The organism is Deinococcus aerius, from assembly GCF_002897375.1.
Lineage (GTDB): Bacteria > Deinococcota > Deinococci > Deinococcales > Deinococcaceae > Deinococcus > Deinococcus aerius.
On record NZ_BFAG01000001.1, the window covers coordinates 280,962 to 336,897 of the forward strand.

Here is a 55,936-nt window from a genome sequence, read left to right on the forward strand (position 1 = left end):
CCATCGTCTAGCGGTCAGGACAGCGCCCTCTCAAGGCGCAGACACGGGTTCAAGTCCCGTTGGGGTCACCACCGCGCGCCGCCCTCCTGTCCGGGGCGGCGTTTTTTCGTGCCCGCTCCGCTAGGCTCCCGCTATGACCCTGCCCCCGGTCCTGTCCGAACTCGTCGCGTACTTCGAGCCGCTCTCGACGATTCGGCGCGACTTCCGGGGGGCGGTCACCCTACACACCCCCGGCGTGAACGTGCTCGCCCTGAACTCGACTTTCGTGCCCGACGCCGACCTGGACCGCCTGCCGCTGGTGGCCGCCTGGCACCACGCGCAGGACATGCCCGCGGTGGTGGCTGCCACCGTGCCATTGCCCGGCGAGGAGGTCGGCGCCGTGCGGGTCGGTTCCTATCACCCGCAGCCGGACACGGGCGTGATCGTCGTCGAGCAGGTCTCGCGCCTCGCGCTGCCTGGCTGGGCCGCCGTCCTCGCCGAGGCGCACGGCACGCCGGAGTGGGCGGGAGCCCTCGCCCGGCACCTCGCGCCCCGGCTGGAGGGGGACCGGGGCGCGGCGCTGCTCACGGCCTATGCGGGGGGAGAGGCGGTCGGGGCCCTGCTGTGGCGGGCTTCACCCGACGGCGCGGGAGGGGCGCACCTGTGGGGCACCCTCGACCCCGCCGCCGACGCGCCCCTGCTGAACGCGGCCCACACGCTCGGGAGCGGGCTGAGGGCGAGCCTGCCCGATACCAGCCCCCTGGAGGTCGCGGACGAGGTGACGGTGACCTACCGGCGGCTGGACGGACCCGGGAGACCTGGCCCGGAAACGACGGGAATTTCATAGGGTCCCCGGGCCCCGTCCGCTCTACTGGGGTATGCGCTCCTGCAAGCTGCTCGCCCTGGTCGGGGGTCTGCTGGCCCTGACGGCCTGCGGTTCCGCGCCCGGCTCCTCCCTGGACCCCGGGCCGGACTCCACCCCCTCCTCACCCGGCGGCCCCTTCGCGCAGCGGGTGCTGGACCTCACCAATCAGGCCCGCGCCCAGGCCCGGTCCTGCGGAGGGACCCGGTTCGCCGCCACCACGCCCCTCACGTACAACGCGCAGTTGGAGCGGGCGGCCCAGGGCTACGCGGCGGACATGGCGGCGAAGAACTACTTCCATCACGACCACACGAGCGCGGACGGCCGCACCTTTGACCAACGCATCACGGCGGCGGGGTACACCTGGCAGACGGTCGGCGAGAATATCGCCGCCGGGCAGCCCTCGGCCGAGGAGGTCGTCGCCGGGTGGCTGGCGAGCGAGGGCCACTGCCGCAACGTCATGAACCCGAACTTCAGGGAACTGGGCGTGGGGTACGCCTACAAGGCGGGAAGCACCTACGGGCACTACTGGGTGCAGGACTTCGGGGCGCGCTGAGGGAAGAGCGTCAGGTGGGCGTGAGGACCCTGAGTTCGGGGAAAGAGGTCGTGTAATGGTGCGGATCCAGGGTCAGAAGTTGTGCCCCCCGCGCCGCGGCATGGGCACCGATGATGAAGTCCGCGAGGACTCGCCGGGGTCGTCCACCTCCCGAGACCCTGCGGCGGGCCGTGTAGCCCGCGAAGGCCGTTCCGGCAGAGCGCCAGACATGCTCTTCCAGAGTCCAGTCGATCCCGATGCCCGTCGTGGAGAGAAAGCGGTCAAGCAACTCGGCCGTAACGCCAGGTCCGGCGCGCAACTCCGCGTGAACCGCGCCGCAGATCAGCAGGGGGCCGTCCCGCCGCGCGGCGTTGAGGAGTCGGCGAATCTCCGCCTGTGGTGACTCTGCACGCAGCAGGGCACTGATGACGTTGGAATCGAGCGCCGTGCTCATTCATCCCCGGTTCGCAGCTCACGGATGAATTCTGCCGAGGACATTCCTTCTGGAAGAGGTTCCAGTACGCCCACCCAGGCGGCAAACGGATCATCCGGCTCCACAACGGGCGTCATGACCACCTGGCCCTGCTCGTTGGTCGTGACCTCGAACTGTGTCCCCTGCTTCAGCCGCAACCTTTTGCGAATCTCGGCGGGCAGCGTCAGTTGACCCTTGCTGGTCAGGGTTGTCCGCATGGAAGGGCCTCCTTACCCCCGATTGTAAAAGGTAAGGAGGCGTGAGAGTGAGGTTCTTGGGCAGGGATAGACGCTTACAGCGGCATATTTCCGTGCTTCTTGTATGGCCGCGTCTCCACCTTGTCCCGCAGCATGGCGAAGGTCTGGATCAAGCGGCGGCGGGTGTCCTCGATGGGGATCACGTCGTCAATGTAGCCCTTGGCGGCGGCCACGTAGGGGTTGTCGAAGGTCTCCTTGTACTGCGCGATCTTCTCGGCGCGGGTGGCCTCCGGGTTCTCCGAGTTCTGGATCTCGCGGCGGTAGACGATGTTGGCCGCCCCCTCGGCGCCCATCACGGCGACGGCGGCGGTGGGCCAGGCGTACACCACGTCGGCGCCCATGTCGCGGCTGTTCATGGCGAGGTAGGCGCCGCCGTAGCTCTTGCGCGTGATCAGCGTGACCTTGGGGACCGTCGCCTCGGCGTAGGCGTAGAGCATCTTCGCCCCGTGGCGGATGATCCCGGCGTGCTCCTGCGCCACCCCCGGCAGGAAGCCCGTCACGTCCACCAGCGTCAGGATCGGGATGTTGTAGCAGTCGCAGGTGCGGATAAAGCGGGCGGCCTTGTCCGAGGCGTCGATGTTCAGCGTCCCCGCCATCACCTTGGGGTTGTTGGCGACGATGCCCACCGGGAAGCCGTTCAGCCGCGCGAAGCCGCAGAGGATGTTCCTCGCCCAGCCGGGCTGGATTTCCAGAAAGGTGCCGTCGTCCACGAGTTCGTGGATCACGTCGTGCATCGCGTAGGGCTTGCGCTGGTCGGGCGTGATGATGTCGAGGAGCCGCGTGTTGGGGCGGTCCACCGGGTCGAAGCACTCCCGCACGGGAGGCTGCTCGTGGGCGTTCTGCGGCAGGTAACTCAGCAACTCGCGGATGCCGTCCAGCACGGCCTCGTCGCCGTCGTACTCCAGGTGGGCGACGCCGGACTTGCGGGTATGCACGTCCGCCCCGCCGAGCTGATCGAAGGTCACGTCCTCGCGCGTCACGGACTTGATGACCTCCGGTCCGGTGATGAACATGTACGAGGTGCCCCGACTCATCAGGATGAAGTCGGTCAGGGCCGGGGAATACACCGCGCCGCCCGCGCACGGCCCCAGGATCGCGCTGATCTGCGGCACGGCGCCCGAGTAGATCGCGTTGCGGTAGAAGATCTCGCCGTAACCGGAGAGGGAATCCACCCCCTCCTGAATGCGCGCTCCCGCCGAGTCGTTCAGCCCGATCACCGGGCAGCCCGTCTTCGCGGCGAGGTCCATCACCTTGGTGACCTTGGCCGCGTTCATCTTGCCCAGCGAGCCGCCCAGCACCGTGAAGTCCTGGCTGAAGACGAAGACCTGCCGCCCGGCAATCGTGCCCCGCCCGGTCACCACGCCCTCGCCGGGGGCCTCCACGCCCGCCATCAGGCGGTTCGCGCCGTGCTCCACAAAGGTGGAGAGTTCCATGAAGCTGCCGGGGTCGAGCAGCCGCTCAATGCGCTCGCGGGCCGTGAGCTTGCCGCCCTCGCGCTGCTTTTGCTGGCGCTCCGGCCCGCCGCCCGCCTCGACCTTCGCGCGGCGCTGCTCCATCGCGGCGATGAGTTCCTGAAGTTCTACCCCGGGTTGCGTCATGCGGCCCATGCTATCCAAACAACTGTTCGGACGGCCCGCGTCCCCGGTGGGGGAACACCCGGAAAAAGCTCCTTAGCGCGGCGGCATTCCCGCCAGCAGCGTCCGCGCCTGCTCGGCCACGTCGGCGTCGGCCAGGATCACGTACCGCTCGGCACGCATCCCGCCGATGGAGGTAAAATCCCGCCGCCCGCCCGTCATCGCGTAGCCGACCAGGCCCCAGACCAGCCCGGTGATCGCGCCCATCACCATGCCGTAGGCGACGGCGTACAGCAGATTGCCGCCGCCCAGGCCCAGCAGCCCGAACAGCAGGCCGATGAAGAGGCCGATGAAGAGCCCCTGCCCGAAGCCCATGCTGGCGGCGCGGCCCCAGTCCAGGCGGCCCGTGACCTGCTCGATGGTCCTCAGCCCCTCCCCGACGATCGCCATCCGCTCGACCGGGAAGTGCTGGTCACTCAGGTAGTCGACGGCACGCTGCGCCTCGGGGTACGTCGCGTAGGTCGCCACATTGACGCGCGCACTCTGGTCCGGGATCAGGGCGGAGCGGGGATCAGGTTGAGTCACGTCATCACATCCTTCCGTGTCCCAGCCTAGGCAGCCTCCCTGCCGGGCATCTGAGGATGAGGTTGAGGTTCCCTCATACGAATTCCGGTCGAACCGTTTTTGGAACGGTTCAACCCGAGCGGAGCGAGCAGGAACAAAACGGGTGCCGGGAAAGCAGTGATCGAAGCGGTGCTTTCCCGATTCGAGAACGGATGGGACGGAAACCGTATCCCTCACCGGCCTGGTTCCACGACCACGCCCTCCTCACCCATGCGGACGATGTTCGCCAGGGTGAGGATGGGCACGCCCAGGTCGGCCAGCTTCGCGCGGCCCTCCTCGAAGCCCTTCTCGATCACGCAGCCCAGCCCGAGCAGCTCCGCCCCGCTCTGCCGGATGATGGCCGTCAGGGCCCGCAGCGTGCCGCCCGAGGCCAGGAAGTCGTCAATCACGATCACGCGGTCCTGGGTGCCCAGGTACTCGCTGCTCACGAAGAGGTCCACCACCCCGCCCTTGGTGCGGCTGACCGACTGCGCGGTGTAGGCCACCTCGTGCATCGTGATCGGCTTTTTCTTGCGGGCGTACACCAGCGGCACGTTCAGCACCAGGGCGGTCGCCAGCGCGGGCGCGATGCCGCTCACCTCGATGGTGACGACCTTGTTGGGCCTCAGGGGGGCGAACCCCGCCGCGAAACGTTCCCCCATCTCCCGGGTCAGCCCGGGCAGAAGCTGATGGTTGACCAGCCCGTCCACCTTCAGGATGCCGCCGGGCAGAATGCTGCCCTGTTCCCGGATCGCCTCCACGAGCGCCTGCATGGGGGCGAGTGTACCCGCCATCCGGCCCATGCCGGGAAGGGTGGCGCGGGGGAGACTGGGGCGTGTCCGACCTGCCCGACCTGACGCCCGCCGAACTTGAGGCGCTGGCCCACAAGCATGGGCTGCGCGGCCCCCTCACCCGACTGCCGAGTACGGGCATCGTCAACCGGGCGTATGCGAACGCCGACGTGGTCCTGCGCGTCGCCGTGCCGGGCGACGAAATGGGCGTGGACGACGCCCGCACCGAGGCCGTGGCCGTCCCCGCCGTTCTCCAAGCCGGACTCCCCACCCCCGCCCTCCTCGCCTTCGACGACGACCGGGACGTGGTGGATGCCCCCGTAACGGTGTACACCCGCGTTCCGGCCCCCAACCTGCACGGGATGGGGTGGGACGTGGCCGACCCCCGTTTTGTCCGTGCCGCCCGCGAGACGGGACGTGCCCTCGCGCGGCTTCACCTCGGCGTCACGGACGTGCCCGACCCGCACGGCTGGCTGGAAGTCTGGGACCTGCCCGACGCGCGGGAGGGGGTGGAGGCTGCCGCCAGCGCCGGGAGGGTGAACCGCATGAGCGCCGACTGGGCCATCCGCCTCCTGACCCGCACCGCCGCCCTGCCGCGGCCCCCATCACGTTTCCTCCACGGTGACGTGCAGCCGGGCAACCTGCTCGTGAACCCGGACGGCGCCCTCGCGGCCCTCATCGACTGGGGGGACGCGGGGTGGGCGGACCCGGCCTTCGACTTCCCCGCCCTGCCCCCGCAAGCTGCCGTCCACGCCCTCGCCGCCTACCGCGAGGTCGCGCCCGAACTGCTCGGTGAGGGAGCCGAGGGCCGCATCCTGGAGGTCTACCTGAACATGGCCTTTCGGCGGTTGGGCCGTTCTCCCACCCCACGCGAATTGTGGAACGCCCGCCCGGGAAGCGTCCTCGCCCACCTGCTGCGCTTCGCGGTGGATGCCCCGCCCGAGTGGCGCGAATGGCTCCGGGGGTAAGTGGCAATAAAAAACCCGCCCTCGCGGACGGTGATGAAAGAAAGATAGCGCTGAATGCAGCGGAAGTCAACCTATGCAGCTCAATTTGCGGGAAGGTGTTCTCGTCGCTCCTTTTTCCGTCACCCCAGCTCGTTGATCTCCGGCTTGAAGCCCACCTCGCGGATGTAATGCAGGTATTCCCCCTCGCTCAGCGCCGCGCGTTTGCCGCTGAGGGCGACGAAAAACGCCTCCAGCACGTTGGTGGCGAAGTTGCGGCTGCCCATGCGGGGGGTGGTGGTGATCAAGCGGGCGACGCCGCGCTCCTTCATCCAGACGCGGTCGGCTTCCGTGATCGTCTGGGTGAGGATCGTCTTGCCGGTCAGGTCGCGCGGCGCGTACCGCTTGGCGTAGTGGGTGTCGCCCGCGATGACGTCGGCCCAGGCGTAGTAGCGGGTGCCCTTGCCCGCCACGCTCGTCTCCTGCTTGGCGCCCGTGGGGTAGAACCAGTCCTGCGGCAGCTTGGTGATCGCGGGCAGGGCGAGCTGCGCGACCCGGCGCAGGGCGCCCAGGCTCCGCAGCGGCACGTCCATGTTCAGCCCGAACACGATGTCCCCGTACACCACGTCCGCCCCGTGCTGCGCCAGGGCCTCCGCCATGCCGAAGCGGTCCACGGCGCTCACCATCAGCACCTTCTGGCTGCGCCAGTTCAGCAGCGGGTCGAGCTGACGGACCGCGTCGCGCTCCAGGGTGTTCTTCAGGCCGCTGCCGTCCAGCACGGGCGTGAGCTTGGCGTGCGAGACGAGCTTGCGGACGTTGGTGAAGGTGTAGCGCCTCCCCGCCGCGATCACGTACAGGTCCGCGCCGCCCAGCCCGAAGGCGTCCACCCGCCCGTCGAGCGCCTGGAAGAGGGCCGCCGCCTTCCTCGCGTCCCCGTCGGTGCCGATGCGTTCGAGGACGAACGGCTGGCCCAGCACGCTGATCTCCTCGCGGGCATTGCGCTTGCTGCCACCCAGCGACACGCTCACCACGTGCTTGAATCCCGCCGGGGCAGGCTGCCAGCCGCTCAATAGGTCAGACATGGGGGGCATTGTAAGCGAGTTGACAAGCCCGGCGGCTCCCCGCCGCAAGGGTGAAGCGCCGTTAAGCCGGACAGAGGGCGCCGTTCCCAGCGCCATGCAACCCTGAGGCATGACGGACGACAACACCCCGAACGTCCCCACCCAGCCCTACACCGAGACGAAGAGCGAGGGCGTGAGCCACGACGACCCGGTGTACCAGCCCCCCCAGAATGCCGAGGAGAGCGACCTGCTCGACGCCGCCGTGGACGGCACCAGCGCCTCGCACTACGGGGCCAATGACCCGGCGCTGTATGAGGACACCTCGGGCGAGAACTCCGGCTCCGGCGGCAACAGCTAGACCGGGAAGTCCTCGCCGTGACCAAACGGATTGACGAGCTGGTCACGGGCATCTGCGGCGCGGCGGACCATCCCCTCGCGCCGCTTCTGCGGGAGTGGTGCCAGGACTCGCGCCCCTTTCTCGCCTTCGCCGAGGCCCACGCGGCCAAGGTTCGCAAGAAGGTGCGGCTGGCCGCCTCGGGGGAGGAGCGGGGCGACCTGCTGGCGGAACTCGCCTTCGCCGCCCTCTTGGTGAGGGACCCGCGTTTCAACGTGGTGTACGAGCCGTACCGGGCCACGGGCCAGCGGGGTCCCGACCTGGGGGTGACCTTCAAAACGCACACGCCGTTTCATGTCGAGGTCACCCGGCTCCGGCTCCTCGATCCGGGGGACGCGGGGGGAAACGCCCTCAAGCTGGCGCGGGTGGTGTGTGAGAAGATCGGGCAGCTTCCGCCCGGCGCGGGAAATCTCCTCGCCGTCTTCGTGCCGCCGGGGGTGGAGAGCGGCGCTCTCGCGGCGACGGCAGTTCGCCTGCTGGACCGCGCTCCGGCGGGCGGTGTGGGCAGCCCGGCCCCCGAGTTGCGGCCCGGGGCCTTGCAGGGGTACCTGCGCGGGCGACAGAGGCTCAGCGCCATCGCGCTCTGCTCGCTCGCGGCGGACGGGCGACTCCAGAACGTGTCGCTCTGGCTGAACGCCCAGGCCAAGCATCCGCTTCCCCCCGAGGTCTCCAGATACCTCCAGACCGCATAGGGCGTGCTGCATCAGGGTTGTCATGCTGAGCGCCAGGAAGCCCCCCAAGGCTTCGGGACCCTTCGTGCCGCTCAGGGTGACCAGGTTGCTGATCCCTGCCCTGTGTGCCTTGAAGGGAGGGCGCTTGTCATGCTGAGCAAAGCATCCCCGGGGTGCCGAGGGCGAGGCCCCTCATTTCGTTCAGGGGACAAATCTTTTGCCCACAAAGACGGGAGCGCTCCGAAGAGGCTCCCGTTTCCATGCTGGTTTTGGTCGGAGGTTACGGGTACAGGCCGCGCAGCGCCCGGGCCTCCAGCACGCGGGTGCAGGCCACGATGTACGCGGCGGTTCGCAGGGTCACCCCGTGCCGTTCCTTCACGTCCCACAGGCTCAGGAAGGCCTCGCTCATGATGCGGTCGAGGCGGGCGTTGATCTCGTCTTCCGTCCAGAAGAACGACGAGAAGTCCTGCACCCACTCGAAGTACGAGACGGTCACGCCGCCCGCGTTCGCCAGCACGTCGGGCACGACGGTCACGCCGCGCTCGGCGAGCAGGTCGTCGGCGGCGGGGGTGGTGGGGCCGTTGGCGCCCTCCACGATCAGCCGCGCCCGGATCTGCCCGGCGTTGTCTGAGGTGATCTGCTTTTCCAGGGCGGCGGGGATCAGCACGTCGCAGTCCACGCCCCAGAACTCCGCGCGCCCCAGCTCCTCGCTGCCCGCGAAGCCGGTGATCTTGCCGGTCCGGCCGAGATGTTCCAGCGCGGCGTAGGGGTCGATGCCCGCCGCGCTGTGGATGGTGCCCGTCACGTCCTGAATGGCGACGATCTTGGCACCATGATCATGGAAGATGCGCGCGGCGGCGTTGCCCACATTGCCGAAGCCCTGCACGGCGATGCGCGCACCCTCCAGCCCCATCCCCAGCTTCTTCATCGCCTCGGCGCCGGTCACGAAGACGCCGCGCCCCGTCGCGTCACCGCGGCCCAGCGAGCCGCCCAGGCTCACGGGCTTGCCCGTCACCACGCCCGTCGCCGTGCGGCCCACGTTCATGGAGTAGGTGTCCATCATCCACGCCATGGTCTGCGGGTTGGTGTTCACGTCCGGGGCGGGGATGTCCTTTTCCGGCCCGATGATCAGGCCGATCTCGGTGGTGTAACGGCGGGTCAGGCGTTCGAGTTCGCCGGTGGAGTACTTGCGGGGGTCAATGCGGATGCCGCCCTTGCCGCCGCCGTAGGGCAGGTTCACGGCGGCGTTCTTGATCGTCATCCAGGCCGAGAGCGCCATGACCTCCGATAAGGTCACGTCCTGGTGGTAGCGCACGCCGCCCTTGGCCGGGCCGCGCGAGGTGTTGTGCTGCACGCGGTAGCCCTCGAAGTGGGCCACCGTGCCGTCGTCGAGGTGGATGGGCACGTCCACGACGAGGATGCGCTTGGGCCGCTTCAGGGTCTCGACCCAGTACGCGAGCTTGCCGAGGTACGGGGTGACGCGCTCGACCTGCTCCAGGAAGATCTCGTAGGGGCCGATGTTGTTGGGGTCGAGGTAGCTGGGGATGGCGTGCTGCCCGAGCCGGGCCTGGGTCTGGTTCTGGGGGTCCTGGGTCGTGGTCATGGGGAAAGCCTCCGGGAGGGAAGGAGAGGAGCCGTCAGCGGTCAGCCGTCAGAAAGGCTCTCTCTGAACGCTGATCGCTGACGGCTGAAAGCTTCACGGATACACGCCCCGCATCACCGCCGCCTCGTGCAGGCGGTTGAGCGCGATGGCGTAGGCGGCGGTGCGCATGTCGGTCTGGCGGGTCCGCATGAAGGCGGTCACGGTGTCCACGGCGGCGTTCACCCGCACGTCGATGGCCCGCTCGATCTCCTCGGGCGTCCAGAAAAAGTTCGAGGCGTCCTGCACCCACTCCAGGTAGTTCACGATCAGGCCGCCGATGCTGGCGACGAGGTCGGGCAGCACGCACACCCCCCCGGCGCGCAGGAACCGCTCGGCCTCGGGCAGAACGGCGCGGTTGGTCGCCTCCACCACGTAGCGGGCGCGCACGGCGTGGGCGTTCCCCGCGTTCACGGCCCCGTAGTCGTAGGCGAGCATCAGCACGTCCACGTCGAGTTCCACGACCTCCTCGGCGGAGATGTCGGTGGCGAAGCCCGCCACGCTGCCCTGCTCCTCGCGGTGGCGGGAGAGGGCCTCCAGGTCCAGGCCCCCGCTGGCAAAGGTCGCGCCGCTCTGGTCGGAGACGGCGATCACGAGCGCGCCCTGGGCGGCGAGGGTCTGCGCGGCCCGGCGGCCCACGTCCCCGAAGCCGTACACGGCCACGCGGGCGCGCTGCAGGCTCTCGCCCCGCTCCTCCAGCACGCGGGCGGTGACGAGCGCGGCGCTGCGGCCCCGGGCGTCCTTGGAACCGTAGCTGCCGCCGAGTTGCAGGGGCTTGCCGACCACCATCCCGCTCAGGGTCGAGCCGGTGTTCTCGCCGTAGGCGTCGAGCATCCAGGCCATGATCTGCTGGTCCGAGCCCACGTCCGGCGCGAGGATGTCGGTGGTCGGCCCGACGAGTTCGATGAGTTCGCTGGTAAAGCGCCGGGTCAGGCCCTCCAGCTCGTGTGGGCTCAGCAGCGACGGGTCCACGTCCACGCCGCCCTTGGCCCCGCCCAGCGGCAGGTCGGCGACGGCGGCCTTGAGGGTCATGATGGCGGCCAGCACCTCGCACTCGTGGGCGTTCAGGCCCGGCTTGAGGCGCACGCCGCCCATGCTGGGGCCGCGTGCGGTGGAATGGACGGTGCGGTAGCCCTTGAAGACGCGGACCGTGCCGTCGTCCATCCGCACGGGCAGGTTCACGCTCAGGGTCCGCTTGGGATACTTGAAATAGGCGAGGGACTGATCGGTCACCTCGCAGTAGGGCAACGCCTCCTGGAGCTGCTCCATGAGGCCCTGCCAGTTGAGTCCTGATGCCCGCATCATGCGTCTCCTTTGGTGGTGGGTGGCCCTCCGAGCATACACGCATAGACAAGCTGACGCCCGGCAAGGGAAGGCGGGGAGCCCCAAAGCCGCCCCCCGTTGTATCCAGGATGCAGGGGGGCGTCAACCCCCGGAAAACGCGCTGTACACGTCGAAAAGTTGAACCGCTTCCAGCAGGGGAAGAGCCTCTCCCGGCCCGCGCTTACCTTTCAGGTGGAAGGTGGAGCAGGAGGCCGGGGTGGGCTAGTCCGAACGTCCTGTGATCCTGAGCGGGACGCCCCGCTCAACGAGTCCGGTCGATCTCGTGCCGGGCCAGGTCGGCGAGGGCTTCCCGCGCCCCGGAGGGGGGCAGGGCCTCCAGCGCCTGCACGGCGAGCTCGGCGCGGCGGCGAATCTCCTCGCGGGTGCGCTCGGCGGCGCCCTGCGACCAGGCGAGTTCGCGGATGCGGCCCACGTCGCCGGGGTGGGCCGCGCGGCGTTCGAGCACCTCGCGCACCTCGGCCCCGTGGGGACCGCCCAGCAGGTGCAGCACGGGCAGGGTGGCCTTGCCCTCGCGCAGGTCGCCGCCCACCGGCTTGCCGAGCGTGGCCTCGTCGCCGGTCAGGTCGAGCAGGTCGTCCCGCATCTGGAAGGCCATCCCGTACTCGCGCCCAAAGGTCGCCAGGGCCCCGCGCTGCGCCCCCGGTGCCCCCAGCAGCAGGGCGGGCGCGGAGGCGGCAAGCTCCACCAGCGCCGCCGTCTTGCCGTGGATCACGTCCAGGTAGTGCTCCAGGCGGTAGTCGGCGTAGGCCGCAACCTGGAATTGCAGCACCTCGCCCTCGCAGATCTGGGAGGCCGCCTCGCCGAAGGCGCGGGTGAGGGCTGGCCCCTGCGGCATCGCGGCGAGCAGCGTGAGCAGGCGCGAGAGCATGAAGTCCCCGCTCATCACGCTGACCACGTTCCCGAAGCGCCGGAAGGCGGCGGGCTGGCCCCGGCGGGTGTCGGCGTCGTCGATCAGGTCGTCGTGCAGCAGCGAGGCCGAGTGCAGCAGCTCGACGCACACCCCGAGGTCGGTCACCGCGTCCCAGCGCGGGTCCTGCGGGCCGGCGCCCAGCGCCTGGGCCGCCAGAAAGGTCACGGCGGGCCGCGCCCGTTTGCCGCCCGCCGCCACCAGGTCCTCCCCGATCAGCTCGATGAACTCCACGCGCGAGCGCAGCACCTCACGCAGCCGCGTCTCGAACACGGCACCGGGGAGGGTCAGGGCGGCCACGCCAGTCATGGCGGCAGTATAGAAAACCGGCGTGGGCGAAACGCCCCTGTACCCCCAGGGAGTGGGTTTCGGCCCCAGGTGGGGCAAAAGGGGGATGGAGGCCCCGGTAGGCGCGTCTTGTCCGCTCTGCCGCGGGCGAGCCGCTCCAATCCCGCCGGATCACTCCCCGTGCCCGGCTACCGGGTGAGAAAAGGCTGTCCAAAAAACCAATGGGTGCGGGGGGAGTGGCGGGCGGCGCCGCGCTTTGTCCCTCGCCTCCCCGGGGGCGGGCGTGGTAAAACCGGGGCGATGGAAAGCGTCGTTGCCCTTTTTCGTGAGCCGCAGCAGGCCCAGAGTGCCCTGCGTGCCCTCCAGGAGCGCGGCTTTGACCGTGACCACCTGGGATTTGCCCTGGCCGACGTGGTGGCCGAGGATGACATCGCGCAGGCGACCGGCGTGAGCCCCGAGGCGGGTGCGCCGGGCGGGTCCTCCAGCGTGATTCGCGGCGTCCTGCTGGGCGCCCTGGCGGGGCTCGCCCTCACCGTCCCCATCTGGATCCTGCTGCTGATCATCCCCGACACGCGCATCTACGCCGAGGGGGGGTTCCTGACCGTCATCTACGGCATCATCGGCGGCGCAGGCCTGGGCGGGCTGTTCGGCGCCCTGACCGGCGGCGACCACGGCGACTACGTGAAGCTGCTGCGGCGCATGGGCGTGCCCCCGGCCCAGGCCGAGCGCTTTTACAACGGCATCAAGGCCGGCAATGTCCTCGTGATCGCCCGCGACCCGGACGGGGCCAGGACCGACGAGGCCCTGGGCCTGATGCGGCGCTACGGCGCCCTGCGCCTCGACGACGCCGTGGGGGGAGGCCGTCTCCAGAGCGAGCGCGCCGGCCAGGACGGGCATTAGGGCGGATTCAGGGTGGGCGGCGGGGGAGACCTCGCCGCCCCTCCCCTTTCAGGTGGCAGGCTCCCCCGGCCAGACCAGGGCGGGATGGCTCACCTCCGGCCAGAGGGTGGGGAGGGCGACCCCCCATCCCTCTCCCCCGATCTCGCGCACCGGCACGATGCCCACGCCGCTGCCGCAGAGCCAGGCGCGGGTGACGCGCGGCAACTCGGACACCGGGACAGGCCGTTCCTCGACCTCCCGGCCCTCCAGAAAGGCGGCGCGGGTGATACTCGGCAGGCCGCCTGCCGGGACGACCAGGCGCCCCCCCAGTTCCAGCAGCGGTGAGGTCCGCCCACCGTCCACCACGTTCCCCGCCGCGTCCGTGAGCCAGCCCTCAAAGGCGACCGCCCGCGCCGCCTCCCGCCCGGCCAGGAGGTACGGCAGGTAGTTTCCGGTCTTGTGCGCGGCGAGCTGAGGGTGAACCTGCTGCCGCGTAATTCTGACGCTCACCCCTCCTCCGGGACGTGGGCCGGGGCTCAGGGGACGGTGGGACCAGAACAGAGCGTTTGCCGTGGCCGTGAGGCGCAGCAGGCCCCAGGGGAGGGGGTCGAGCGGGGGAAGTTCTCCCTCTGGAACAGGCAGGCCCAGAAAGGCACAGGTGCCCGCCAGCCGCGCGAGGTGTGACTTCCACAGCAGCGGCCTGCCCCACTGGGTGCGGACGGTGGTGAAGGCCGCCTCACCGTGGAGCCAGGCGCCCGCGTCCATGCCCGGGGGCAGCGGCCTCAAACGTTCGCCCCCCGGCAAAGCCTCAGCCAGTTGCCCAGCAGCACGCGCCCTGCGGGACTCAGCACGCTCTCCGGGTGAAATTGCACGCCCCAGGCGGGCCGCCCCGGCACGTGCAGCGCCATCACCTCGCCCTCCGCGCTGCGGGCCGTGACGAATTCTTCCGGCAGACCACGGACCACGAGGGAGTGATACCGACCGAAGGATGTGCCGTCGGCGATCCCGGCGAACAGGCCCTCCCCGCGGTGGCGCACCGCCTCTGGCCGTCCGTGAACCGGCTCGGCCCGCTCCACCCGGCCCCCCAGCACCTCGCCGAGGGCCTGGTGGCCCAGGCACACGCCCAGCAGCGGAATGCCCCGCTCCAGGCACAGCCGCGTGAGGGCCAGGGTGGGGCCGCTCGTGCCCGGGGTGCCCGGCCCCGGCCCGACGAGCACGGCCTCCGGGCGCGCGGCGAGCAGGGCTTCCGCCGCCTCGTCCTGCGTTCGCAGGTCCACCGCCGCCCCCAGGGCGAGCAGGTCGTGGGCGAGGTTGAGCGTGAACGAGTCCCGGTTGTCCAGCAGCAGCACCCGCACTCCCGTCCGGGTGAGGGCGGGCGGCGGCGCCCAGGGGCGGCCCGGCACCGGCGGGGCGGGGGGCCGCGCGGGCCGTCCAGGTTGCCCCGACAGCACGGCGAGGAGCGCCCGCGCCTTGTGGACCGTCTCCTGCGCCTCGCGCGCGGGGTCGGCGTCGATGACGGTGCCGCCCCCGGCCCGGACGTGCACCGTCCAGCGGGAGATGTCTTGGTCGTCCTCCGCCGATGGGTCCCGCTGGCGGCTGAACCCCGCCGTCCGAATCAGGATGTTCACGTCTACCCGAGCGCCGCTCACGATGCCCACGCCGCCCGTGTACCAGCCGCGCGGCCCCGGCTCCAGGTCGCGGATCGCCTCCATCACCCGCTCCTTGGGGGCGCCCGTGATCGTGCCGCCGGGGAAGGTGGCCCCGAGCAACTCACGCACGGTCAGGCCGGGCCGCGCCCCCGCCGTCACCTCCGAGACGAGGTGCATGACGTGACTGTACCGCTCGACAAGGCCGAGGTCGGGCACCGTCACCGTGCCGGGGGCCGCCACCCGTCCCAGGTCATGCCGCACGAGGTCCACCAGCATGGTGTGTTCGCTGACCTCCTTGGGACTCGCGCGCAGTTCACGCTCCAGCGCGGCGTCCTCCCCCGGGGTGTCCCCGCGCCGCCGGGTGCCCGCGATGGGCCGGGCGCTCAGCCGGTCCCCCGTGTGCAGCGCCAGCCGCTCCGGGCTGCACGACACCACGGCCTCGTCCCCCAGGTCGAGAAAGGCCATGAAGGGGCTGGGGTTGACCTCCCGCAGCCGCAGGTAGGCCGCGAGGGGATCGCCCGCCGCCTCCGCCCGCACCCCGCGCGAGAGGTTGACCTGATACACCTCGCCCGCCCGGATCAGCTCCTGCACGGCCCGCACGCCCGCCGGGTAGTCCACGTCGTCCGCGCCGAACTCGCCCACCTGAAGGGCCGGGGTGGGGGCCGGGTCGCCCGACAGCACCACCTCCCAGTCCACGTGCCCGGCCTCGCCCACGATCTCCAGCGTGCCCGAGAGGCGGTCCCAGACGAGGCCGCTGGGGTAGAGGCCCCACCAGCCCGCTCTCCCCTCCGGCCCGTGCGTCCTCAGCCCGAACCCGCGCGCCGCCTCGTACTTCAGGCCGCCGAGCCAGGCGGGGAAGAGGGCGTCCCCCTCCGGCCTCTCCGGCAACTCCTCCTGCACCGCCACCGGCCAGGCGCTCAGGAAGCTGTAGCGCCCGTATTCCACGACCGGCCCCAGCGATTCGAGCAGGACCACGCCCGGGGCGCCCGCCGCCCGCAGCCGCAGCAGCACGTCGGCGGGGGAGGGGTCGGGGAGCAGGGTGGGGGTCACGGGGCGGATTGTAGGGGAGGGATCAGGGCTCGCCAAGCCTGTGCGGCCACTCCTCCGGGCATGGGTTCTGGGCGCTGCTCTTGGCGATTCACCCCTCAAGGAGGCGGCCAGTCTCCGCCAGCCGGGCGTGTTTGGGGACAGGGATATCAGTGGATATCAGTACAGTGGACGCATGGACTCGCCGACAGTCCCGCACAACCCGGCGCTCGCGCCCCTCGCGGTCTTTGGGGGGGAATGGACGTGGGAGGCTTCCCTGGAGGGGCGGCCCTTCGGCCGTGGCCGGGCGGTGTTCGAGTGGCTGGAGGGCGGCGCCTTTCTGCTCCAGCGCGACGAGGCGGAGCAGCCGGAGTTCCCCGCAAGCACGGTGATCGTCGGGGCAGATGACACGACCGGGGCCTACTGCTGGCTTCACTTCGACTCCCGGGCCGTGTCCCGCATCTACCGGATGAGCCTTGAGGACGGGGTCTGGAGGGTGTGGAGAGAAGCGCCCGGGTTCTCGCAACGATTTGCGGGGACGTTCAGCCGGGGCGGCACCCTGATTCGGGGCAGGTGGGAAAAATCAGGTGACGGCCGGGCGTGGGACACCGATTTCGACCTGACGTACACCCGGCGCACGTGAGGATCAGCCGTCTCTGGGAACGGGAGCCTCCGGGCGCCATCTTTACCAAATCCCCCTAAATCCCTACTCCCCGCCCGGAATTGCGGGGTAGACTGTTTCCATGTGGGTCTCGACCAAAGCACAGTACGGCCTGCGCGCCCTGATCGAGATCGGGCGGCGCGGGGGGGACGCGGTGCCGCTCAAGGACGTGTCCGAGCGCCAGGGCATCAGCCAGCACTACCTGGAGCAGATCGCCAGCAACCTGCGCCGCGCGGGCTTTATCAAGAGCGTGCGGGGCGCCCACGGCGGCTACCGCCTGGCCCGGCCCGCCGCCGCCATCAACGCCTACGAGGTCGTCACGGCGATGGAGGGCAGCATCGCGCCGGTGTCGTGCGTGGAGGAGGACCACGTGTGCGACAAGGGCAACGTCTGCGGCACCCTGGACCTGTGGCACCGGGTGGACGCGGCGCTGCGGGGCGTGCTGGGGGGCACCACCCTTGCGGACCTGATCGCCGACAGTGAGCGGCAGGAACACGCGCGGCTGGTGCAACTGGAGCCGGGCTTCCCGGCACCGCACGCCTAAGCGGACCATCGCCGCCCCCGCCGCCCCGTATCCTGCGGGGCGATGTACCGCCTGCTGAAACCCGCCCTCTTCCGCCTCGACCCGGAGGACGCGCACCATCTCACCCTGCGGGCCCTGGGCGCGGCGTCCCGTGTGCCCGCCTGGCCCGTGGCCGCCCGCCGCCTGAGCGCCCCCGCCGACCCCCGCCTGGCCCAGACGCTGTGGGGCCGCCCCTTCACCTCCCCGGTCGGCCTCGCGGCGGGACTCGACAAGAACGGGGAGGCCGTGCCCGCTTTCTCGGCGCTGGGCTTCGGTTTTCTGGAGGTCGGCACCGTCACGCCCCGCCCCCAGCCGGGCAACGACCGCCCCCGCCTCTTTCGCCTGCCCCAGGATGGGGCGCTTATCAACCGGATGGGCTTCAACAATGCTGGGGCAGAGGCTCTGCGCGCCCGCCTCGCCGCGCTCCCCGTTCGCCCCGCCCCCGTCTGGGTCAACATCGGCAAGAACAAGACCACTCCGAACGAGGTGGCGGTCGAGGACTACCGCGCCTGCGTCCGCGTGCTCTTTGAAGTGGCGGACGGCTTCGTGGTGAACGTCAGCTCGCCGAACACGCCGGGGCTGCGGGCCCTCCAGGCGGCGGATGACCTCGGGAGCCTCGTGCGGGCCGTGCTGGAGGAGGTGGAGGCCGCCCGGGTCCGCACCGCCCGCCGTTCTCCCCCCGTCCTCGTCAAGCTCGCCCCCGACCTGCACCCCGAAGGCTTCGAGGCGAGCGTGGGGGCGGTGCTGGGGGCGGGGGCGAGCGGCCTCATCGTGAGCAACACGACCCTGGGCCGCGAGGGGCTCACCCATGCCCACCGCGCACAGGCGGGCGGGCTGAGCGGGCGGCCCCTGACGGCACGGAGTACGGCTCTGGTGCGCGAGGCCTACCGCCTGACGCGCGGGCGGGTGCCCCTCGTGGGGGTGGGCGGCGTCTTCACCGCCGAGGAGGCCTACGCCAAGATTCGCGCCGGGGCCAGCCTGGTCGAGGTGTACACGGCGCTGATCTACGAGGGGCCGGGGCTGCCCGCGCGGCTCAACCGGGGGCTGGCCGCGCTGCTGGAGCGCGACGGGTTGCGGAACGTGGCGGAGGCGGTCGGGGTGGACGCCTGAGCGGAACCGTCACCCTTCCCGCTCCCGTCAGCCCGTCCGCGCCAGGCGTTGCCGCAGCAGGGCCGGGCCATGCTCGGCGGCGAGACGGACCAGGACGCCCAGCTTGTGGGGATTGGCCTCCAGGTCGATGTGGACCCCGAGTTCAGCCGCCGTCTCGCTGCACGCGGGGCCGATGCTGACCACGACCATCCGGCGCAGCCCGGCGCGCACCTCCTCGCCCAGGCCCAGGCGCTCGGCGTACTTCAGGAAATGCAGGAGCTGGGTGCCGCTGGAGAGCAGCAGCAGGTCCTGCCCGCCCAGCACCACGTCGCACACCGCGCGGGAGAGCGGCGCGGTGTCGTGCGGAAAGGCGCAGCGGTAGACAGGCACGCTCGTCACCCGCACCCCGGCCGCCCCGAGCATCCGCAGCATCGGCGGCGGGGTGGCGTCCCCGTATTCGAGGATGACGGCGTGCTGCCCCGGCCCCAGGGTGTCCAGCAGGTGGGCCCCCACCTCGTGCCAGGTGTGCGGGCGGGGCACGCTCGTCCCGGCCAGGCCGAAGGTTTTCAGCGCCTGGGCGGGCTTGTTCCCCCGCACGACCAGGGGCACGCCCTTCAAGGTGTCGAGGTGCCGGGGGTCACGCGCCGCGAGGTCGCGCAGGAAGAGGCGGGTGCCCACGCCCGTCATGCAGGCGACGGCGTGAATATCCCCCGCCGCCAGTGAGGCCTCGAATCTCGCCAGGTGCGCGCCCAGGTCGAGTTTCTGCTCGCGCAGGCTGGGCGCGACGGTCGCCTCGCCGCCGTACTTGCGGATCAGCGCGGCCATCTCGTCCGCGCGGCGGGATTCGAGGCTCAGGACCTTCAGCCCGCCGAACCAATCCATACGTCGCCTCCTTCCACCCGGACCGGGTAGGTGGGCACGCTCACCCTGGGGTCGTCCAGGCTGACCCCCGTTTCCAGGTCGAAGGCGTGCTTGAGGAGGGGCGAGGTGACCTTCAGCGTGCCGCCCGCGTTCCCGGTCAGGCCGCGGGACAGCACGTTCGCGCCCGTGTAGGGATCACGGTTTCCCAGGGCGAAGACGCGCCCCGCCACGTGGAAGACCGCCACCTGCTGGCCCCGCACCAGGGCACACACGCCGGTCCCCGGCAGGATGTCGCCCAGGGCACACACGCGCGTCCAGGTCTGTTCGGCGGAGGGGGGAGTCAGGGTCAGGGTCATGGGAGGGCTCCTTTGGGGGAGGTTGTGGGGAGGGGTTTCCTCCACCCCCGTCTTCTCAGTCGTCCCCGCCCGCCATCGGCAGGGGGATCAGCTCGTGCGGGGAGGCGGGGCGAACCTGGCCGCGCTCGTTCACCCACTGAACGCCCTCGTCGCGGGCATCGGAGTTGACGAAGGTGCGGAAGCGGGCGAGGCCCGCGGGATCGGCCAGCGTGGCGGCCCACTCGTCGAAGTAGGAATCGACGTGCCCCGCCATCGCGGCGTCGAGGTCGGCGCAGAGGCCCAGCGTGTCGTCCAGGATCACGCCGCGCAGATACTCCACGCCGCCCTCCAGGTTCTCCAGCCAGGCGCTCGTGCGCTGGAGGCGGTCGGCGGTGCGGATATAGAACATCAGGAAGCGGTCAATGGTGCGGATCAGCGTCTCCTCGTCGAGGTCGGCGGCGAGGAGGACCGCGTGCCTGGGCGTCACGCCGCCGTTGCCGCCGACGTACAGGTTCCAGCCCTTCTCGGTGGCGATCACGCCGAAGTCCTTGCCGCGTGCCTCGGCACACTCGCGGGTGCAGCCGGAGACACCCGACTTGAGCTTGTGCGGGCTGCGCAGACCCCGGTACCGCAGTTCGAGCCTGACCGCCAGGCCCGTCGAGTCCTGCACCCCGTAGCGGCACCACGTCTGGCCCACGCAGCTCTTCACCGTCCGCAGGCTCTTGCCGTAGGCGTGACCGCTCTCGAAGCCCGCGGCGATCAGGTCGCCCCAGATCGCGGGGAGGTCGTCGCGCTGGGCGCCCAGCAGGTCGATGCGCTGCCCACCCGTGATCTTGCAGTACAAACCGTACTTCTTGGCGACCGCGCCAATAGCGATGAGGCCGTCCGGGGTGATCTCGCCGCCCGGCACGCGGGGCACGACCGAGTAGGTGCCGTTCTTCTGGATGTTCGCCAGAAAGGCGTCGTTCGTGTCCTGAAGGGGGGCGTGTTCGGCCTTGAGGACATACTCGCCGTGCAGGCTCGCCAGGATGCTCGCCACGGCGGGCTTGCACGTCTCGCAGCCCAGGCCGGTGCCGTGGGCGCCGAGCACTTCGTCCCAGGTGCGGTAGCCCCTCACCCGGATGAGGTCGAGGAGTTCCCGGCGCGAGTGCGGGAAATGTTCGCAGAGGTGGTTGGAGACGATCTCGCCCAGGCGCCGCAGCTCGGTCTGGAGGAGGCCGTGCAGGTTCGGCACGCAGCCGCCGCAGCCCGTCCCCGCCCCGGTGCATTTCTTCAGGCCCGCCACGTCGCGGCAGCCGCCCGAAATAGCCTCCACCAACGTGTTCGTGCGGACGTTCTCGCAGGAGCAGACGAGGGCGTTGGCACTGGTGGGCGGAGCCTCGACACCGGGCGGCGGCACGAGCAACGTCTCGGGCGGGACCGTGAGCGGCGTGCCCGAGAGCGCGAGGTCGAGCAGGTCGCCGTAGCGGGCGGTGTCGCCCACGAGCAGGCCGCCCAGGACGCGGGTGCCGTCCGGGCTGAGGACCAGTTTCGAGTACGTGCCCCGCACGTTGTCGCTCAGGCTGACCGAGCGCGCCTCCGGCGTCTGCCCCTTCGCGTCACCGAAGGAGCCGACCTCGACCCCCAGGAGCTTGAGCTTGGTGCTGAGGTCCGCGCCGGTGAACCGCGCGTCCGTGGGTCCGCTCAGCCCCAGGTCCGCGAGGAGGTTCGCCGCCGCCACCCTCGCCATCGCGTAGCCGGGGGCGACGAGGCCGTACACCCGCCCGCCGTGCAGCGCGCACTCGCCGACCGCGTACACGGCGGGGTCGCTCGTCACGCAGCGGTCGTCGATCTGGACGCCGCCGCGCTCCCCGACTGTGAGGCCGCCCGCGCGGGCGAGATCGTCGCGGGGCCGGATGCCCGCTGAAAAGACGACCAGATCGGTCTCCAGCCGCGAGCCGTCCGCGAAGGCGAGGCCAGTGACGCGCCCGGCGCCGTCCGTGCAGACCTCGCTCGTCGCCCTGGAGACGTGGACGCCGATGCCCATGTCCTCGATGATCCGTTTCAGCAGGGCGCCGCCCTCCGCGTCGAGCTGGGCGGGCATGAGGTGGGGGGCAAACTCGACCACGTGGGTTTCCAGCCCCAGCTTGCCCAGCGCCCCGGCGGCCTCCAGCCCGAGCAGCCCGCCGCCGATCACGGCCCCGACACGTGCAGTCCGGGCGGCTTCCCGGATCGCGTCGAGGTCATCCAAGCTGCGGTACACGAAGCAGCCCGCCGCGTCCCTGCCCGGAATGGGCGGCACGAAGGGGAAGGAGCCGGTGGCGAGGACCAGCGCGTCGTAGGCGAGCGTTTGCTCCCCGGCCCGGCCCGTCACGTTGACGGTGCGGCCTTCCCGGTCCACGGCGGTCGCGCGGCTCCAGGCGATGTTCACCCCCTGCTCCTCATAGCCCTCCGCGGTGGCGAGGGAGAGGTTGGGGCGGTCGTCGTCGAAGTGGGCGCTGAGGCGAACGCGGTCGTAGGCGAGCCGGGTCTCCTCGCTGATCACGGTGACCTTCAGGGCGTCCGGCCCGGCCTGGGCTCGCAGAAGGTCCACCAGCCGGTGGCCGACCATGCCGTTCCCCACGATGACGACGTGGGGACGTTGGTTCTGGGGGGTGCGTTGGGGCATCGGTTCCTCCAGTCGGGCGAATCAGGACAGGTTGCCCGCCGCCACGCCCCCATTGAGCAGGACAAAGTGCAGATTGTCAACAAAATCGGGAAAACTTGACCAGACTTCTCCGCGTATTACCCAGCTACTACCTTCATTCTTGTAATTTGTCTAAAAAATCTTGAACAAAATGCGAATTTGGCCTTGACTCCCCTGACCTTGCCTGCCAAGGTGCGCCCATGCCGAGCGCGCTCCTCCCCAACCGCGACCCGTCCACGCGCGTCGTGCGGACGACCTGTCCGTACTGCGCGGTGCAGTGCAACTTCGACCTGCATGTGGAGAACAACCTGCCCGTCCGGGTCACGCCGACGAAGGAGTGCCCGGTCGCCCGCGGCACCGTCTGCAAGAAGGGCCTCTCCGCGCTGAACGACCTGCGCCACCCCGACCGCCTGACCCAGCCCCTGCTGCGGAAGAACGGCGAACTCGTGCCCGTGGGCTGGCCCGAGGCGCTGGCCTACGTGAGTGACGCCCTGCGCCCGCTCCTCGCCACCCGCCCCGACGCGGTGGGCGTCTTCGGCAGCGGCAGCCTGACGAACGAGAAGGCGTACCTCCTGGGCAAGTTCGCCCGCCTGGCGCTGGGGACCGCGAACATCGACTACAACGGGCGCTACTGCATGGCCTCGGCGGCGACGGCGCTGAGCCGCACGGTGGGCTACGACCGGGGCCTGGGTTTTCCGCTGGGGGACATGGCGACGAGCGACCTGATCCTGCTGGTCGGCGCGAACATCGCCGAGACGCTGCCGCCCATCATGCAGTACCTCAAGTCGGCGCGGGACCGGGGGGCGGCGGTGTACTCCATCGATCCCCGCGCGACCCCGACCGCGAAGGTGGCCGGGCGCCACCTCGCCCTCCGCCCCGGCACCGACGGCGTCCTCGCCCTGGGCCTGCTCCACCTCATGAAGGCGTGGGGCCGCATCCGCCCGACCGCCCCTGCCCACGGCATGCCCGAGGTGCTATCCCAGGCGGACGACTACCCGCCCGCCCGCGTGGCGCACGAGTGCGGCATCGGCGAGGACGAGCTGCTCACTCTGGGCAGGCTCTACGCGGGCGCGCACAAGCCGCTGATCCTGACCGGGCGCGGCCCCGAGCAGCACGCGCACGGCACCGACACCGTGCAGGCGTACCTCAACCTCGCCTTCCTGACCGGGCACTTCGGCAAGCCGGGCGGCGGGTACGGCACCCTGACCGGGCAGGGCAACGGCCAGGGCGGGCGCGAACACGGGCAGAAGGCGGACCAGCTTCCCGGGGCGCGCAGCCTGCGGAACCCCGGGCACCGCGCGGAGATCGCCGCCCTGTGGGGATGCTCACCCGACGCCCTGCCCCAACCCGGCGTGAGCGCCCAAGAACTCCTCAACGCCTGTGGTGAGGAAGGCGGCATCGAGGCCCTGATCGTCCTGGGCTCCAACCCGGTCGTCAGCGCGCCGGGCGCGGGGCAGGTGCGGGAACGGCTCGAAGCCCTGAGGCACCTCATCGTCATCGACTTCCTGCCCAGCGAGACCGCGGGGCTCGCCACCCTCGTCCTCCCCGGCTCCATGTGGTGCGAGGAGGAGGGGACGACCACCAACCTCGAAGGCCGTGTCCAGCGCCGCCGCAAGGCGATCACGGCGCCCGGCGCGGCCCGCGAGGACTGGCGCATCCTGTGCGACCTGGCGGCGGCGGTCGGGCGGCCCTGGGGCTTCACCTACGCCACCTTCCGCGAGCTTCAGGACGAGTTCTTCCGGGCGACGCGGGGCGGCCTCGCCGACTACAGCGGCCTGAGCGCCGAACGCCTCGACCGGGCGAGCGCCCAGTGGCCCGTCCGCAGCGCCGACGGCCCCGACACTCCCTATGCCTACGCGCCGACGTATCCGACGCCGGACGGCCTCGCCAAACTCCACACGCCCAGCTTCCCGCCGCCTCCCGACCACCAGGGGCTCACCCTCACGACGGGTCGGCTGGGCAACCAGTACCAGAGCGGCACCCAGACCCGGCGCAACCCGGCCCTGCGGGCGAGCCTCGAACTTCAGGTCCATCCCGACACGGCCCGCGAGCGTGGCCTGAACCCCGGCGACCTCGCCCGCGTCACCACCCGGCACGGCACCCTCGACCTGCCCGTGGCGCTGAACCCCGGCCTGCGCCCCGACACCTTGTTCATGCCCTTCCACTGGGAGGCGAGCGCGAATCTGCTGACCAGCCCCGACCGGCTCGACCCCCACTCGCGGATGCCCGCCTTCAAGGCGACGCCCGCCACGCTCGCGCCCGTTCCCGTCGCTGTACCCGAAGCTCGGGCCGTCCGACCCGCCCTGCTGGAGGGGGGCGTGCCCGTCTGACCCAGCCCTCTGCCTGCCTGTGTTGGTCCTCACTCCACACCCCATCCCCGAGGTTCCCGCATGACCCAGCACGCCTACCTTCCTCTTCCCGCCCCCGCCCTCTCTGCCGATGCCCGGCGTGTGGTGACCTGGAGTACCCTCGGCTTCACCCTGATGTTCGCCGTGTGGGTGATGTTCTCCATCGTGGGGCTGCCCATCCGCAAGCAGCTCGGGCTGACGGACGCGCAGTTCACGCTGCTCACCGCCATTCCGGTGCTGACGGGCTCGCTGCTGCGCCTCCCCGCCGGGCTGCTGGCCGACCGCTTCGGGGGCAAGGCGACCTTTCTGGCCGTGACGCTGGTGACCGCCGCGTTCTCGCTGGCGCTCTCGTTCGCGTCGGGGTACGGCACGCTGCTCGCGCTCGCCCTGGGGGTGGGCCTGGCGGGCGTGAGCTTCGCGGTGGGGAACGCCTGGATCGCCCAGTGGGCGCCCGCCGCGCGGCAGGGCCTCGCGCTGGGAACCTTCGGGGCGGGGAACGCGGGGGCGAGCATCACCAAGCTGGCCGCGCCCCTGCTCATCACGCTGGTGCCCGCCGGGCTGCTGATTCCGGGTGGGTGGCATTTCGTCCCCTTCGCGTTCGCCCTGCTGCTCGTGCTGTGCGCGCTCCTGACCGCCCGGCTGACCCCCGCCGACGCCGCCACGCGCCCGCAGCGCACCCTCGCCGACTGGCTGCGGCCCCTGGGGAACGTGCAGGTCTGGCGCTTCGGGCTGTACTACGTGGTCTTCTTCGGCGCCTATGTGGCCCTGAGCCTCTTCCTGCCGAAGTATTACGTGGACCACTACGGGCTCCCGCTGGCGGAGGCGGGCCTGCTCACCGCCCTGTTCATCTTTCCGGCGAGCCTGCTGCGGCCCCTCGGCGGCTACCTGAGCGACCGGTTCGGGCCGCGCGGGGTGACGGTCGCCTCCCTCGCGGTCATGCTCCTGGGCCTGCTGCCCCTGACCCATGACCTCCCGCTCGTCACCTTCCTGGGGCTGACCACCGTGGTCGGGGTCGGCATGGGCGTGGGCAAGGCGAGTACGTACACGCTGGTCGCGCGGTGGTATCCCGGCCAGATGGGCGTGGTGGGCGGCTTGGTCGGCCTGCTCGGCGGTCTGGGCGGCTTCATCCTCCCGCTGACCTTCGCGGCGCTGAAGCCCACGCTGGGCGCGCAGGCGGCCTTCATCACCCTGCTCGCGGTGACGTTCGCCAGCGGCGTGGTCTTCGTGGCGAGCATGTTGCGCCTCCGCGCCCTCGGGCGGCGGCCCAGCTTCGCCTGACAGGGACCGGATGCGGGGCGGGGCCGGGTGTTCTTCCCTCCCCGCCCGTTAACCCACTCCTAACGGCCTGGGTGCACAGTGGGGCATGAGAAAGCTCGCCATGACGGTCCTCGCGCTGGGCGCCCTGTGGCCCGCCGCTCTCGCGCAGACGGCCCCCACCGCCCGGACCTGCACCCTCACCCCCGCCGAGACGGAAGGCCCCTACTACACGCCCGGCGCCCCGGCCAGGAGCGACCTCGCCGCCGACGTGAGGACGGGCACGCCGCTCACCGTGAGCGGGCAGGTCCTCGACCAGAACTGCCAGCCCCTGAGGGGCGCGACCGTGGATGTGTGGCAGGCCGACGCCGAGGGCCAGTACGACAACAGCGGGTACACCCTGCGGGGTAAGGTCACGACCGACGCGCGGGGCCGCTACACCTTCCAGACCGTCGTGCCGGGCGAGTATCCGGGCCGCACGCCGCACATCCACGTCAAGGTGACGGCGCCGGGCGGGCGCACGCTGACCACCCAGCTCTATATCCCCGGTCTTGCCAGCAACGCGCGGGACCGCATCTACCAGGCACAGATGCAGCTTCAGAACTACCGCCTCCAGGGCGGCAGGGCCACGGCCACCTACACCTTCGTCGTGCAGAGGTAAAGACGAGGCCAAGGCGGCCTTTAAGGGGCCGGGTCTTGCGCTCCCGCCCGCCGTGCCAGGATGCGGGGGCCGGGTTCCCGGCATCCCACCCCAGCACAGGAGGCGCCCCATGACTGACCCCGGAGACCTTGCCAACACCGACGCCGACGCCCGCGACGACTTCGACCGCACCAAGCGGGTCAATCCCGGCAAGGGGGAGGACCGCCTGGAGGAAGCCCTCCAGCGCAATGACCAGGACGAGGGCCGGATGGCGTCCGAGGACCCCGACCCCCTCGACCAGTAGGACCAGGCTGGACGACCGGCTTCCCGCGGGGGAGGCCGGTTTCCCGTGATGGAAGAACACCGTCCTGCTGGGCGGCGGGAAGTTTCCCTCTCAGGCGACCTCCCGCCGCAAGGGGCCTACTCCACGCCCTCTCCCTCGCGCCGGAAGGCCACCTTCCCGCCCACCACCGTCAGCAGCGGCCAGCCGCGCAGCCACTCGCCCGCCCAGGGGGAGAACTTGGCTTTGCTCCTGAACTCGGCCGGGTTGACCTCCCGCTCCGTTTCGAGGTCCAGCACCACGAGGTCGGCGGGGGCGCCCTCCTCCAGCGTCGGCTCGGGCCAGCCCATCACGCGGGCGGGGGCGGCGGTCATCAGGTCGAGCAGCTTTTCCAGCCCCAGCCGCTCCCCGAGCCGTGTCCACATCAGCGGGAAGGCGAGTTCGATGGACGCGATGCCGAAGGGGGCCTCCAGCAGGTCGCGTTCCTTCTCCGCCCGGGTGTGCGGCGCGTGGTCGGTGGCGAGGCAGTCCACCGTGCCGTCGAGCAGGCCTTCCAGGAGGTGGTCGGCGTCGGTCTGGGTCCGCAGCGGCGGCGCCACCTTGTAGAGCGCGTCGAAGGACCGCAGCGTCTCGTCCGTCAGCGTCAGGTGGTGGGGGCAGACCTCGCAGGTGACGGGCAGGCCGCGCCGTTTGGCCTCCCGCATGAGGTCGAGGGCTCGGGCCGTCGAGAGGTGCTGGACATGCAGCCGCGCCCCCGTCTGCGCCACGATCTCCAGGTCACGGGCGACCCGGGCCGCCTCCGCCGCCGCCGGGTTGCCGGGCAGGCCGAGTTCCTCGGACACCGGCCCCTCGTTCATCACGCCGTCGGCGCGCAGGGAGGCGTCCTCGGCGTGGACGCTCACGACCATGCCGAGCGAGCGGGCGTATTCCAGCCCCAGCCGCAGCACCCGCGCGTTCTCGTTCGTGCGCCCATCGTCGGTGAACATGGCCGCCCCCGCCTCCTTCAGGAAGGCGAGTTCGGCCAGATGCTCGCCCTTCTGCCCCTTGGTGAGGGCGGCGGCGGGCCTGAGGCGAGCGAAGCCCAGCCCCTCTGCCTTCTCAATCAGCGCGCGCACGATGGCCGGATCGTCCACGACCGGCGACGTGTTCGGCATGGAGACGACCGTGCCGTACCCGCCCGCCGCCGCCGCCGCCAGCCCCGAGGCGAGGTCTTCCTTCTCTGTCTGCCCCGGCTCGCGCAGGTGGGCGTGGAGTTCGATCAGGGCGGGTGCGACCGTGCCACCCCGCCCGTCGATCACGTCCCCGAGGTCACCGAGGTTCCAGCCCCGGATGACGCCGTTCTCGACGGTGACGGATTCGAGTTGGTCCGAACCGGGGCGTTTGATGTTGGTGATGGTGAGTTGTGTCATTTCAGTCCCTTGAATGTTGCAGAGGCTCTAGCCTTTTGCTCCTCCCCCTTGAGGGGGGAGGCCGGGAGGGGGTGAGCGGGCACGTCCTGCGGCGCGGTTCGTAAAAGAGGCAGTCCGTCTTGTAGGTACTTAGGCTGCTCGTGCGCCCCCTCACCCCGGCCCTCTCCCACCCGGGGAGAGGGAGAAAACTACTCCCGCCCCACGAGCAGGTGATACAGCACGCTCATCCTGACCGCCTGCCCGTTTTCCACCTGCTGAACGATGCGGCTGCGGGGACCATCGGCCACGTCCGAACTGATCTCCAGGTCGCGGTTCATGGGGCCGGGGTGCAAGGCGATGGCGCCGCTCTCGGCCTCCCGCATCAGGCGCTCGTTGACCTGATAGTGGTCGGCGTACTCCTGAAGGCTGGCGAGGTATCCGGCGTTCATGCGCTCCTGCTGGAGCCGCAGGGCCATAACAGCGTGCGCGCCTCGGACAGCCTCACGGGGGTCGGTAGTCAGCGTCACGCCGGGCAGGGCGGCGAGGTCGGCGGGAAGCAGGGTCGCCGGGCCGCACAGCACGACCCTCGCGCCCAGCTTGGGCAGCAGCTCGGCATTGCTGCGAGCCACCCGCGAGTGCCGCACGTCGCCGATGATGGCGACGGTCTTGCCCTCCAGCGTGCCGAACTCCTGCCGAATGGTGTAGGCGTCCAGTAGCGCCTGGGTGGGGTGCGCCCGCCGCCCGTCGCCCGCGTTGATGACGGGCTTGCCGGAGTAGCGCGCGACGAGGTGCGCCGCGCCCGCCGCGTGGTGCCGCACGACGTAGGCATCCACCTTGTAGGCGGTCAGCACCTCCACCGTGTCGCGCAGGCTCTCGCCTTTGCTCAGGCTGCTCGCGCCCGCCGCAAAAGAAACCACGTCCGCGCTCATGCGCCGGGCGGCGAGTTCGAAGGAGACGCGGGTGCGGGTGGAGTTCTCGAAAAAGGCGGTGCAGACGGTCAGCCCTTGCAGCGCCGGAACCTTCTTCACCGGGCGGTCGAGGACCTGCGCCATCGTGTCGGCGTTGTCGAGCAGGGCGGTCAGGCGCTCGGGCGTCCAGCCGTGGAAATCCAGGAGATGCCGGGGACGGGAGGAGCCTGTCATGGCCGCGACTCCAGGTCGTGCAGTTCCACCACGTCCACGCCGTCCGTCTCGCTGAGCTTGACCTTCACGACCTCCGTGCGGGCGGTCGGGAGGTTCTTCCCCACGTAGTCGGCGCGGATGGGCAGTTCACGGTGCCCCCGGTCCACCAGCACGGCGAGCTGGATGCTCTCGGGACGGCCCAGGTCAATCAGGGCGTCGAGCGCCGCGCGCACCGTGCGCCCGGTGTACAGCACGTCGTCCACGAGCACGACCCGGCGCCGGGCGAGGTCGAAGGGCACCTGCGTCTCGCGGATGATGGGCTGGTGCGCGACTTCCGAGAGGTCGTCGCGGTAGAGGGTGATGTCGAGCCGCCCGGTGGGCACCTGCACGCCCTCCAGCTCGCTCAGCTTCGCCGCCAGCCGCTCGGCGAGCGGAATGCCGCGGGTGTGAATGCCGATCAGGGCGAGGTTCTGCGCGCCCTTGTTGCGCTCCACGATCTCGTGCGCGATGCGGGTCATGGCCCGGCGCACCTCGTCGGCGGTCAGGATGGTGGCCTTGGGGGTCACGCGGCCCCCCCGGCAAAAAAAACGCCGCCCAGCGCGTGCTGTCGGCTCGTCCAATCACGTTGCATCGTCTGCTCCTTCTCCTGCCTCACGGGGCGGGTGCGGCCTCACGGGACCGCTGAGAAAAGGCGGGGCAAGGGGCCCCAGGCCTGGGGGAGTGTACCGCCCGCAGCGTCCCAGGTGAAGGGTCCGCCCATCGCGGCCTCTGTCACCCTTGCTGACACGCACTATCCTTGACAACGAGGCACTCAGGTTTTAAGCTATGAGCAGTTAAGCGGGAGGCCGCGCGAGCCGCCGAACGCTTCCAGTCACAGGAGGTAACGACCGTGATGCGTTTTGATCCTTTCCGCGAGATTGAGGAGCTGACCCAGCGTATGGACCGCGCGTTCGGCAACGGGATGACCACCCAGGGCGCCCGCCTCGCCCCGCCCGTCGACGTCCACGAGGACGAGCAGGGGCTGGAACTGACCCTCGACCTGCCCGGCGTGCAGCCGGACGACATTCAGATCGAGGCCGAGAACCAGACGCTGACCGTTCAGGCCAAGCGCGACTACACCCGGGGCGAGGGCCGCACCGCCCACCGCGTCGAGCGAGCCTACGGCACCTTTATCCGCACCTTCAGCGTGCCCGCGAAGTACGACCTCACCAAGGTCGAGGCCACCTTCGACCATGGCACCCTGACCCTGCGGGTGCCCCGCAGCGAGGCCGCCCAGAAGCGCACCGTCCAGGTCCGCACGGGCGGGCAACTGAACGCCCCGAAGACGGTCGAGGCCGGGCAGAACAGCACGGCCGAGACGCAGGGCGCCGAGAGCACCCAGGGCGCGTAAGCCTCTTTTCAAAGCCAGCTCCCGCCGAGTGATTCCGGCGGGAGCTTTTTTGGCTGAAACCCGGCGGCTCAGGCCAGCACATCGGGGGACAGCTTAGCGGGGTCCAGCGCCCCCGTCATCACCGACACCGTGTCGGCCATGCTCAGCTTCCTGGGATTCACGACCGCCGCCCGGCGCCCCAGCCGCTGGATATGGATGCGGTCGGCGATCTCGAAGACGTGGGGCATGTTGTGGCTGATGATGATGACGGGCAGGCCCTTGTCGCGCACCCGGCGGATCAGGTCGAGCACCATGTTGCCCTCCTTGACCCCCAGCGCGGCGGTGGGCTCGTCCATGATGACCACGTGCCGGGCGAAGGCCGCGCTGCGCGCCACCGCCACGCCCTGCCGCTGCCCGCCCGAGAGCGTCTCGACCGGCTGCGTCATGGAGCGGATGGAGAACTGGAGGGTCTTCATGTGCTCGGTCGCCTCGTGCAGCATCCGCTTCTTGTCGATCAGGCGCAGCATCCGCCCCAGGGTCCCGCCCCGGTAGATCTCGCGGCCCAGGAAGAGGTTTTCCGCGATGGTCATGGCTGGTGCCACGGCGAGGTCCTGATACACGGTCTCGATACCCTGCCGCCGCGCGTCGATGGGGCTGCGGAAGTTCACGGGCTTGCCGTCGAGGAAGATCTGGCCGCTGTCGGGCACCACCGCGCCGGAAAGCGCCTTGATCAGGCTCGACTTGCCCGCCCCGTTGTCCCCGATCACCGCCAGGATTTCCCCATTCCGCAGCTCGAAGTCGGTCCCGTCGAGGGCCGTCACGTGGCCGTAGCGTTTGACGAGCTGCCGCGCCTCGAAGACGGTGGGGCTGGGCGGCATGGGTACAGCGGGGGCCGGGTAGGTGTGCATGTCCTCCATACCGTTACGCCTTCTTCCGCGAGAGCTGGTCCACCGCGACTGCCAGGATGGTCAGCACGCCGGTGATGATGTACTGGTACACCGAGGGCACGCCCATCAGGGTCAGGCCGTTGGTGAACACGCCGACGATCAGGGCGCCCAGCAGCGTCCCCACGATGGCCCCCCGCCCGCCGAAGAGGCTGGTGCCGCCCAGCACGACGGCGGTGATGGACGCCAGCGCCTCGGTCTGCCCGGCGTTGGGGTCGCCCACGCCCGTGCGTGCGGTGAGCAGCAGCGCGGCGATGCCGTAGGTCAGCCCGGCGAGCGTATAGACCAGCAGGATCACCCGGTTCGTCGGAATGCCCGTCAGGCGCGCGGCCTCGGGGTTGTTGCCGACCGCGTAGAGGTGGCGCCCCGGCCCCGTCTGGGTCAGGATGAGGTGGGTCAGCAGGTACAGCAGCAGCATCAGCACCGTGCCGTAGGTCCAGGTCGTCGCCCCGACGCGGAAGGTGGAGCCGAAGAAGTTGAGGGGATCCGGCAGGTTCGACACCGTCTCCGAGCGCGAGTAGACCTGGGTGGCCCCGAACACGATGCCGTACATGCCCAGCGTCACGATGAAGGGGGGCAGCCGCAGCCGGGTGATCAGCAGGCCGTTGAGCCAGCCGACAAAGGTGGTGGCGAACAGGCCCAGCCCGATCGAGAGGTACGGGTTGAGGCCCGAGTTTACCGCCAGCCGGGTCATCACCACGCCGCCCAGCGCCATGATCACGCCCGCCGCGAGGTCGATGCCCGCCGTCAGGATGATCAGCGTCTGCCCGATGGCGAGCACCGCCACATAGGAGACCTGCTGGAAGATCAGCGAGAAGTTCTGGGCGCTCAGGAAGCGGTCGGACTGGGTGGAGAAGAAGATGATGGCGAGCGCCAGCGCGATCAGCGGCCCCAGGATGGCGACGCTGGGCATCCGTTCGCGCAGGGTGAGGCGGTCGGGGGCCTTGGTGAGGGAGGGGGGAGTGGTGGTCATCCGGCGGGGTCCTTTCGGGGGCAGAGTCCTCTGGGGCGGTGCGTTCAACCGGGGAAGGCCCGCGCGAGCAGACCTTCCCCGGGCGCGTCAGCCGCTCCTCGCGCGGCTTAGCGGCTCACTTGCCCCAGCAGTTGGCGAGGCCGTACTGCACGTTCCTGCTGGGCACGCCGGGGGCGGCCTTGGCCGCGATCAGGGTGACGCCGGTGTCGGTGTAGCCGCTCTTGACCTTCTTGCCGGTCTTGGCGTACTGCACGCCCGCCTCGACGCCCATCGCCGCCATCTTCAGCGGGTACTGCTGGCTCGTCGCCGCGAAGACGCCGCTCTGCACCCCGCGCACGCCGTTGCAGCCGCCGTCCACCGAGACGATCATCACGTCCTTCTCCTTGCCCGCGTTCTTCAGGGCCTGGTAGGCGCCGTAGCCCGAGGGCTCGTTGATCGTGTACACGAGGTTGATGTCGGGGTTTTTCTGGAGGCAGTTCTCCATCGCGGTCTGCCCCTTGGCCTGGTCGCCGAAGCCGTCTTGCGAGCACACCACGACCCCGCCCGACACCTGGGTCGTCAGCTTGTCGGTGATGGCCTGACCGTTATTCTTCACGCCCAGCCCCGCCAGGAAGCCGTTGTGGCGCAGCACGCCCACCGCCGCCCCCGGGAAGAGGTCGATGGTGGCGACCTTGAGGGGCTTACTCCCCATCATCGCCTTCGCGTAGCGCCCGATCAGCACGCCCGCCTGGAAGTTGTTGGTGGCGAAGAGCGCGTCCACCGCGCTGGGAGGGTCGGTCGGCGAGTCGAGGGCGATCACCTGCACGCCCTGCGCCCGCGCCTTCTGAATCGCGGGCACGATGGCCCGGGCGTCGCTGGGGGTGATCAGGATGGTCTTGGCGCCCGCGCCCACCATGTTCTCGATGGCGGCGACCTGCCCGGCGTTGTCGCCGTCCGACTTGCCCGCCGCCGTGAGCAGCCTCGCCCCGAGCTTGCTGGCCTGCTGCTGGGCGCCCTCCTTCATCTTCACGAAGAAGGGGTTGGTGTCCGTCTTCGTGATGAGCCCCACGACAGGCTGATTGCCCTGCGCGAGCGCGAGCCCGAGGACAGTGGCGGCGGCGAGCGAGGCGGTCACGATCTTGGAAGGGGTACGCATGGTCTTCTCCTGGGGGAATGGGGGCGGAGGGCCGGGGGCGGACAGGAAGGGAAGGCGCGGGGGTCAGGGGCCGGGCATGGGGCGGGCCTCCAGCCGGTGAGGGACAGGTTGGACGACTTCGGGGCTCTGCCGGGGGCTCATGCGGAACCCGCCGTCTGGGAGAGGGGCCGCCCCGCGGGGGGAGGCGCCACCGAGTCCCGCTCGATAAGGGTGGTCTGGAGCCGCACGGAGGTCGGCACGGGTTCGCCCGCCAGCCGCGCGAGCAGGGTCTGGCAGGCCAGCGCCCCCAGCTCGTAGGCGGGCTGCGCGACCACCGTGAGGGCGGGGAGGATCGTCTGCGCCCAGCGCGAGTCGTCGAAGCCCACGAGGGAGAGGTCCCCGGGCAGGCGCAGGCCCAGGTCGCGGGTGGCGAGGACGGCGCCCACCGTCATCTCGTTGTTGCCGACAAACAGCGCGGTGGGGCGCTCGGCGGGGGGCAGGGTGAGCAGGGTGTGGGCGGCGGCGCGCCCGCCCGCCTCGCGGTGATCGCCGGGCAGCACGAGTTCGGGGCGGTAGGGGAGCCCCGCCTCCAGCAGCGCCCGGCGGTAGCCCTCGTGCCGCTCGACGGCGGTGGAGATGTCCAGCCGCCCCACGATCATCCCGATGCGGCGGTGCCCCAGCGCGGCGAGGTGCGTGACCGCCCGGTACGCGCCGACCTCGTTGTCCACCATCACCGTGTAGGCGCCCGCCCGCCCGCTCGCCCGGTCGAGTTCGACCACGGGCAGCCCCGGCAGCAGGTCCAGGTTGCGGTGGGTGGCGGGCGTGGGCACCACGATCAGGCCCTGCGGCAGGTGCCCGCGCAGCGTCTCGAAGGCCCGGCGCTCCTTGGCGGGCTCCTCGTCGGTGTTGAACATCAGCAGCGTGTAGCCCTGCGCGTCCGCCACGTCCTGCACCGCCTTGGCGAGCGTGGCGTGAAAGGCGTTGAGGATGTCGGTGATCACCAGCCCCAGGGCGCGGCTCCCGCGCTGGCGCAGGCTGCGGGCGAGCACGTTGGGCTGATACCCCAGCGTCCGCGCCGCCTCCCGCACCCGCTCCCGGGTCGCCTCGGCCACGAGTTCCGGCCGCGAGAGCGCCCGCGACGCGGTGGCGGGGGAAACCCCGGCGAGTTTGGCAACATCCTCCAGTCCAGTCATGCAATCGTTTCCATTTCTGAGAGAGGGACGAGGTGGGCCACGGGAGTCCCGCGCTTGCGCGGCCCATCGGGGACAGGAAGGGGGTGCAGTGGCCTGGCTTCGGCCGAACTGCAATCGATTTCAGTCCTTGATGGGAGCAGTGTCAGTCATTCTGTGAAGAATGTCAAGGCCCCGCTTTGAACCCGGCGGGAAGGCCGGATTGGGGGGAGGAGCAGGCGGGAGTCGGCGGCCCTGCGCTAGCCTGCCCCCGATGGGCACCCTCCTCTCCGCCAAAGCCGTGACCGTGACGTTCGGGGAGCGGGCCGTGCTGGCGGATGTGTCGCTCTCGGTCGGGACGGGGGAGCGGCTGGCGCTGCTGGGCCGCAACGGGGCGGGCAAGACCACCCTGCTGCGCGTCCTGACCGGCGACCTCGTGCCCGAGGAGGGGACGGTCTGGCGGGCACCCGGACTGCGGATGGCCGTGCTGGAGCAGCACCACGCGCATCCGCCCGGCCTCACGGTGCGGGAGCTGGTGGACGCGGCGCACCCCTACCGCGACCTGGAGGCGGAACTCCTCGCGCTGGAGGCGAACCTGGGGAATCCCGAGACGCTGGCGGCCTGGGCGGCGCTCCACGCCCGGCTGGAGGACGCCCAGGCCTACACCTGGCCCGCCCGCACCGCCCGGGTGCTGGGGATGCTCGACCTCACGCGCTTTCTGAACCGCGAGGCGGCGACCCTCTCCGGCGGGGAGCGCACCCGGCTGGCCCTCGCGCTGGCGCTGGCCCGCGAACCGGACCTGCTGCTCCTCGACGAGCCCACCAACCACCTCGACATCCGCATGCGCGAGTGGCTGGAGGGCTGGCTGCGCGACTTCCGGGGCGGGGTGGTGCTGACCAGCCACGACCGCGACTTCCTGGACGTGGTGGCGGGGCGCAGCCTGTGGCTGGAGAATGGGGAGGGAACCGAATATGTCGGCGGCTACTCCCGCGCCCGCGCCCAACGCGACCTCGAACGCCGCACCCAGGAACGCGCCTCTCGCCTGGGTCAGCGGGAGGCCCAGCGCCTCGTGGGGAGCGCCGAGCGGCTCGACGAGTGGGGCCGCCGCTCCCGCGCGGTGAGGACCCGGGCCGAGCGCGTTCACCTTCCCGAGGCCCCCCTCCCCGAGCGGCAGATTCGGATGCGGCTGCTGGCGGGCACGGCGCGGGCGAGGCTCGTGTCCTGGGGCGAACACCTCTCCAAGACGTACGGCAATCGAGTGGTCCTGCGGGGCGTGGCCTTCAAGCTGCGGCAGGGGGACCGGGTGGCGCTGATGGGGGCGAACGGCACGGGCAAGACCACGCTGATGCGCCTCCTCGCCGGGGACCTCCACCCCGATCCCGGCCCGCCCGAGCCCGTGCTGCGCGTGGCGAATGGGGTCACCGTCGCCAGCCTCGACCAGACCTGGCACGGCCTGACGCCCGGCGAGGGGCTGCGGGCACAGTTCGAGCGGCGGTTCGGGGAGCGGGCGAACGCGCTGCTGGGACGCGCGGGGTTTAGGGCTGATGATTGGGCCAAGACGCCCGAGGTGCTGAGCGGCGGCGAGCGGGCGCGGGCGGGCCTCGCGTTCGTGAGCGCCCTGCGCGCCGATCTGCTGCTCCTCGACGAGCCGACGAACCACCTCGACGTGGAGGCGCTGCTCGCGCTGGAGGCGGCCGTCCACGCCTACGGCGGCGCGGTCGTGATCGTCACCCACGACCGCCGCTTCGCCCGCGAGGTCGCCAACCGCCTGTGGGTGATCGAGGACGGCACCCTGCGTGAGCCCCACGGCTGGGGGTCCCGCGAGTACAGCGACCCGGCCCGCATCCTCACGGGCGATCCCCCCCCGCCCCCGCCGCCCCCCACCCCCCGTCAGCGCCTCGTGTCCATCGAGGCGCAACTCGCGGATGTGCGCCGCCAGCTCGACGCCCCACCCGGCACTCTCAGCGGGCGAGAGGAGGCCCGGCTGCGGGCTCAGTCGCATCAGCTTCAGACGCACCTGTACGGCCTGTACGGGGAAGCCTACGCCACGCCCCAGTTCGACGCCCAGGTTCGAGAGCCGCCGCTCACGGTCCGCGCGCAGAGGCTCGGCGAGCGCGGCGGCATGTTCTGGGCCGCCCGCGACGAGACGTGCCCCCACCTCGCCTGGGACGGGGAGACGCTGCGCTTTTCCGAGGCGCCGCCGGGCTGGTACGGCGCGGCGCTCCTCGGCGGGGCCCTCCGCATCCTGTTCGAGCGTTGGAACGTGGGCCGGGCGCGGCTGGGCGAGGGCGGCCCGGTGCTGATGCGGCGGGCGTACTTCGAGCGGACCGGGGTGGTGGGGCACCGTCAGGGGTAGGTGGGAGGTGGGTCAGGGCGAGCGCCCCAGTTCCTTTTCCGGCATGCAGGAGAACGGGCCCTGGCTGTTCCCACTGCCCACCCCCCACTCCCCGCCTCCCCGCTATACTCCCCGGCATGGAAGATCTGATCAGGGGCCGAGTCGGCGGCGCGGACGGGTACGCCGTGCGCTGCGCCATCGACGGCGACCGCATCTCGGGCCGCGCGGGTGGCAGGCTGTACGGCAAGGACATCGAGCTGGAGATCACCGAGCGCGGCGTGCAGGGCACCGTCGGCGACGAGCCTGTGCGCATCGAGCTGGAGGAGGGCGAGCTGCGCGGCCAGGTGGGCAACCAGAAGCTCGTGCTGCGCGGGGTGGACCGGGTGACCGGCTTTCTCGGCGAACCCATCGTGGGCTGGAACGTCGTGGCCCAGCAGCAGGGCGAGAAGCTCCAGGGCCAGCTCGGCAGCACGGTCCTCGGGCGCCCCTTCGAACTCTCCTTGGGCACCGCGCCGGGCTGGGTGGGCACCCTCGTCGCCGTGGTCGCCTTCTACGCGCTGGAGCCCCGGGCGAGCGCGACGGTGGGGCGGTAGGAAGCGGTCAGCGATCAGCAAAAGAAGAAAGAGACGCCCTGGCTCATGCTGGGGCGCCTCTCTTTCTGATGGCTGACCACTGAAAGCTGACCGCTACCTCGCAAACAGCCGGTACGTCACCCCGAACCGCAGCTTCGTGCTGTCCTCGTCGTTCTGCACGCCCAGGCTCACGCTCGCCCGGCGGTTGAAGTTGTACGCGGCGCTGAAGCTGGGGCGCACGGATTCCAGGTTGAGGCCGTTCAGGGGGGTGCTGACTTTAAAGGTCACCCGGCCGTCCGGGGTGCTGTAGGTGGCGTCGAGCAGGCCCCGCCCGTTCAGGTCCACCTGGTATTGCAGGTACAGGTCACGGGTGAGGTACGACCCCAGCGTCAGCGTCGCGCCAAGCGAGCCGTCAGAGGTCAGCAGGTTGGGCGTGAAGCGGAACACGTCGAGGCCCAGGGCGCGGGCCACGTTGCGCTCGATCTCGCCCAGCACGAAGACGTTCAGCGCGGTTTGCAGGGCGCTGGTGCCCAGCGAGGCGAGGTTCGCGGGCAGCGCCTGGAGGTCGGGCACGCCCGTCGCCACGAGCGCGTAGAGCTGCGCCTCGGTGTAGGGATTGCCGGTCGCCGGGTCGGTGCAGGCGCCCCCCGCCGCCGTGCAGCTCAGGGTGGTGCGCAGGTCCAGCGCGTTCTCGCCGCTGGGCAGCAGGCGGAAGCCGCCCTGAACGTCGAGTGTGACGGGCACCCGCCGCCCGCTGATGCTGTCGGGCACCGTGCCGCTGGCGAGGGCGGAGAAGGTGGGCAGGATGCCGTCGCCCCCGAACGTCACCTGGCCGCTGCGGAGGGTGAACTCGTTCTCGCGCAGGAACAGCGTGCCGCGCTGGGCCACCACGTCCCCGCGCAGCAGGGGCCGAGCGCCCGTGCCCGACAGCACCAGGTTCCCGCTGAACTCGGCGCGGGCGAGCGCCTCGTCCACCCGAATCCCGTTCGGCGCCCGGATGGGGATGTCCTCGAAGACCACGCGCTCCAGGAAGGGCGGGGCCGGGCGGTCCTCCGGGGTGTCCGGGGCGGGCTTGGGGAAGGTCGTGTACTCGGGGGGCAGCGGGCTGGGGAAGTCGTCGGTCGTGCGCCCGTTCGTGCCGCCGCCCGTGCCCCCCGCCTGTCCCGGCGCGGGCAGGGTGGTCGGCGCGTTCGGGCGCCCCAGCGTGAGCCGGGTGAAGTTCGCCGCCCCGCTCACCCGGACGAAGGTGCCGTCGTCCACCGCGCGCAGGTCGGCGCTCAGCAGGCTCTCGCGGGCGTAGACCGCGGCGAGCGGCAGGTTGTACCCCCGCGCGGTCAGGGTGAGGTCGGGCCGCGGGGCGAGCGTGCCGGTCAGCCGCAGGGTGCCCGCCGGAGTGGTCGCCGTGGCGGGGGTGCGGCTCCCCGCGTCCACCGTCCAGCGCGTCTCGCTCGCCTGGGTGACCGTCACCGTCGTGTTCGGCAGCGCCCCGAGCGCCTGCGGGGCGAGCAGCCCGGTGAACGTCGCCCGCGTGCCCGACAGCCGCCCCAGCGTGAACTGCCCGCGCAGGTCCACGGTGCCGTCGCTGCCCACCGTGCCGCCCGTCAGGATGCGCCCGGACGCGCTGAAGGCCCCGGAGTCCGGCAGGTCTCCCGCCAGGGAGGGAATCTGGAGGCTCAGGCCCGCCACGCTGCCGACCAGGTTCTGCGCCCGCAGCCCCCCGCGCGGGCGGTCGTAGGTGCCCGCCGCCGTGAGGGTCACGCTCCCCTTGAGCGAGGGCGTGAGGCCCGCCAGGCCCGGCACCAGCCGCAGCACCGGGGTGAAGGTCGTGTTCGTGAACCGGGCGCTGAGGTCCACCCGCTGGCGGGTGTAGCCGCCGCGCACGTCCCAGGTCCCCGCCCCGGAGAGCTGGATGTCCACGTTCCGCAGCTCCCGCGCCGCGTAGTCCAGCGTGCCCGTGCCCGTCAGCGTCTCGGTCACGGCGTCCGCGCCCGTACCGCTCGTGGCGGTCACGCGGATGCGCTCGGCGACCACGGTGGCGCTGCCCGCGGCGGGGTCGGCGAGCGGCAGGCTGAAGCGGGCCACGCCCGTCACCACGCCCTCGCCCACGGGGGTGCCGGTGATCGCCCCGACGACTGCGCCCAGCGGCAGCGCCTGGAGGGTGGCCCGCCCGCTCAGGGTGCCCCCCGTCAGGCTGGCGAAGAAGTCCGTCTCGCCCAGGAAGCCGCGCAGGCGCCAGTCGCCGCCGACCAGGGTGCCCTCCACCCGCGCGCCGAGCTGCTTTTGCCCGATGCTCAGGGCCGGGCTGCTCACGACGACCGTGCCGCCGCCGTCCTGGATGTTCGCCTCGCCGCTCACCCGGCCCCCCAGCCCCGGCGCGAGCCCCAGCCGCCCCAGGTCCACGTCGTCGAGCCGCGCCCGAAGCTGGTAGCCCTCCCCGGTGGGGCGCAGGTCGCCCAGGGCGCCCAGGGCGGGGAGCAGGTCGGCCAGGCCGCCGTCCCCGGTCAGCCGCGCCTCGCCCACCGCGTTCCCCGCCGTGAGGTCCGCCCGGAAGGTCTGCCCCCCCAGGGTGACGCCCCCCTCCAGCCGCACGTCCTGCCCCAGGGCGCTCAGCGGGTAGCGCGCCGCCGTCACCGAGCCTGTCAGCCCCGCCGGGCCGGAGAGGACGCTCGCCGTCAGGGTCCCGTCCTCCCGCCTCAGCGTGCCGCTCAGGGTGCCGGTCCAGCCCCCCTCACGCTGAGCGGCGCTCACGCTCACCACCCCGGCGGGCAGGGTCGCGCTCGCCCGCACCTGGGGCCGCCCACCCGCCAGGGTCACGTCCGCCGCCAGGTCGCCCGCCAGCGTGACGCCCAGGTAGGGAATGGTGAGGTCCGAGGTCGCGTCCGCCACCCGCACATTCACCCGTCCGTTCCCCGTGGCGGGCTCCAGCGTCCCGCTCGCCGTGAGCCGCCCGCCGACCCGTGGCACGCCCAGGCGCCCGAGGTCCAGGCCGGGGAGGTTCGCCCGCACGGTGCCCGCGTTCCAGGTCACGCTCCCCGGGGCGAGGCCATCGGTCACGGTGAGGTCCGCCGAGCGCAGGCCCGCCGTGCCCGCCGCCCGCCACTCGCCCCGCCGCACGCTGAGGGTGAGGGTGGGGTCGGCGAGGGCACCTCTCGGCGTGACGCTCAGGCTGAGTTCCGGGCGGGTGAGGGCCGCCGTGCCCAGCCAGCGCCAGTTCCCCTGCTCATCCGGGCGGACCTCGACCACGCCGCTCGCCGTCGCGCCGGGGCCGTCCACCAGCCGGAGCTGCACGCCGTCCGCGTTCGCCACCAGCCGCGCACCCGCCCCCAGCAGACCCGCCTCGCCCGTCACGAGCGGGTGCGCGAGGGGACCGGAGACCGCCAGGTTCGCCGCGTCGGTGAGAACGCCATTCGGCCCGCCCGTCACCCGCGCGGTCCCGTGCCATCCCGTGAAGGGGTCGGCGTTCAGGTCCAGCGCCGTCCGCAGCCCTTGCGTGGTCACGCTGCCCCTGACCTCCAGGGCGCGGGCCTGGTACGCGGCCCGCACGTTGCCGTCCACCACGCCGCTCGCCGTGAGCGTGAGGTCGGCGGTGCCGTTCAGCCCGGCGGCCCCCGTTGCGCGCAGGGTGCTCCCCGCCGCGCTCGCCGTCAGGCCGCTGAGGGTGAGGGTCCGCCCCTCCAATGTGGCGACGGTCGCCCCGGCCTGGGTCAGCGTGCCGCGCAGATCGCTGGGGGTACCCGTGATCGTTCCAGCCGTGTCCGCAAGAGTCACGCCCGTCACCGCCGCATTCCGGGTGGTCAGCGTCGCGGCCAGGCGGGGCGCGGCCAGGGTGCCCGAGAGGGTCACGTCCGCCGTCGCCGTCCCCGTGCCGTTGACCAGCGCGAGTGGGGTCAGGCGGAGCCCCCCGGCGAGCGCGGGGAGGAACCCCTGGCCGGGGGTGAGGGTGACCTGGCCGGAGCCGAGCGTTCCGGCGTTCAGGGTGTAGCCTCCCCGTCCATCGCCGCTGAGGGTGACGGGGGAGGGGAGGCCGGAGACGGTGGCGGTCGCCGTGCCCGCCAGCCGGGGCCACGCCCCGTTCAGGTCGAGCCGCACCTCGTTCCCGCCCTGCCGCGCCGTGCCGTACACGTGCGCCCGGACGGTCCCCGCCCCGAGGTTGAGGTCGCTCGCCTCGGCGTAGAGCGTTCCGGCCCGGCCCTGGCCCTTCAGGGTCACCCGCGCATTCGCCCGAGCGTCCCGCAGCGGACCCGAGAGCGCCACCCGGGCGTCGAAGGTGTCCGCCAGGGTGGAGGCACTTCCCGCGACGAGCAGGTCCTCCAGCGGCCCGCTGAGGGTGAGGTCGGCGTTCACCGTTCCCGCGCCGAAGGCCCTGGCGTTCACGTCCCGCGCCGTCACGCGCACGCCCGCCGGGAGGGTTCCGCTGGCCTTCAGCACCCCGCCGAGCAGGCTGCCGTCGAGCGCGGCCTCCAGCACATCGGGCTGCCCGGCCCGGCGGATCAGGGTGGCCTGGCCGAACAGGCCGAAGGGTCCCACCCGCCCCTGCTCGCCCCGCAGCGCGAGGTTCCGGGCCTCGACGAGCGAGGGGCCACCCGCCAGGTCCCCCGAAGCGCGCACCGTCCCGGCGAAGGTCAGCGCGTCCACGTCCCAGCCGGGGGGCAGCAGCCGCGCCAGGCGCACGGGCTGGGCCCGCAGGGACACCTCGTAGCGTCCGCCGCTCAGCGCCGCGTTCCCCGTCAGCCGCTCGCCCGCCAGCCGCACGGCCAAGTCCCCGGCCCCGTACGTCGCGCCCAGGTCGCCGCTCAGCTCGCCCGCCGTGTCGGTCAGTCGGCCCGCGAAGGTCGCCGCCAGCCGGTCCCAGCCCGGTCCGGTCAGGGTCGCGCGGCCCGTGGCCCGCAGTTGCCCCGCCCGTCCCCACAGCGCCCCGACATCCAGGGCGGTGAGGTCGAGGGTGCCGCCCGGCCGGAGGGGGAGGCTCGCCGGGAAGCTCCCGGCCACCCGCGCCGGACCCACGCTGCCCGCCAGGGCGAGGGCACCCGACCCGTTCAGCGTCGCGTCGAGCGCCCCGCCCGGCACGTTCCCCACCGCCCGCAGGCGGCCCAGCCACCCGCGCCGCGCGTTCCACCCGGTCACACCGTCGAGCCGCACCCGCGTCTGACCCGACAGGAAGGCCGTGTGGACGTTCAGGCGGCTGTCCTGCAATCCGCCGAGCGCCCCGCCCCCGAGCTGGCCCCGCACGAATCCGGCGAGCGGTTCCCCCATCACGTTCAGCTTCCAGTCCCGGCCCAGCAGCCGCGCGGTGAGGCGCGAGCCGCCCGCCTGGAGGCCATCCGTTCCGTTCGTCAGCGTGCCCTGCGCGGTCACCTCCGGCTTGCCGAGCGTCCCGCGCGCCTGCACGGTGTAGGTGCCCGGCAGCCCCTGACGGAGCGTGGCCTTCGCGCTCAGCGCCAGGGTGGGGAAGACTGGCCCGCTCGCCCGCAGACTCCCGAGGGAGAGGCTGGCCGTCGCCCCGTTCAGCCGCAGCACGCCGCCCGAGAACGTCGCCGGAGCCTGGAACGTCGCCCCCGCTACGTCGCCAGCCGCGTTCACCCGCAGGTTCCGCAGGGTGCCGCCGACGGTGCCGCTGACCTGCCCCGCCGTGCCCGCCAGTGCCCGCAGGTCCGGCGCGGCGAACGTGCCGCTGGCCCGCCAGTCGTCCCTCTCCCGGTGCACGTCGAGGTTCACGTTAGCCCCGGCGACCGTGGCCCGCAGGGTCGCCGCCGCGTCCGGTTCGGTCAGCGCTCGCCCCACGGCGGTCAGGTTGAGGGCCCGGCCCTGATACGTCCCGGCGGCGCGCAGGGTGAGCGTTTCCGCCGCGTTCCCGCTCAGAGTGCCCCGCACGTCGCCGACGTTCAGCACGGCGTCCGCCCGGGGGTAGAGGGGCCCGCGCACCCGCACGTCCAGCCCGGCGAGGTCGCTCGTCAGGTCGGCGGACAGTTGCCCGCGCGCGAGCGTCACCCCGCCGACCGCCCGCTGGCCCGCCGCCGTCAGGTCCACCCGCGCCTGCCCGTTCGCCCGCCCGAAGTCGAGCCCCGGCACCGTCAGGTTCGCCGTGACGTGGCCCGTCGCCTCCAGCACGGGGCGCAGGAAGCGCGCGTCCACCTCGGCCCCCGGGATGGTGAGGTTCTGGCCGTCGTAGCGCAGCGGAATGACGGTGCCCGGGTGGGTCAGGTCCGCCGAGGCCGTCACCCGCCCGCGCCAGTTCACCTGCCCGGCCAGGTTGAGGGGATCGCCCTGGTAACGGGTGCCCTGAGTGCCCACCGTCGCCCCGTCCGCCCTCACCTGCGCGACGAGCCGTCCCGGCACGACCTCCGCCCGCACAGCCGCCGGGAGTGCCGTGAGGAAGGGGGCGAGGTCGGCGGTCAGGGTGCCCCCGAGCCGGGGAAGCAGCGCCACCCGTCCGCCCAGCGGGCCGGAGGGGAGGGCGGCGAGTCCCGCGCCCTCCCCGACGAGGCCCAGCGTTCCCTCCCGGCCACCCAGGCTGTAGCGCAGGCCCGCGCGTCCGCTCCAGCGCCCACCCGCGTACGTCAGCCCGCCCAGCCCGAGCCGCCCCCCCGTCACCGAGGCGGTCAGCGGCAGCGTCTGGGAGGGGAGGTTCAGGCCCGCCCCACCCGCCCCGTAGGTCTGCCGCCTCAACCGCAGCGAGCCGCGCAGCCGGGCGAGGTCCCCCGCCACGCTCGCGGTGAGGTAGGGCCCGTGGATGGCAACCCGCAGATCGCTCAGGTTCGTGAGTCCAGTCAACTGCGCCTTCGCGTCGAGACGGTGGCCCGCGAGTTCGCCGCTGGCATTCACCCGCCCGTCCCGAACGGTCAGGCGCAGCGGCCCCGCCCGCAGGTCGGCCACCGGTTGCCCGCCCGCCAGTGAGACGGTTCCAGTAACCGGCTGTCCTGCCGCCGTCACGTTCACCCGCGCTCCGCCGCTCGCCCGGCTGAGGTCGAGCCCCGGCACCGTCAGGTCCGCGGTCACCGTGCCGCTCGCTTCCGCCAGGGGCCGCAGGAGCCGGGCGTCCAGCCGCGCCCCACGCACCGTCAGGTCCCGCCCGTCATAGCGCAGGCTGGCCCGCGCGTCCGGGTGCGTCAGTGTGGCCGTCGCCGTCACGCCGCGCTCCCAGCCCACCCGGCCATTCAGGTTCAGTGGGTCACCCAGGTAGCGGGTTCCCCGGGTGGTCAGGGTCGCCCCCCGTGGGGTCAGAGAGGCCACGAGTTCCCCCGGCACGACCTGCACCCGCACCGATTCTGGCAGCAGCGGCAGGAGGGGGGCAAGGCGGGCGGTCAGCGTGCCCCCAACCTGCGGGAGCAGCGTCACCCGCCCGCCGAGGGGTCCGGTGGGCACGGCGCTCAGCCCGGCCCCCTCGCCAACCAGGCGCACAGTGCCCCCCTGTCCGGCGAGGGCGTAGCGGAGTTCCGCGCTGCCCCCCCAGGTGCCCGCCCGGTACGTCAGCCCGCCCACGTCCGCCCGCGCGCCCGTGAGGGAGGCGGCCAGCGGGAACGCCTGCGCGGGCAGCGTCACCCGCGCCGTCCCCTGTCCGAAGGTCTGCGGGCGAACGCGGACCACGCCCCGCAGGTTCGCCACGCCGCCCGTCGCCTCAGCGGTGAGATAGGGCCCAATGACGCGCACGCGCAGGTTCTCCAGGGTGGCCGGGAGGGTCAGTCGGCCCTGGGCGGTGACGCGGTGGCCCGCGATCTCGCCCGTCGCCGTCACGGTCCCACTACTCGCCCGCACGCGCAGAGGTCCGGCGGTCAGGTCGCCGCTCAGGACCCCGTTACGCGCGGTCAGGTCGCCCCTCAGGGGTTGCCCGGCCAGGGTCAGGCCGCGGGCACGCACGTCGAAGTCGGAAAAGCCGCGCAGGGTGACGCGGGCGCCGCCGCCCGAGCCGTCGAACACGTTCACGGTGCCGCGCGGCTCGGTGCCCGTGCCGGTCACGTGGCCGTCCACGTACAGGCCCGCGACCGGCCCGCGCACGTCCAGGTCGTAACGCCCGGTGGGGAGGGCCGCGGTGCCCGTCGCGCGCAGGCCCTCCCCGTCGGTGAGCAGCACGTTCAGGTTCTGCCAGGGGCCGCGCAGCGCGACCGTGTACTGGTCAAGGACGCCCCTCGCGTTCACGTTGCCCCGGAAGCCGGGTCCCCAGGTCGCCTCGCCCCGCACCCGGCCGGCCTGCCCTAACGCGGTCAGCGCCTGCTGGCCCGACACCGAGAGCAGCCCCGTGCGCGCGTCGTAACGGGCCGTCAGGTCCCCCCAGGTCCCGCTCGCCGTGAGCGCGGGCGTGAGGGTGCCGCTCAGGTTCACCGCCTGCCCCGGCAACGTCACCCCCGCGAAGGAGAGTTCGCCCGTGCGGCCCGTGAGCCGCGCCCGCAGATTGCCGTACTCCCCGCTCAGGGCCGCGTTCAGCGTCTGCCCCTGCCAGGAGGCCGTGCCGCTCGCCTGGACGTTGGGGTACACCCGCCCGGACAGATTGGCCGTCACCCCGGCGAGGGCGCCCCTCAGATCCGCCGTCACCGCGCCGCCCGTCCGCGTTAGCGTGCCGCGCACCGTCCCGCCCGCCGCCGTCCCCTTCACCCGCGCCGTTCCGCCCCGCCCGGCGAGCGCGAGGTCGAGGGTGCCCCCCAGGTCCTCCACGCCCAGCAGCGGGCGCAGCGCGGCGAGGTTCACCCGCCCCGTCGCGTCCCAGTTCTCCCCGTCGATCACGCCCCGGGCCGTCTGCCCCCCCGTCGTGAGGGTGAAGCGCACGCCCCGGTCCAGGCTGAGGGTGCCCTGGATGTCCGCGCCCTGCACCCGGGCGGTGGTGCGCAACCCATTCGAGAGCCGCGTGTCGGCCAGCACCGTGACGCCCCGCGCCGTGCCGCGCAGCCGCGCCGCGCCGCCCCGCCCGGTGGCGGTGAGGGCGTAGCCGTTCCCGGTCGCCGTCAGGGTGCCGAAGGCCCGAAGGGTGGTGGTCACCGTCGCCGCGCCGTTCACCCGCGCCCCGCCCACGACGGGCAGGTTCCGCGCCTCCAGTGTGAAGGCGTCCCCCCGCCAGGTCAGGCGCTGGTCCCCCGGCGTGAAGGTGCCGCGCTGCTCCAGGTAGTTGAGGGCCAGCGGCCCGCGCAGGGTGCCCGTCACGCCCGGCACGTTCGCCGCCAGCGTCCCCGCCACGTCCCCGCCCGTCAGGTCGAGGCGGCCCCCACCGCTGAGGGTGACCCCCGCGCCCGTGAGGTTCCGCGCCGTCCACGCCCCCCGGAAATTGCGGTCGAGGTCGAGTTGCACCGCACCCAGGTCGGCTTTCAGCCCCTCGCGGTCAAACTGCGCCGTGCCCGCCAGCGCGAAGGGTCCGGCCTCGCCCCCCGTGATGGCGGCGCGCAGGTCGGCCGGCTTGCCACTCAGGGCGACTCGTGCCCGGGCCGCGCCGTAGGTGGGATTCAGGGTGGCACTCAGCTCCTGGTTTTTCAGGGCCAGGGTGCCCGCCAGCGGTCCGCCCAGGCCCCGTCCCGTCAGCCTCAGCACGTTCTGAGCGTCGATGTTGGCCGTCACGTCCAGCGGCTTCTGGGCGAACACACCCTCCCAGCGGGCCTGCCCCTCCTGCCCGAAGGCCCAGCGGCCCTGCAAGATCTGCTCCCCGGCCAGCGCCGTCCGCGCGCTGAAGCCGAGGTCGTTCGCCGGACGCCCGCCGCCCGAGTGACTCAGGAAGGTGTACTCCGCGTTCAGGTCCCGGAAGGGCACGCCTGCAAAGCGGCCCGCCCCCTTCGCGGAGCCCTTCACGCTCACGGTGTCCCACCCGCCCGCCGTGACGTGCAGCCGCAGGTCGCCCGTGCCCGTGGTGCCCAGCGCCCGCGCGAGACCCTCGACGGTAGGCTCGGCGTCCGCCGTCACCGTCCACTTGTGCGCCTTCAGGTCCACGCCGCCCCGCGCGGTGACCGGGCCGTTCCACCCCTGCCCGCTCAGGTTCAGGGAGATGTCGTCGCCCCGGTGCGTGGCCGTCCCGGAGACATTCTGCACCGTCACAAACCGCGCCTCCGGCACCCGGACACTGCCATTCGAGAGTTTCAGGTCACCGCGCACCGGCCCGTCCCCGAACTGGTAGCGCCCGGTGATGCGCCCACCCGTCACCCCCGGCCAGTAGTGGTTCAGCACCCGGGCGTCCGCGCCCAGATCGAGCAGGAAGACGTTCCCCGCCTTCCCCTCCCGCACGGTCACGTCGGCGTTCAGGTCGCCGTCGGGGGTCCGCCCGCGGACGGCCAGCGCCCCGTTCTTTCCCGGGGTGACCTGGAAGCGGCCATCGGGGATGTTCACGCCCGAGCCGTCCACGTTCACCCGGGTGCCCTGAACGTCGAGGCCGCCCAGCACGACCTTCCAGCCGCCCTGCGCCTGCCCCGGCTCGCCCTTCTGGCCGCCCAGCAGGTCCCCCAAGCTCAGGTTCACTGCCCCGTCGCGGACCTTCACGTTCAGGCGGACCGTCTTGTTCCGCAGATCCACCCCGGCGACGCTCACGCCCGCCTGCGCCGCCGTGCCACTCACGCCCGGCAACTGCACCCGTGCCCCGCGCAGCGTCGGGGACCAGAGTGGCCCGCCCACCCCGTCCGCCGTGATCCGCGTGCCTCCGCTGTTGGCCTGGCGCAGCGCCCACTGCCCCAGCAGGGCGGGAGCAAACCAGGCCGCCAGGCCCAGCAGCGCGGCAAGACCCGGCAGGACCCAGGGCCAGCGTCTGCGCCTGGGGCGGGCGGGGGTGGAACGCGGCGAGTCCGTCACGCGCGGACCGGCGGGAGGGCGAACGGGACGCGGAACACGGGGCGGGCGGGCATCCTCCCCACTTTACCGTTCGGCGGGTGAGCGCCGCTCCCCAGAAGCTCACGCGGCGGTCAGAATGTGGGGGTGGGCCCGACCGTCAGCCGCCGCACGCTCAGGCCCCGGCCCCACCCGGTACCATGCGCCCCATGCGTCTGACCGCTCTTGTCTCCGGCACCGTGCAGGGTGTCGGCTACCGCCGCTACGTGCAGCGCCACGCCCGCGACCTGAACCTCAGCGGCAGCGCCGAGAACCTGCTCGACGGGCGGGTCGAGGTCGTCGCCGAGGGCTCGGAGGCCGACCTGGAGCGCCTGCTCCACTGGCTCAGGCGCGGCCCGCCCCACGCCCGGGTCGACGACGTGCAGACCCAGTACAGCGAGGCGACGGGCTTGCGGGATTTTCACGTGTATTGATCGGGAGTGGCTGGGGTGTCCGTGTTCCAGTCCTCGCCTCGTGTGGGAAAAGCAAGATGGGGACGCGGTTTTTCTTCCTCTCCCCCTGCGGGAGGGGGTCGGGGAGAGGGGTGGCAAGCGTCAGCTTGCCCGGCTGTCCTGACTGGAAAAGAAGTGCCTGGACACTCCGCCTGGTCTTGGGACGCTCTGCCTGTTCACCCCCACCCAGCCTCCCCCCTCAAGGGGGAGGAGCTTTTTCCACTGTCCTACACATCCTTTTTTCTCCACAAGTGACTTTCATACATCTCCCGACCCCTGTAGGGGGAAGGCGGGCGACCTGAGCGCGGCCAGAGGAGGCGGTTGGGCCTATACATCCAGTCCTCTTCCACAGAGGAAAACCCCGCTCCTCAGCCCTGGCGGTTCAGCTCGGCGCGTTCATCCTCGGGGGTGCCCTGGGCCGTTTCCCCGGGGTCGGGGGGCACGCGGTAGTAGCGCCTGAGCGCCTGGCTCAGCCCGCTCAGGCCCGGGAAGAGGGTGCGCTCGGTGATGCCCGACTGGTCGAGCTTGTCCCTGATCTCCCACTTGAGCCCCGCGGGTACGATGACCTTCTGGGCCATGCCGGGGCGCTCCTCCAGCCAGTCGTCCAGGGCCGTATCCGGGTTGGACAGCAGCGAGAAGAGGGCCGACTGCTGCACGATCCGCTCGTCGATGGAAGGCGGCTCCAGAAACAGCAGGAAGGGTTGCTCGGCCTCGCGCTCCAGGTCCTCCAGCCAGCCCAGGTCGAAGGTGGAAAGGGGAGCAGCCCCGTTCGGATGGCGCTCCCGCGAGGAGGCGGCGAGCATATCGACCGTGAAGACCCCCGCGCCCTCCTGGGTGAGGAGGTCTCGCAGCGGCCCCGGCAGAGTCTCATTCGTCCGCACGAAGTTCGTCATCCAGATCACGCCGTCCTGGTCGTAGTGCCGCTCCTCGGCGGTGGCAAAGTGCATCGCCACCAGGGGCGAGGAGGTCCAGTCGAGGAGCCGGGTGGGCAGGCCGTGATGCTGCCCCACCGCCAGCCAGTACCACGAGAGGTCCCGGTCCACCCCCGAGCGGTAGGCGTACTTGCGAAAATTCCGCAGGAGGTGCCGCTCGACCTCCCGCGTCTCGCCCCCCAGCCGTTGCAGGGTCGTGGTCAGCTTGGTATCCGCCCGCCCCTGCCCCCGGAACACGAAGGGGGAGCGGAAGCGGCGCAGCCCCTGATTCCACGCCCCCCCGTACAGCACCTCGTGCAGGTCCAGCCACGAGGAGACCCTGATCTCGTCCATGAGCCCACCATACGGGCGGGCGGGGTGGGCGTCGGGGACGGTAAACGTTGCCTGATGCTCGCGCTTGGGTCACGGGGTTACGGTGCCGAGGCGTACTCGGCGGCCCGGCGCACCTGCTCGTCGCTTGGCCGTACCCCCGTATACAGGACGAACTGCTCGGCGGCCTGGAGGGCGATCACCTCCGCCCCGGTGATGACCCGCTTGCCCTCCGCCCCCGCCAGCCGGATCAGCGGCGTCTCGGGTGGAAGCGCCACCACGTCAAACACCGTCTCCGCCGCCGCCACCACGTCCGGTGGAAAGGCGAGGTCGTCCGCCTCGGCCCCACCCGCCATCCCGATAGGTGTGACGTTGATCAGGAGGCTCGGCTGCAAGTTCCCCAGCTCGCCCTGCCAGCGAAAGCCGCAGCTCCGGGCCAGCGCCTCCCCCTTCTCCTGATTCCGCGCCAGAATGACCCCGTCCCGAAAGCCCGCGTCCCGCAGCGCGAACGCCACCGCCTTCGCCATGCCGCCGCTCCCCCGCAGGACGAAGGAGGAGGAGGAGGCGGGCGGCACCGCGTGGGACCGCAGAAGGCTCGCCACGGCGATGTAATCGGTGTTGTAGCCCCTGAGCCAGCCGTCCGTATTGACGATGGTGTTCACCGATTCAATGACCGCCGCCGAGAGGTCCAGCTCGTCCAGAAACCCGATGCACGCCTCCTTGAACGGCATGGAGAGCGCGCAGCCCCGGATGCCCAACGCCCGCACGCCGCCGATGGCCGCTCCCAGGTCGCTTGTCGTAAACGCCTTGTAGAGGTAATCCAGCCCCAGTTCCTCGTACAGGAAGTTGTGGAAGCGGGTGCCGAAGTTGCCGGGTCGCCCGGCGAGGGACATGCAGAGTTGGGTGTCCTTGCTGATGGGGCGCGGCATGGGGACATTGTTTCAGGGAAGAGCCGCCGACGGGGCCGGGCCGCCTCATCTGCCAACCTGACCCCGGGACTCTCCGCTCGTGAAGGCTCCCCCAAGGCGGAGGTTCACAGCCGGGCTTAAGGTGACCTCATGAGCGTCAAGGACAACTTCACCCCGGACGAGTGGTTCAAGGTGATGACCGGCCCCGGCCGAGCGGGCGCGGCCATCGTGGCGGCCAGCCCCAGCGGGATCACCGGCATCGTCGCCGAGGCGCAGGCGATTGCGGGCGCCATCCGCGAGCAGGTGAGCGGCCAGGGGCGCACACCCCTGCTAGAGGCGATGGCCGCCGACCTGATGGGCACGCCGCCCGATCCCAGGGGCCTGCCCCAGGGGGAGCGCGCCCGCAACATGGACGAGGCCCGCGCCCAGAGCCTGGAGGGCGTGCGCCAGGCCGTGTGGCTGGTGAGCAGCAAAGCCAGCCCCGAGGACGCCGCCGCCTACCGCCGCCTGCTGTGGTCGGTGGCCGAGCGCACCGCGCATGCTGCCAAGGAGGGCGGTTTCCTGGGCATCGGCGGCGAGCAGGTCAGCGACAAGGAACGCGCTGCCCTGGAGGAACTGCGCGGCGTGCTGGGCATGGATGGGAGCGCCGGAAGCCTGACGGCCACGCACGAAACTCCGCCGATGGGCCCGGATGGCTCGGGGAACAGTCCCTGAACGGTCTGAACACATGAGTGACACGCCGCTCCGGGTCCGCTTCGTCAACGTGCCCGCCCTGGGTCAGGCGCCCGGCTACTCCCATCTGGCGGAGGTGCGTGGTGGCCGCACGGTCTACCTCTCCGGGCAGATCGCGGTGGACGAACAGGGCCGCACGGTGGGGGAGGGCGATTTCCTGGCGCAGGCCCGCAAGGTCTTCGGGAACATCGGCCTCGCCCTGGCGGAGGTCGGGTTGACCTTCGACTCGGTCGTGAAGTTGACCTTTTTCCTGACGGATTTTGCCCATCTGCCCCAGATGCGCTCGGTTCGGGACGAGTTCGTGAATGTGCAGAGCCCTCCCGCCAGCAGCGCCGTGCAGGTCGCCGCGCTGGTGCGCCCGGAACTCCTCATCGAGGTCGAGGCGATAGCGGTCGCCCCTTGACCCTGTATCCTGTCCCCACGGCGGGTGGCGACTGGCGCTGAACGTGGGCGAACCACGGGGAAGCCACCCGGACCAAACCTGATCGCGCGCCTGGGTCGGACGCACCGCTGCATGGGCGGGGGCGTCCGCGACTTTTGGGGAGGCCAGCGTATGGCACAGGGAGCGGCATGACGAGACGGGCTCTGATTTCGGTCAGCGACAAGACGGGCATCGAGGCCTTCGCGCGGGCACTGGTGGCGCGGAGCTGGGAAATCCTCAGCACGGGGGGCACCCTGGCGGCGCTGCGTGCGGCGGGGGTTCCCGCGACGGCGGTGAGCGACGTGACGGGCTTCCCCGAGATTCTGGATGGGCGCGTCAAAACGCTGCATCCAAACATCCACGGCGGCATCCTCGCCCGGCGGGAGGAGGGGCATCTGGCTCAGCTCGCCGCGCACGGCATCGGCCCCATCGACCTCGTGTGCGTGAACCTCTACCCCTTCCGGGAGACGGTGGCGCGCGGGGCAGACTTCGGGGAGGCGGTCGAGAACATCGACATCGGCGGCCCGGCCATGATCCGCGCCGCTGCAAAGAATCACCAGGACGTGCTCGTGTTCGTGGACCCGGGGGATTATGGACTGGCGTTTCAGGACGACGTTTCCCCCGCCGACCGCCGACGCCTCGCGGCCAAGGCCTTTCGCCACACCAGCGAGTACGACGCGGCGATCACGGCCTATCTCGGGGAAGGGGCGGAGGAGACGTTGCCCGAGCACCTCACCCTCAGCCTCTCCCGGGTGGCCGAGGTGCGGTACGGCGAGAACCCCCACCAGCCGGGTGCGGTGTACCGGTTGGGACAGGAGCGCGGCCCGGTGCTCGACGCGCGGGTGGTCGCCGGAAAGCCCATGAGCTTCAACAACTACGCGGATGCGGATGCGGCCTGGGCGCTCGCGCGGGAACTCGCCTCACAGGAGGACCAGCCCGCCGGAACCCGCGCCGTCTGTGTGGCCGTCAAGCACGCCAACCCCTGCGGCGTGGCCGTGGCGGACACGGTGCAGGCCGCCTGGGAACGGGCGCGGGACGCCGACACCCTCAGCGTGTTCGGAGGTGTGGTCGCTGTGAGCCGACCGGTGGACCTCGCGGCGGCACAAGCCATGCGCGGCACCTTCTTGGAAGTCCTCATCGCGCCCGACGTGACGCCCGAGGCGGTGGAGTGGTTCGCCGCGAAGAAACCCGACCTGCGCGTGCTGATCGCCGCGCCGGACGCCAGGCCCGGCACGCTGGACGTTCGCCCGCTCGCCGGGGGCTTCGCCGTGCAGCGCCGCGACACCCGCCCCTGGGACGACCTCTGCCCCGAGGTGGTGACCCGGCGGGAGCCGACCGAGCAGGAATGGCTGGACCTGCGCTTCGCCTGGGCCGTCGTCAAGCACGCGCGCTCCAACGCGGTCGTCCTGGCGCGGGACGGGGTGACGGTCGGCCTGGGTGCGGGGGCGGTGAGCCGCATCTGGGCCGCCGAGCGCGCGGTGGCGAATGCCGGGGAGCGGGCGCGCGGCTCGGTCCTCGCCTCCGAGGCCTTTTTCCCCTTCGACGACGTGGTGCGCCTCGCGGCGGGGGCGGGCGTGACGGCGATTCTCCAGCCGGGCGGGGCCAAGCGCGACCCCGAGGTGATCGCGGCGGCGAACGACCTCGGCCTGAGCATGGTGTTCACCGGCTCGCGGCACTTCCGGCATTGAGGGCGCCCATGACGGAATCCCGATCCCTCCTCGGCAAGCCGCTCGCGGACGAGGTGACGCGGGGCGTCCGGGAAGCCCTGGCTAAGTGGGCCAACCTGGAGCCGAGCTTCCGGCCTCACCTCGTCTCCGTGCTGGCCTCCAGCGACCCCGCCTCGCGCGTGTACGTGGAGAGCAAGGCCCGGCGCGCCAGGAAGCTCGGTGTGGAGTTCGGGGTGCGCGACCTGGGGCCGCAACCTACGCAGGACGACCTGCACGCGGCGCTGCGTGAACTGTCCGCCGACCCCGCCGTTCACGGCATCGTCCTCGAATTACCCCTGGCCCCTGGTCTGGATGCCGACGCTGCCCTGCTGCACATCGAGCCCCGCAAGGATGTGGAGGGGCTGACCCCCGCCAACCTCGCCCTGATCGCGGCGGGCCGGGAGAGCGAGGCGCTGCTGCCCCCCACCCCCCGCAGCGTGCGCTTCCTGCTCCGCGCCGTGCTGGGCGACGACCTGCGGGGCGTGCGCGTCGGCCTGATCGGTCCCGGGCGCACGGTCGGGCGGCCCCTCGCCTTCATGCTGAACAACCGGGGCGTGACGGTGACCCTGTGCAACGAGCACACCCGCGACCTCGCCGGGGTGCTGGCCCCCCAGGACGCCGTGGTGGTCGCTGTGGGCCGCGAGGGACTGCTGAGGCCCGAACACGTCCAGCCGCATCACGTCGTCATCGACGCGGGGATCAACGTCACCCCGGAGGGCGTGGTCGGCGACGCCGTGCCGGACCTCCCCGTGCGGGCGCAGACCCCGGTGCCGGGCGGGGTCGGCCCCCTCACGAGCGCGCTGATGTACCAGAACCTCGTGCGTGCAGTGAAGTTGCAGCGCGGCGAGCGGGTCGAGTAGGGCGTCAGTCGCTGGAACTGGCCGGGACGACCCGGGGTTGCTCGATCTCCAGCCCCTCGGCGTGCCGAACGCTCTTGTCCCAGACGTGGCGGCGGGTGAGGTAATTCCGGTACGCCCGCGGCAGGCTGGAGAAGATGGCGAAGCCGTAGACGAAGAGCCCGCCGAACGCGAGGGCCACCATCCCCGGGTTCAGCGGGTTCTGCCGCCGATAGCGGGCCACCCACTGGGCCTGCAGGGCGAGGTTCAGCCCGGTGAGGGTGGTCGCCACCACCGGGTCGAGCACCAGCCCGCGCTCCCCGAACAGCAGCCGCACGGGTTGGCTGAGCAGCGAGAGCAGCACCAGCGCGATGGTCCAGGGGTTGGAGAGGAAGTAGCTCAGGTCCAGCCGGGCCGCCAGCGGAACCCTCGCCCGCCACAGCCGCGGGATGTAGGGGGCGCACTGCATCGTCCCCTGCACCCAGCGTGCCCGCTGGCGGGTGAAGCGCCCGAGGTCGGGGAGCCCCTGCTGGGTGACGGCGCTCTCCAGAAAGGCCAGCCGGAACCGGGGGTCAGCGAGCCGCAGCTCCAGCCCGCTGGCGAGGTCCTCCGAGAGGCAGTCGGGCCAGGGGTCCCGTCCCCGCTCGAACTGCCCCGCGAGGTAGCTCGCCCGCATGAATTGCCCGTTGCCGAAGAGCGCGACCCCGTGCCACCGCTCCCGGAGCTGTTGCATGTGCCGGATGATGAAGTACTCGATGTCCTGTTCGAGTTCCAGCATCCGGCCGATCCAGCCGTGAAAAGTGCTCGGGATGCCCGACATGCGGACCTGCACGTGCGCCTGTGCCCCCATCACCCAGGGGTCCGCGAAGGCCCGCCGCGCCCCCGGCAGCAGCCCGGGCGAAAGCCTGCCGTCCGCGTCGAGGATCACGAGAACCTCGTGGCGCAGGTCGCGGCCCTCGGCGCGGGCGTCCTCGACCACGCGCCGAGCGGCCCAGTTCAGCGCCTTTCCCTTGCCCTGGCGCGCGTGCGGGGCGACCCGGCGCAGCAGCCGAACCTGCGGGTCGGCGTCGGCGAGGGTCCCCACGAGGGCGGCGGTCGCGTCCTCACTCCCGTCGTCGATCACGGCCACCCGCGCCTCGGGGGCCAGGGTGCGGACGCTGCGGACGGTCGCCACGATCACCTCCTCCTCGTTCAGGGCGGGAATCAGGACGGTGAAGCGCAGGCGCGGGTCGGGGGCCCGGCTCCGGCGGGGGCGCGGGAGGAGGGCGGCCAGCGTCATCTGAACCAGGTACAGGCCGAGCAGGAGCAGCCCCAGCGT

The 55,936-nt window shown here is 71.7% G+C and carries 46 protein-coding genes, 1 tRNA gene and 1 riboswitch (2 of these 48 only partly in view); of the genes, 22 read left to right on the forward strand and 25 right to left on the reverse strand.

Annotated elements, in window-relative coordinates:
- The 3 genes from DAERI_RS01320 to DAERI_RS01330 form a co-directional block, all read left to right on the forward strand.
- Positions 1-71, forward strand: a tRNA-Glu gene (locus DAERI_RS01320) (it extends 4 nt beyond the left edge of the window).
- Between the two features lie 62 nt (positions 72-133).
- Entirely contained in the window at positions 134-826 is a 693-nt protein-coding gene (locus tag DAERI_RS01325) for a hypothetical protein (protein WP_103127674.1), read from the forward strand.
- A gap of 31 nt (positions 827-857) precedes the next feature.
- On the forward strand, positions 858-1,397 hold the full coding sequence (locus tag DAERI_RS01330) for a CAP domain-containing protein (protein WP_103127675.1): 540 nt from the start codon (positions 858-860) through the stop codon (positions 1,395-1,397).
- A 10-nt stretch (positions 1,398-1,407) separates the two neighbouring features.
- Here the strand turns inward: DAERI_RS01330 and DAERI_RS01335 are convergent, their stop codons facing one another.
- The 5 genes from DAERI_RS01335 to xpt form a co-directional block, all read right to left on the reverse strand.
- Positions 1,408-1,830 (reverse strand): type II toxin-antitoxin system VapC family toxin, encoded by a 423-nt coding sequence (locus tag DAERI_RS01335; RefSeq protein WP_103127676.1) that lies wholly within the window; start codon positions 1,828-1,830, stop codon positions 1,408-1,410.
- A complete protein-coding gene (gene mazE / locus DAERI_RS01340; RefSeq protein WP_103127677.1) occupies positions 1,827-2,066 on the reverse strand; it encodes a type II toxin-antitoxin system MazE family antitoxin in 240 nt (79 codons plus the stop codon). Before mazE ends, DAERI_RS01335 begins: the two co-directional genes overlap by 4 nt.
- A gap of 74 nt (positions 2,067-2,140) precedes the next feature.
- The gene (locus DAERI_RS01345) at positions 2,141-3,703 is read right to left on the reverse strand and encodes an acyl-CoA carboxylase subunit beta (RefSeq protein WP_103127951.1); all 1,563 of its coding nucleotides are present in this window, start codon (positions 3,701-3,703) and stop codon (positions 2,141-2,143) included.
- Between the two features lie 72 nt (positions 3,704-3,775).
- A complete protein-coding gene (locus DAERI_RS01350; protein WP_103127678.1) occupies positions 3,776-4,264 on the reverse strand; it encodes a YflT domain-containing protein in 489 nt (162 codons plus the stop codon).
- Between the two features lie 212 nt (positions 4,265-4,476).
- Positions 4,477-5,055, reverse strand: a complete 579-nt coding sequence (gene xpt, locus DAERI_RS01355; RefSeq protein ID WP_103127679.1) for a xanthine phosphoribosyltransferase — start codon at positions 5,053-5,055, stop codon at positions 4,477-4,479.
- 62 nt (positions 5,056-5,117) lie between these two features.
- On the opposite strand from xpt, the gene DAERI_RS01360 reads away from it, so the two are divergent.
- Positions 5,118-6,041, forward strand: coding sequence for a phosphotransferase family protein (locus DAERI_RS01360; RefSeq protein WP_103127680.1), 924 nt, complete (start codon positions 5,118-5,120; stop codon positions 6,039-6,041).
- A 119-nt stretch (positions 6,042-6,160) separates the two neighbouring features.
- Here the strand turns inward: DAERI_RS01360 and DAERI_RS01365 are convergent, their stop codons facing one another.
- The gene (locus DAERI_RS01365; RefSeq protein WP_165794026.1) at positions 6,161-7,099 is read right to left on the reverse strand and encodes a DUF8754 domain-containing protein; all 939 of its coding nucleotides are present in this window, start codon (positions 7,097-7,099) and stop codon (positions 6,161-6,163) included.
- 109 nt (positions 7,100-7,208) lie between these two features.
- Here DAERI_RS01365 and DAERI_RS01370 point away from each other — a divergent pair, with 109 nt between their 5' ends.
- Together DAERI_RS01370 and DAERI_RS01375 are read left to right on the forward strand one after the other, a co-directional pair.
- Complete coding sequence (locus DAERI_RS01370; RefSeq protein WP_103127681.1) at positions 7,209-7,436, forward strand: hypothetical protein; 228 nt, start codon at positions 7,209-7,211, stop codon at positions 7,434-7,436.
- Between the two features lie 17 nt (positions 7,437-7,453).
- Positions 7,454-8,164 (forward strand): hypothetical protein, encoded by a 711-nt coding sequence (locus DAERI_RS01375; RefSeq protein WP_103127682.1) that lies wholly within the window; start codon positions 7,454-7,456, stop codon positions 8,162-8,164.
- A 259-nt stretch (positions 8,165-8,423) separates the two neighbouring features.
- On the opposite strand, the gene DAERI_RS01380 is transcribed toward DAERI_RS01375, so the two are convergent.
- From DAERI_RS01380 to DAERI_RS01390, 3 genes are all read right to left on the reverse strand, one after another.
- Complete coding sequence (locus tag DAERI_RS01380) at positions 8,424-9,746, reverse strand: Glu/Leu/Phe/Val family dehydrogenase (protein WP_103127683.1); 1,323 nt, start codon at positions 9,744-9,746, stop codon at positions 8,424-8,426.
- A 93-nt stretch (positions 9,747-9,839) separates the two neighbouring features.
- A complete protein-coding gene (locus DAERI_RS01385; RefSeq protein WP_103127953.1) occupies positions 9,840-11,084 on the reverse strand; it encodes a Glu/Leu/Phe/Val family dehydrogenase in 1,245 nt (414 codons plus the stop codon).
- A 283-nt stretch (positions 11,085-11,367) separates the two neighbouring features.
- A complete protein-coding gene (locus DAERI_RS01390) occupies positions 11,368-12,342 on the reverse strand; it encodes a polyprenyl synthetase family protein (protein ID WP_103127684.1) in 975 nt (324 codons plus the stop codon).
- A gap of 279 nt (positions 12,343-12,621) precedes the next feature.
- Between DAERI_RS01390 and DAERI_RS01395 the strand changes: the two genes are divergently transcribed.
- Entirely contained in the window at positions 12,622-13,221 is a 600-nt protein-coding gene (locus DAERI_RS01395) for a hypothetical protein (protein ID WP_103127685.1), read from the forward strand.
- A 48-nt stretch (positions 13,222-13,269) separates the two neighbouring features.
- On the opposite strand, the gene DAERI_RS01400 is transcribed toward DAERI_RS01395, so the two are convergent.
- Both DAERI_RS01400 and DAERI_RS01405 read right to left on the reverse strand, forming a co-directional pair.
- Complete coding sequence (locus DAERI_RS01400) at positions 13,270-13,965, reverse strand: aminotransferase class IV (protein WP_103127686.1); 696 nt, start codon at positions 13,963-13,965, stop codon at positions 13,270-13,272.
- Positions 13,966-13,982: 17 nt separating this feature from the next.
- Complete coding sequence (locus DAERI_RS01405; protein WP_235610165.1) at positions 13,983-15,899, reverse strand: chorismate-binding protein; 1,917 nt, start codon at positions 15,897-15,899, stop codon at positions 13,983-13,985.
- A gap of 172 nt (positions 15,900-16,071) precedes the next feature.
- Between DAERI_RS01405 and DAERI_RS01410 the strand changes: the two genes are divergently transcribed.
- From DAERI_RS01410 to DAERI_RS01420, 3 genes are all read left to right on the forward strand, one after another.
- Positions 16,072-16,518 carry a hypothetical protein gene (locus tag DAERI_RS01410; RefSeq protein WP_133161939.1) on the forward strand — a complete coding sequence of 149 codons (447 nt, stop codon included), beginning with the start codon at positions 16,072-16,074 and terminating at the stop codon, positions 16,516-16,518.
- A 100-nt stretch (positions 16,519-16,618) separates the two neighbouring features.
- On the forward strand, positions 16,619-17,080 hold the full coding sequence (locus DAERI_RS01415; RefSeq protein WP_103127688.1) for an RrF2 family transcriptional regulator: 462 nt from the start codon (positions 16,619-16,621) through the stop codon (positions 17,078-17,080).
- Between the two features lie 42 nt (positions 17,081-17,122).
- Positions 17,123-18,208, forward strand: a complete 1,086-nt coding sequence (locus tag DAERI_RS01420; RefSeq protein WP_103127689.1) for a quinone-dependent dihydroorotate dehydrogenase — start codon at positions 17,123-17,125, stop codon at positions 18,206-18,208.
- A 27-nt stretch (positions 18,209-18,235) separates the two neighbouring features.
- Here the strand turns inward: DAERI_RS01420 and DAERI_RS01425 are convergent, their stop codons facing one another.
- The 3 genes from DAERI_RS01425 to nirB are packed head-to-tail and all read right to left on the reverse strand — an operon-like array spanning position 18,236 to position 22,030.
- A complete protein-coding gene (locus DAERI_RS01425) occupies positions 18,236-19,069 on the reverse strand; it encodes a uroporphyrinogen-III synthase (RefSeq protein WP_103127690.1) in 834 nt (277 codons plus the stop codon).
- Entirely contained in the window at positions 19,048-19,404 is a 357-nt protein-coding gene (gene nirD, locus DAERI_RS01430) for a nitrite reductase small subunit NirD (RefSeq protein ID WP_103127691.1), read from the reverse strand. Before nirD ends, DAERI_RS01425 begins: the two co-directional genes overlap by 22 nt.
- Before the next feature lie 55 nt (positions 19,405-19,459).
- On the reverse strand, positions 19,460-22,030 hold the full coding sequence (gene nirB, locus DAERI_RS01435) for a nitrite reductase large subunit NirB (RefSeq protein WP_103127692.1): 2,571 nt from the start codon (positions 22,028-22,030) through the stop codon (positions 19,460-19,462).
- Positions 22,031-22,248: 218 nt separating this feature from the next.
- Here nirB and DAERI_RS01440 point away from each other — a divergent pair, with 218 nt between their 5' ends.
- The 4 genes from DAERI_RS01440 to DAERI_RS22190 all read left to right on the forward strand — a co-directional run bounded on the left by DAERI_RS01440 (position 22,249) and on the right by DAERI_RS22190 (position 26,594).
- The gene (locus tag DAERI_RS01440) at positions 22,249-24,378 is read left to right on the forward strand and encodes a molybdopterin oxidoreductase family protein (RefSeq protein WP_103127693.1); all 2,130 of its coding nucleotides are present in this window, start codon (positions 22,249-22,251) and stop codon (positions 24,376-24,378) included.
- 60 nt (positions 24,379-24,438) lie between these two features.
- Positions 24,439-25,674, forward strand: a complete 1,236-nt coding sequence (locus tag DAERI_RS01445; protein WP_103127694.1) for an MFS transporter — start codon at positions 24,439-24,441, stop codon at positions 25,672-25,674.
- A gap of 85 nt (positions 25,675-25,759) precedes the next feature.
- Entirely contained in the window at positions 25,760-26,311 is a 552-nt protein-coding gene (locus tag DAERI_RS01450; RefSeq protein ID WP_103127695.1) for a dioxygenase family protein, read from the forward strand.
- 109 nt (positions 26,312-26,420) lie between these two features.
- Positions 26,421-26,594 carry a hypothetical protein gene (locus DAERI_RS22190; protein ID WP_165794027.1) on the forward strand — a complete coding sequence of 58 codons (174 nt, stop codon included), beginning with the start codon at positions 26,421-26,423 and terminating at the stop codon, positions 26,592-26,594.
- A gap of 116 nt (positions 26,595-26,710) precedes the next feature.
- Here DAERI_RS22190 and DAERI_RS01455 read toward each other — a convergent pair whose 3' ends face one another.
- From DAERI_RS01455 to pyrR, 3 genes are all read right to left on the reverse strand, one after another.
- Entirely contained in the window at positions 26,711-27,979 is a 1,269-nt protein-coding gene (locus DAERI_RS01455; RefSeq protein ID WP_103127696.1) for a dihydroorotase, read from the reverse strand.
- Positions 27,980-28,167: 188 nt separating this feature from the next.
- On the reverse strand, positions 28,168-29,100 hold the full coding sequence (locus tag DAERI_RS01460; protein WP_103127697.1) for an aspartate carbamoyltransferase catalytic subunit: 933 nt from the start codon (positions 29,098-29,100) through the stop codon (positions 28,168-28,170).
- Positions 29,097-29,645, reverse strand: coding sequence for a bifunctional pyr operon transcriptional regulator/uracil phosphoribosyltransferase PyrR (gene pyrR / locus DAERI_RS01465; protein WP_103127698.1), 549 nt, complete (start codon positions 29,643-29,645; stop codon positions 29,097-29,099). Before pyrR ends, DAERI_RS01460 begins: the two co-directional genes overlap by 4 nt.
- Positions 29,646-29,968: 323 nt before the next feature.
- On the opposite strand from pyrR, the gene DAERI_RS01470 reads away from it, so the two are divergent.
- Positions 29,969-30,469, forward strand: a complete 501-nt coding sequence (locus DAERI_RS01470; RefSeq protein WP_165794028.1) for an Hsp20/alpha crystallin family protein — start codon at positions 29,969-29,971, stop codon at positions 30,467-30,469.
- 68 nt (positions 30,470-30,537) lie between these two features.
- Here DAERI_RS01470 and DAERI_RS01475 read toward each other — a convergent pair whose 3' ends face one another.
- The 4 genes from DAERI_RS01475 to DAERI_RS01490 all read right to left on the reverse strand — a co-directional run bounded on the left by DAERI_RS01475 (position 30,538) and on the right by DAERI_RS01490 (position 34,672).
- Entirely contained in the window at positions 30,538-31,356 is an 819-nt protein-coding gene (locus DAERI_RS01475; RefSeq protein WP_165794029.1) for an ATP-binding cassette domain-containing protein, read from the reverse strand.
- Positions 31,357-31,369: 13 nt separating this feature from the next.
- Entirely contained in the window at positions 31,370-32,365 is a 996-nt protein-coding gene (locus DAERI_RS01480) for an ABC transporter permease (protein WP_201262694.1), read from the reverse strand.
- A 115-nt stretch (positions 32,366-32,480) separates the two neighbouring features.
- Positions 32,481-33,500, reverse strand: coding sequence for a sugar ABC transporter substrate-binding protein (locus DAERI_RS01485; RefSeq protein ID WP_103127701.1), 1,020 nt, complete (start codon positions 33,498-33,500; stop codon positions 32,481-32,483).
- 137 nt (positions 33,501-33,637) lie between these two features.
- Complete coding sequence (locus DAERI_RS01490; protein WP_103127702.1) at positions 33,638-34,672, reverse strand: LacI family DNA-binding transcriptional regulator; 1,035 nt, start codon at positions 34,670-34,672, stop codon at positions 33,638-33,640.
- Between the two features lie 250 nt (positions 34,673-34,922).
- Between DAERI_RS01490 and DAERI_RS01495 the strand changes: the two genes are divergently transcribed.
- On the forward strand, positions 34,923-37,004 hold the full coding sequence (locus DAERI_RS01495) for an ABC-F family ATP-binding cassette domain-containing protein (protein ID WP_103127703.1): 2,082 nt from the start codon (positions 34,923-34,925) through the stop codon (positions 37,002-37,004).
- Between the two features lie 116 nt (positions 37,005-37,120).
- Positions 37,121-37,576, forward strand: coding sequence for a hypothetical protein (locus tag DAERI_RS01500; protein ID WP_103127704.1), 456 nt, complete (start codon positions 37,121-37,123; stop codon positions 37,574-37,576).
- A 93-nt stretch (positions 37,577-37,669) separates the two neighbouring features.
- Here the strand turns inward: DAERI_RS01500 and DAERI_RS01505 are convergent, their stop codons facing one another.
- Positions 37,670-48,307, reverse strand: coding sequence for a translocation/assembly module TamB domain-containing protein (locus tag DAERI_RS01505; protein ID WP_235610167.1), 10,638 nt, complete (start codon positions 48,305-48,307; stop codon positions 37,670-37,672).
- Between the two features lie 185 nt (positions 48,308-48,492).
- On the opposite strand from DAERI_RS01505, the gene DAERI_RS01510 reads away from it, so the two are divergent.
- Positions 48,493-48,756 carry an acylphosphatase gene (locus DAERI_RS01510; RefSeq protein ID WP_103127705.1) on the forward strand — a complete coding sequence of 88 codons (264 nt, stop codon included), beginning with the start codon at positions 48,493-48,495 and terminating at the stop codon, positions 48,754-48,756.
- A 386-nt stretch (positions 48,757-49,142) separates the two neighbouring features.
- On the opposite strand, the gene DAERI_RS01515 is transcribed toward DAERI_RS01510, so the two are convergent.
- Together DAERI_RS01515 and DAERI_RS01520 are read right to left on the reverse strand one after the other, a co-directional pair.
- Complete coding sequence (locus tag DAERI_RS01515; RefSeq protein WP_103127706.1) at positions 49,143-50,039, reverse strand: FRG domain-containing protein; 897 nt, start codon at positions 50,037-50,039, stop codon at positions 49,143-49,145.
- Between the two features lie 77 nt (positions 50,040-50,116).
- Positions 50,117-50,944, reverse strand: a complete 828-nt coding sequence (locus DAERI_RS01520; protein WP_103127707.1) for a shikimate 5-dehydrogenase — start codon at positions 50,942-50,944, stop codon at positions 50,117-50,119.
- A gap of 129 nt (positions 50,945-51,073) precedes the next feature.
- Here DAERI_RS01520 and DAERI_RS01525 point away from each other — a divergent pair, with 129 nt between their 5' ends.
- The 4 genes from DAERI_RS01525 (at position 51,074) to DAERI_RS01540 (ending at position 54,642) form a co-directional block, all read left to right on the forward strand.
- Positions 51,074-51,637: a hypothetical protein gene (locus DAERI_RS01525; RefSeq protein WP_103127708.1), complete on the forward strand. Its 564-nt coding sequence runs from the start codon at positions 51,074-51,076 to the stop codon at positions 51,635-51,637.
- A 13-nt stretch (positions 51,638-51,650) separates the two neighbouring features.
- A complete protein-coding gene (locus DAERI_RS01530; RefSeq protein ID WP_103127709.1) occupies positions 51,651-52,058 on the forward strand; it encodes a RidA family protein in 408 nt (135 codons plus the stop codon).
- Between the two features lie 17 nt (positions 52,059-52,075).
- A riboswitch (ZMP/ZTP riboswitch) is annotated at positions 52,076-52,161 on the forward strand.
- A 64-nt stretch (positions 52,162-52,225) separates the two neighbouring features.
- Complete coding sequence (purH, locus tag DAERI_RS01535; RefSeq protein WP_103127710.1) at positions 52,226-53,764, forward strand: bifunctional phosphoribosylaminoimidazolecarboxamide formyltransferase/IMP cyclohydrolase; 1,539 nt, start codon at positions 52,226-52,228, stop codon at positions 53,762-53,764.
- An 8-nt stretch (positions 53,765-53,772) separates the two neighbouring features.
- Complete coding sequence (locus DAERI_RS01540; RefSeq protein WP_103127711.1) at positions 53,773-54,642, forward strand: bifunctional 5,10-methylenetetrahydrofolate dehydrogenase/5,10-methenyltetrahydrofolate cyclohydrolase; 870 nt, start codon at positions 53,773-53,775, stop codon at positions 54,640-54,642.
- Between the two features lie 4 nt (positions 54,643-54,646).
- Here DAERI_RS01540 and DAERI_RS01545 read toward each other — a convergent pair whose 3' ends face one another.
- Positions 54,647-55,936, reverse strand: partial view of a glycosyltransferase gene (locus DAERI_RS01545; protein WP_103127712.1) — the 3' portion only. 27 nt of this gene lie beyond the right edge of the window; only the last 1,290 of its 1,317 coding nucleotides appear in the window; its start codon lies beyond the right edge, outside the window; its stop codon occupies positions 54,647-54,649.

What these genes read in the sequence shown, in the direction of transcription:
- DAERI_RS01425 (WP_103127690.1), bottom strand. Translation starts at nt 19,069, where the DNA reads ATGGATTGGTTCGGCGGGCTGAAGGTCCTGAGCCTCGAATCCCGCCGC.
- DAERI_RS01335 (WP_103127676.1), bottom strand. Translation starts at nt 1,830, where the DNA reads ATGAGCACGGCGCTCGATTCCAACGTCATCAGTGCCCTGCTGCGTGCA.
- DAERI_RS01415 (WP_103127688.1), top strand. Translation starts at nt 16,619, where the DNA reads ATGTGGGTCTCGACCAAAGCACAGTACGGCCTGCGCGCCCTGATCGAG.
- DAERI_RS01445 (WP_103127694.1), top strand. Translation starts at nt 24,439, where the DNA reads ATGACCCAGCACGCCTACCTTCCTCTTCCCGCCCCCGCCCTCTCTGCC.
- DAERI_RS01365 (WP_165794026.1), bottom strand. Translation starts at nt 7,099, where the DNA reads ATGTCTGACCTATTGAGCGGCTGGCAGCCTGCCCCGGCGGGATTCAAG.
- DAERI_RS01500 (WP_103127704.1), top strand. Translation starts at nt 37,121, where the DNA reads ATGGAAGATCTGATCAGGGGCCGAGTCGGCGGCGCGGACGGGTACGCC.
- DAERI_RS22190 (WP_165794027.1), top strand. Translation starts at nt 26,421, where the DNA reads ATGACTGACCCCGGAGACCTTGCCAACACCGACGCCGACGCCCGCGAC.
- DAERI_RS01330 (WP_103127675.1), top strand. Translation starts at nt 858, where the DNA reads ATGCGCTCCTGCAAGCTGCTCGCCCTGGTCGGGGGTCTGCTGGCCCTG.
- DAERI_RS01525 (WP_103127708.1), top strand. Translation starts at nt 51,074, where the DNA reads ATGAGCGTCAAGGACAACTTCACCCCGGACGAGTGGTTCAAGGTGATG.
- DAERI_RS01540 (WP_103127711.1), top strand. Translation starts at nt 53,773, where the DNA reads ATGACGGAATCCCGATCCCTCCTCGGCAAGCCGCTCGCGGACGAGGTG.
- DAERI_RS01485 (WP_103127701.1), bottom strand. Translation starts at nt 33,500, where the DNA reads ATGCGTACCCCTTCCAAGATCGTGACCGCCTCGCTCGCCGCCGCCACT.
- DAERI_RS01495 (WP_103127703.1), top strand. Translation starts at nt 34,923, where the DNA reads ATGGGCACCCTCCTCTCCGCCAAAGCCGTGACCGTGACGTTCGGGGAG.
- DAERI_RS01475 (WP_165794029.1), bottom strand. Translation starts at nt 31,356, where the DNA reads ATGCACACCTACCCGGCCCCCGCTGTACCCATGCCGCCCAGCCCCACC.
- mazE (WP_103127677.1), bottom strand. Translation starts at nt 2,066, where the DNA reads ATGCGGACAACCCTGACCAGCAAGGGTCAACTGACGCTGCCCGCCGAG.
- DAERI_RS01460 (WP_103127697.1), bottom strand. Translation starts at nt 29,100, where the DNA reads ATGACAGGCTCCTCCCGTCCCCGGCATCTCCTGGATTTCCACGGCTGG.
- purH (WP_103127710.1), top strand. Translation starts at nt 52,226, where the DNA reads ATGACGAGACGGGCTCTGATTTCGGTCAGCGACAAGACGGGCATCGAG.
- nirB (WP_103127692.1), bottom strand. Translation starts at nt 22,030, where the DNA reads ATGCCCCAACGCACCCCCCAGAACCAACGTCCCCACGTCGTCATCGTG.
- DAERI_RS01395 (WP_103127685.1), top strand. Translation starts at nt 12,622, where the DNA reads ATGGAAAGCGTCGTTGCCCTTTTTCGTGAGCCGCAGCAGGCCCAGAGT.
- DAERI_RS01515 (WP_103127706.1), bottom strand. Translation starts at nt 50,039, where the DNA reads ATGGACGAGATCAGGGTCTCCTCGTGGCTGGACCTGCACGAGGTGCTG.
- DAERI_RS01530 (WP_103127709.1), top strand. Translation starts at nt 51,651, where the DNA reads ATGAGTGACACGCCGCTCCGGGTCCGCTTCGTCAACGTGCCCGCCCTG.
- DAERI_RS01450 (WP_103127695.1), top strand. Translation starts at nt 25,760, where the DNA reads ATGAGAAAGCTCGCCATGACGGTCCTCGCGCTGGGCGCCCTGTGGCCC.
- DAERI_RS01455 (WP_103127696.1), bottom strand. Translation starts at nt 27,979, where the DNA reads ATGACACAACTCACCATCACCAACATCAAACGCCCCGGTTCGGACCAA.
- DAERI_RS01490 (WP_103127702.1), bottom strand. Translation starts at nt 34,672, where the DNA reads ATGACTGGACTGGAGGATGTTGCCAAACTCGCCGGGGTTTCCCCCGCC.
- DAERI_RS01325 (WP_103127674.1), top strand. Translation starts at nt 134, where the DNA reads ATGACCCTGCCCCCGGTCCTGTCCGAACTCGTCGCGTACTTCGAGCCG.
- DAERI_RS01400 (WP_103127686.1), bottom strand. Translation starts at nt 13,965, where the DNA reads ATGGACGCGGGCGCCTGGCTCCACGGTGAGGCGGCCTTCACCACCGTC.
- DAERI_RS01345 (WP_103127951.1), bottom strand. Translation starts at nt 3,703, where the DNA reads ATGACGCAACCCGGGGTAGAACTTCAGGAACTCATCGCCGCGATGGAG.
- DAERI_RS01390 (WP_103127684.1), bottom strand. Translation starts at nt 12,342, where the DNA reads ATGACTGGCGTGGCCGCCCTGACCCTCCCCGGTGCCGTGTTCGAGACG.
- xpt (WP_103127679.1), bottom strand. Translation starts at nt 5,055, where the DNA reads ATGCAGGCGCTCGTGGAGGCGATCCGGGAACAGGGCAGCATTCTGCCC.
- DAERI_RS01385 (WP_103127953.1), bottom strand. Translation starts at nt 11,084, where the DNA reads ATGCGGGCATCAGGACTCAACTGGCAGGGCCTCATGGAGCAGCTCCAG.
- DAERI_RS01420 (WP_103127689.1), top strand. Translation starts at nt 17,123, where the DNA reads ATGTACCGCCTGCTGAAACCCGCCCTCTTCCGCCTCGACCCGGAGGAC.
- DAERI_RS01370 (WP_103127681.1), top strand. Translation starts at nt 7,209, where the DNA reads ATGACGGACGACAACACCCCGAACGTCCCCACCCAGCCCTACACCGAG.
- nirD (WP_103127691.1), bottom strand. Translation starts at nt 19,404, where the DNA reads ATGACCCTGACCCTGACTCCCCCCTCCGCCGAACAGACCTGGACGCGC.
- DAERI_RS01520 (WP_103127707.1), bottom strand. Translation starts at nt 50,944, where the DNA reads ATGCCGCGCCCCATCAGCAAGGACACCCAACTCTGCATGTCCCTCGCC.
- DAERI_RS01510 (WP_103127705.1), top strand. Translation starts at nt 48,493, where the DNA reads ATGCGTCTGACCGCTCTTGTCTCCGGCACCGTGCAGGGTGTCGGCTAC.
- DAERI_RS01410 (WP_133161939.1), top strand. Translation starts at nt 16,072, where the DNA reads ATGGACTCGCCGACAGTCCCGCACAACCCGGCGCTCGCGCCCCTCGCG.
- DAERI_RS01440 (WP_103127693.1), top strand. Translation starts at nt 22,249, where the DNA reads ATGCCGAGCGCGCTCCTCCCCAACCGCGACCCGTCCACGCGCGTCGTG.
- DAERI_RS01480 (WP_201262694.1), bottom strand. Translation starts at nt 32,365, where the DNA reads ATGACCACCACTCCCCCCTCCCTCACCAAGGCCCCCGACCGCCTCACC.
- DAERI_RS01380 (WP_103127683.1), bottom strand. Translation starts at nt 9,746, where the DNA reads ATGACCACGACCCAGGACCCCCAGAACCAGACCCAGGCCCGGCTCGGG.